General features: G+C 32.7%; 51 protein-coding genes and 2 tRNA genes (2 of these 53 only partly in view). 33 read left to right on the forward strand and 20 right to left on the reverse strand.

Annotation, left to right across the window (positions count from 1 at the left end):
• Positions 1–185: the beginning of a hypothetical protein gene (locus LX95_RS03985; protein WP_111540149.1), read on the reverse strand. 811 nt of this gene lie to the left of the window's left edge; 185 of the gene's 996 nt are visible here — the first part of the coding sequence; the start codon lies at positions 183–185; its stop codon lies beyond the left edge, outside the window.
• Positions 186–338: 153 nt separating this feature from the next.
• Between LX95_RS03985 and LX95_RS03990 the strand changes: the two genes are divergently transcribed.
• Positions 339–734, forward strand: a complete 396-nt coding sequence (locus LX95_RS03990) for a hypothetical protein (protein WP_111540150.1) — start codon at positions 339–341, stop codon at positions 732–734.
• A 149-nt stretch (positions 735–883) separates the two neighbouring features.
• On the opposite strand, the gene tssD is transcribed toward LX95_RS03990, so the two are convergent.
• From tssD to LX95_RS04015, 5 genes are all read right to left on the reverse strand, one after another.
• Positions 884–1276, reverse strand: coding sequence for a type VI secretion system tube protein TssD (gene tssD, locus LX95_RS03995; protein WP_111540151.1), 393 nt, complete (start codon positions 1274–1276; stop codon positions 884–886).
• Between the two features lie 16 nt (positions 1277–1292).
• Positions 1293–1982: a hypothetical protein gene (locus LX95_RS04000; RefSeq protein ID WP_111540152.1), complete on the reverse strand. Its 690-nt coding sequence runs from the start codon at positions 1980–1982 to the stop codon at positions 1293–1295.
• 248 nt (positions 1983–2230) lie between these two features.
• Positions 2231–2305, reverse strand: a tRNA-Pro gene (locus tag LX95_RS04005).
• Positions 2306–2330: 25 nt separating this feature from the next.
• Positions 2331–2414, reverse strand: a tRNA-Ser gene (locus LX95_RS04010).
• A 132-nt stretch (positions 2415–2546) separates the two neighbouring features.
• Complete coding sequence (locus LX95_RS04015; protein WP_111540153.1) at positions 2547–3797, reverse strand: NAD(P)/FAD-dependent oxidoreductase; 1251 nt, start codon at positions 3795–3797, stop codon at positions 2547–2549.
• 71 nt (positions 3798–3868) lie between these two features.
• Here LX95_RS04015 and LX95_RS04020 point away from each other — a divergent pair, with 71 nt between their 5' ends.
• The 21 genes from LX95_RS04020 to LX95_RS04120 all read left to right on the forward strand — a co-directional run bounded on the left by LX95_RS04020 (position 3869) and on the right by LX95_RS04120 (position 25359).
• Positions 3869–5410, forward strand: a complete 1542-nt coding sequence (locus LX95_RS04020; protein WP_111540154.1) for an HAL/PAL/TAL family ammonia-lyase — start codon at positions 3869–3871, stop codon at positions 5408–5410.
• Between the two features lie 32 nt (positions 5411–5442).
• Entirely contained in the window at positions 5443–6174 is a 732-nt protein-coding gene (gene fabG, locus LX95_RS04025) for a 3-oxoacyl-ACP reductase FabG (RefSeq protein WP_111540155.1), read from the forward strand.
• A 4-nt stretch (positions 6175–6178) separates the two neighbouring features.
• Positions 6179–7402 (forward strand): beta-ketoacyl-[acyl-carrier-protein] synthase family protein, encoded by a 1224-nt coding sequence (locus tag LX95_RS04030; protein WP_111540156.1) that lies wholly within the window; start codon positions 6179–6181, stop codon positions 7400–7402.
• A gap of 17 nt (positions 7403–7419) precedes the next feature.
• The gene (locus LX95_RS04035) at positions 7420–7665 is read left to right on the forward strand and encodes a phosphopantetheine-binding protein (protein WP_111540157.1); all 246 of its coding nucleotides are present in this window, start codon (positions 7420–7422) and stop codon (positions 7663–7665) included.
• Positions 7666–7670: 5 nt separating this feature from the next.
• Complete coding sequence (locus LX95_RS04040; RefSeq protein WP_111540158.1) at positions 7671–8552, forward strand: LpxL/LpxP family acyltransferase; 882 nt, start codon at positions 7671–7673, stop codon at positions 8550–8552.
• The gene (locus LX95_RS04045; RefSeq protein WP_111540159.1) at positions 8549–8989 is read left to right on the forward strand and encodes a hypothetical protein; all 441 of its coding nucleotides are present in this window, start codon (positions 8549–8551) and stop codon (positions 8987–8989) included. Before LX95_RS04040 ends, LX95_RS04045 begins: the two co-directional genes overlap by 4 nt.
• Positions 8989–9432 carry an acyl-CoA thioesterase gene (locus tag LX95_RS04050; protein WP_111540160.1) on the forward strand — a complete coding sequence of 148 codons (444 nt, stop codon included), beginning with the start codon at positions 8989–8991 and terminating at the stop codon, positions 9430–9432. The genes LX95_RS04045 and LX95_RS04050 overlap by 1 nt, the downstream gene beginning before the upstream one ends.
• On the forward strand, positions 9429–10565 hold the full coding sequence (locus LX95_RS04055; RefSeq protein ID WP_111540161.1) for a beta-ketoacyl synthase N-terminal-like domain-containing protein: 1137 nt from the start codon (positions 9429–9431) through the stop codon (positions 10563–10565). The genes LX95_RS04050 and LX95_RS04055 overlap by 4 nt, the downstream gene beginning before the upstream one ends.
• Positions 10562–11155: a hypothetical protein gene (locus LX95_RS04060; RefSeq protein ID WP_211307636.1), complete on the forward strand. Its 594-nt coding sequence runs from the start codon at positions 10562–10564 to the stop codon at positions 11153–11155. Before LX95_RS04055 ends, LX95_RS04060 begins: the two co-directional genes overlap by 4 nt.
• Positions 11148–11399: a phosphopantetheine-binding protein gene (locus tag LX95_RS04065; RefSeq protein WP_111540162.1), complete on the forward strand. Its 252-nt coding sequence runs from the start codon at positions 11148–11150 to the stop codon at positions 11397–11399. The genes LX95_RS04060 and LX95_RS04065 overlap by 8 nt, the downstream gene beginning before the upstream one ends.
• A complete protein-coding gene (locus tag LX95_RS04070) occupies positions 11400–12596 on the forward strand; it encodes a beta-ketoacyl-[acyl-carrier-protein] synthase family protein (protein WP_111540163.1) in 1197 nt (398 codons plus the stop codon).
• Entirely contained in the window at positions 12597–13661 is a 1065-nt protein-coding gene (locus LX95_RS04075) for a beta-ketoacyl synthase N-terminal-like domain-containing protein (RefSeq protein ID WP_111540164.1), read from the forward strand.
• Positions 13655–14425, forward strand: coding sequence for a polysaccharide deacetylase family protein (locus tag LX95_RS04080; protein WP_111540165.1), 771 nt, complete (start codon positions 13655–13657; stop codon positions 14423–14425). Before LX95_RS04075 ends, LX95_RS04080 begins: the two co-directional genes overlap by 7 nt.
• The gene (locus LX95_RS04085; protein WP_111540166.1) at positions 14412–15041 is read left to right on the forward strand and encodes an outer membrane lipoprotein carrier protein LolA; all 630 of its coding nucleotides are present in this window, start codon (positions 14412–14414) and stop codon (positions 15039–15041) included. Before LX95_RS04080 ends, LX95_RS04085 begins: the two co-directional genes overlap by 14 nt.
• The gene (locus tag LX95_RS04090; protein WP_111540167.1) at positions 15019–15630 is read left to right on the forward strand and encodes a hypothetical protein; all 612 of its coding nucleotides are present in this window, start codon (positions 15019–15021) and stop codon (positions 15628–15630) included. The genes LX95_RS04085 and LX95_RS04090 overlap by 23 nt, the downstream gene beginning before the upstream one ends.
• A 6-nt stretch (positions 15631–15636) precedes the next feature.
• Positions 15637–16002, forward strand: coding sequence for a hydroxymyristoyl-ACP dehydratase (locus LX95_RS04095; RefSeq protein ID WP_111540168.1), 366 nt, complete (start codon positions 15637–15639; stop codon positions 16000–16002).
• A 3-nt stretch (positions 16003–16005) separates the two neighbouring features.
• Positions 16006–17211, forward strand: a complete 1206-nt coding sequence (locus tag LX95_RS04100; RefSeq protein WP_111540169.1) for a DUF2062 domain-containing protein — start codon at positions 16006–16008, stop codon at positions 17209–17211.
• 107 nt (positions 17212–17318) lie between these two features.
• Positions 17319–20897, forward strand: a complete 3579-nt coding sequence (locus tag LX95_RS04105; protein ID WP_170116575.1) for an MMPL family transporter — start codon at positions 17319–17321, stop codon at positions 20895–20897.
• On the forward strand, positions 20887–22428 hold the full coding sequence (locus tag LX95_RS04110; protein WP_111540171.1) for a phytoene desaturase family protein: 1542 nt from the start codon (positions 20887–20889) through the stop codon (positions 22426–22428). The genes LX95_RS04105 and LX95_RS04110 overlap by 11 nt, the downstream gene beginning before the upstream one ends.
• 4 nt (positions 22429–22432) lie before the next feature.
• Complete coding sequence (locus LX95_RS04115) at positions 22433–24091, forward strand: C45 family autoproteolytic acyltransferase/hydolase (protein WP_111540390.1); 1659 nt, start codon at positions 22433–22435, stop codon at positions 24089–24091.
• Positions 24091–25359 carry a phenylacetate--CoA ligase family protein gene (locus LX95_RS04120; RefSeq protein WP_111540172.1) on the forward strand — a complete coding sequence of 423 codons (1269 nt, stop codon included), beginning with the start codon at positions 24091–24093 and terminating at the stop codon, positions 25357–25359. Before LX95_RS04115 ends, LX95_RS04120 begins: the two co-directional genes overlap by 1 nt.
• Here LX95_RS04120 and LX95_RS04125 read toward each other — a convergent pair.
• The 6 genes from LX95_RS04125 to tsaD are packed head-to-tail and all read right to left on the reverse strand — an operon-like array spanning position 25356 to position 30572.
• Complete coding sequence (locus LX95_RS04125) at positions 25356–26537, reverse strand: class I SAM-dependent methyltransferase (protein WP_111540173.1); 1182 nt, start codon at positions 26535–26537, stop codon at positions 25356–25358. The genes LX95_RS04120 and LX95_RS04125 overlap by 4 nt on opposite strands.
• Positions 26538–26541: 4 nt before the next feature.
• The gene (locus LX95_RS04130) at positions 26542–27630 is read right to left on the reverse strand and encodes an AI-2E family transporter (RefSeq protein ID WP_111540174.1); all 1089 of its coding nucleotides are present in this window, start codon (positions 27628–27630) and stop codon (positions 26542–26544) included.
• A gap of 19 nt (positions 27631–27649) precedes the next feature.
• Complete coding sequence (locus LX95_RS04135) at positions 27650–28168, reverse strand: TrmH family RNA methyltransferase (protein ID WP_111540391.1); 519 nt, start codon at positions 28166–28168, stop codon at positions 27650–27652.
• Between the two features lies 1 nt (position 28169).
• Positions 28170–28808: a DUF4159 domain-containing protein gene (locus LX95_RS04140; protein ID WP_111540175.1), complete on the reverse strand. Its 639-nt coding sequence runs from the start codon at positions 28806–28808 to the stop codon at positions 28170–28172.
• Positions 28809–28843: 35 nt separating this feature from the next.
• Positions 28844–29548 carry a 16S rRNA (uracil(1498)-N(3))-methyltransferase gene (locus LX95_RS04145; RefSeq protein WP_111540176.1) on the reverse strand — a complete coding sequence of 235 codons (705 nt, stop codon included), beginning with the start codon at positions 29546–29548 and terminating at the stop codon, positions 28844–28846.
• Position 29549: 1 nt separating this feature from the next.
• The gene (gene tsaD / locus LX95_RS04150; RefSeq protein WP_111540177.1) at positions 29550–30572 is read right to left on the reverse strand and encodes a tRNA (adenosine(37)-N6)-threonylcarbamoyltransferase complex transferase subunit TsaD; all 1023 of its coding nucleotides are present in this window, start codon (positions 30570–30572) and stop codon (positions 29550–29552) included.
• A gap of 198 nt (positions 30573–30770) precedes the next feature.
• Here tsaD and LX95_RS04155 point away from each other — a divergent pair, with 198 nt between their 5' ends.
• Positions 30771–35162, forward strand: coding sequence for a translocation/assembly module TamB domain-containing protein (locus LX95_RS04155; RefSeq protein ID WP_245924721.1), 4392 nt, complete (start codon positions 30771–30773; stop codon positions 35160–35162).
• On the opposite strand, the gene LX95_RS04160 is transcribed toward LX95_RS04155, so the two are convergent.
• The 3 genes from LX95_RS04160 to LX95_RS04170 all read right to left on the reverse strand — a co-directional run bounded on the left by LX95_RS04160 (position 35159) and on the right by LX95_RS04170 (position 40053).
• The gene (locus tag LX95_RS04160; RefSeq protein WP_111540179.1) at positions 35159–36883 is read right to left on the reverse strand and encodes a sodium:solute symporter family protein; all 1725 of its coding nucleotides are present in this window, start codon (positions 36881–36883) and stop codon (positions 35159–35161) included. The two genes, LX95_RS04155 and LX95_RS04160, sit on opposite strands and share 4 nt — an antisense overlap.
• A 127-nt stretch (positions 36884–37010) precedes the next feature.
• Positions 37011–37391 (reverse strand): Rid family detoxifying hydrolase, encoded by a 381-nt coding sequence (locus LX95_RS04165; RefSeq protein ID WP_111540180.1) that lies wholly within the window; start codon positions 37389–37391, stop codon positions 37011–37013.
• Positions 37392–37401: 10 nt separating this feature from the next.
• Positions 37402–40053, reverse strand: a complete 2652-nt coding sequence (locus LX95_RS04170; RefSeq protein WP_317047010.1) for a putative LPS assembly protein LptD — start codon at positions 40051–40053, stop codon at positions 37402–37404.
• Between the two features lie 178 nt (positions 40054–40231).
• Between LX95_RS04170 and LX95_RS04175 the strand changes: the two genes are divergently transcribed.
• Genes LX95_RS04175 through bshA form a run of 7 tightly spaced genes read left to right on the forward strand, consistent with a single transcriptional unit; the run spans position 40232 to position 49211 of the window.
• Positions 40232–41338, forward strand: coding sequence for an N-acetylmuramoyl-L-alanine amidase family protein (locus LX95_RS04175; protein WP_111540182.1), 1107 nt, complete (start codon positions 40232–40234; stop codon positions 41336–41338).
• A 55-nt stretch (positions 41339–41393) separates the two neighbouring features.
• Entirely contained in the window at positions 41394–42341 is a 948-nt protein-coding gene (locus LX95_RS04180; protein WP_111540183.1) for an MlaD family protein, read from the forward strand.
• Positions 42342–42353: 12 nt separating this feature from the next.
• Positions 42354–43697, forward strand: coding sequence for a (Fe-S)-binding protein (locus LX95_RS04185; RefSeq protein WP_111540184.1), 1344 nt, complete (start codon positions 42354–42356; stop codon positions 43695–43697).
• Positions 43698–43743: 46 nt separating this feature from the next.
• Positions 43744–44535: a (Fe-S)-binding protein gene (locus LX95_RS04190; protein ID WP_111540185.1), complete on the forward strand. Its 792-nt coding sequence runs from the start codon at positions 43744–43746 to the stop codon at positions 44533–44535.
• Between the two features lie 27 nt (positions 44536–44562).
• Positions 44563–45045: an ABC transporter ATPase gene (locus tag LX95_RS04195; RefSeq protein WP_111540186.1), complete on the forward strand. Its 483-nt coding sequence runs from the start codon at positions 44563–44565 to the stop codon at positions 45043–45045.
• 60 nt (positions 45046–45105) lie between these two features.
• Complete coding sequence (locus LX95_RS04200; RefSeq protein ID WP_111540187.1) at positions 45106–48021, forward strand: glycoside hydrolase family 3 N-terminal domain-containing protein; 2916 nt, start codon at positions 45106–45108, stop codon at positions 48019–48021.
• A 44-nt stretch (positions 48022–48065) separates the two neighbouring features.
• Entirely contained in the window at positions 48066–49211 is a 1146-nt protein-coding gene (gene bshA, locus LX95_RS04205) for an N-acetyl-alpha-D-glucosaminyl L-malate synthase BshA (protein WP_111540188.1), read from the forward strand.
• Positions 49212–49223: 12 nt separating this feature from the next.
• On the opposite strand, the gene LX95_RS04210 is transcribed toward bshA, so the two are convergent.
• The gene (locus LX95_RS04210) at positions 49224–49724 is read right to left on the reverse strand and encodes a hypothetical protein (protein WP_111540392.1); all 501 of its coding nucleotides are present in this window, start codon (positions 49722–49724) and stop codon (positions 49224–49226) included.
• A 106-nt stretch (positions 49725–49830) separates the two neighbouring features.
• Between LX95_RS04210 and LX95_RS04215 the strand changes: the two genes are divergently transcribed.
• Entirely contained in the window at positions 49831–52758 is a 2928-nt protein-coding gene (locus tag LX95_RS04215) for an FAD-binding and (Fe-S)-binding domain-containing protein (RefSeq protein ID WP_111540189.1), read from the forward strand.
• A gap of 12 nt (positions 52759–52770) precedes the next feature.
• Here the strand turns inward: LX95_RS04215 and LX95_RS04220 are convergent, their stop codons facing one another.
• Positions 52771–53571, reverse strand: coding sequence for a hypothetical protein (locus LX95_RS04220; protein WP_146240735.1), 801 nt, complete (start codon positions 53569–53571; stop codon positions 52771–52773).
• Positions 53572–53605: 34 nt separating this feature from the next.
• On the reverse strand, positions 53606–54451 hold the full coding sequence (locus LX95_RS04225) for a UDP-2,3-diacylglucosamine diphosphatase (protein ID WP_111540191.1): 846 nt from the start codon (positions 54449–54451) through the stop codon (positions 53606–53608).
• A 172-nt stretch (positions 54452–54623) separates the two neighbouring features.
• Between LX95_RS04225 and aroC the strand changes: the two genes are divergently transcribed.
• Entirely contained in the window at positions 54624–55685 is a 1062-nt protein-coding gene (gene aroC, locus LX95_RS04230; protein WP_111540192.1) for a chorismate synthase, read from the forward strand.
• 16 nt (positions 55686–55701) lie between these two features.
• Positions 55702–57009 (forward strand): dicarboxylate/amino acid:cation symporter, encoded by a 1308-nt coding sequence (locus LX95_RS04235; protein ID WP_111540193.1) that lies wholly within the window; start codon positions 55702–55704, stop codon positions 57007–57009.
• 166 nt (positions 57010–57175) lie between these two features.
• Here LX95_RS04235 and LX95_RS04240 read toward each other — a convergent pair whose 3' ends face one another.
• Positions 57176–57592 carry a thiol-disulfide oxidoreductase DCC family protein gene (locus LX95_RS04240; protein ID WP_111540194.1) on the reverse strand — a complete coding sequence of 139 codons (417 nt, stop codon included), beginning with the start codon at positions 57590–57592 and terminating at the stop codon, positions 57176–57178.
• Positions 57592–57671: the final stretch of an endonuclease MutS2 gene (locus tag LX95_RS04245; RefSeq protein ID WP_111540195.1), read on the reverse strand. 2104 nt of this gene lie beyond the right edge of the window; the window shows 80 of its 2184 coding nt (coding positions 2105–2184); its start codon lies off the right edge, out of view — the gene reads right to left on this strand; it ends in the stop codon at positions 57592–57594. Before LX95_RS04245 ends, LX95_RS04240 begins: the two co-directional genes overlap by 1 nt.

The raw sequence follows: 57671 nt of genomic DNA on the forward strand, positions 1-57671 counted from the left end.
GTTGCTGCATTAAAATATCTATTTAGATCTTTAAATGTAAGCTGGCCATTATATTTTATTTGTAAATATTGCTCCAGATTTGTTGCTGCTTTCTTTTGAGAAATACCACCAACTATTTGTGCACAACCAGTGGTAATAAGTAAAATTATAAGTAGAAATACAGCTACTAGTATTACAAATTTCATGAAGTTTTAATTTAGAAAGCATAAATCTAGTATTATAAGTAAATGTGAGCCTCCCTGAATTCCGTGAATTTTGAGTATCACTTATACAAGGTGCTATTTAAAAAGGATGTTATGATAAATTTGAATTATAAAATTCATTTAAAATAATACGACATGGGATTACAAGAAAAAAGGGCTGCAAAATCTATAGAAGATCAATATTTAGGAGATTATCAGAAAGAAATTAATGAAATTGTAGGTAAAGAATTACCCATCAATATTAATTGGGATACTTTTGAAATGGACTTTATAAAGTTTGTACCAAGTGTTTGTCTACAACGTCTTACAGATGGGTTAAGAGAAGTTTGTAAAGATGATATGGGCAGAGAAGCTGTAGCAGAGAGCTTGAATTCTATAGAGGTTTATTGCATACCAAATGAAGGAGCAGAAGCTAAAAAAGAACTAAAGTTAGAAGATGGTGTATTTTCTTTAACGGCTTGTTGGGGAGGTCATCACAGCGGGTATTTTATAGATATAACTATACGTGAATATTTAGAAAATAATTTATAGTATTAAAAAATAACATCTTCTTGTTATTTTTAAAAAAGGAAAATCTTTATAGATTTTCCTTTTTTAATGGCTAATATATCTTGTAGTTTACAACTAAAAAAAGCCTTTAAGAATTAAATCATTAAAGGCTTTACAATAGAGTTTTTTTATTAATGCAGTTTTACATCGTTAAAGGTAACGTCTTTTAATATCATACTAAAATAAGCATCGCTATGAGAATTATATTCAGAGAAAGACTGACTAAAGCTCACTACAGTAGCTTTGTTAAAGACCAATGAAATTGATGGAGTCTCTTGCTCTCTATGAAATACTTTAGCATAACCAGACCATTCTCCAGGTTGGTTAGAAATCCATTCAATAAAAATAGGATCATTAACCATTTTTGTTGTTCCTGAGAAATTTACATCTATAGGTTTTTTCTCTTCCGTATAATAGTCCATATTAAAACTATAATCGCACTGGCTTAAGACAAACGATTTTTCTGTGCTATTATCTTTTCTTATTAATAATTCTATTCGGCTAACTACATTAGAATCTTGCATAATTTTTAGTTTATATTTATAATTCTTTTTCTATTAGATCTTGTAATTTTTTTGATGTAGGAAAGCTTTTTAAGCCCTTGGTTGTATCTAGAGTTATAGATAGTGTTTCTTCCTCTAAAGTAGTCTTAATCTCTTTTCCTAATGTGAATTTTACTGTTGAAATTGATTCTGTAAACGCCTCTTTAGCCAAATTATCTTCAGCTATTTTAGAAAGCGTCTCTTTTAACAAGTCCACAATTTTTGAAATATAATACTTATCTAGATTTTCTGGGTTTTCTTCAAATTCATAAACAATAGTTACTTTTTTATCGAAAACTTCTTTAAGCTCTATTTCTAAATAATTTATCTCTTTTTTTAACTGAAGTAAAGTTGGTATTTCATCATCTTCGGGAGTAAAAGGAATCTTTCCATCAGATAAAAGATAACCGTATTTATTAATATTACTCATAGAGATGGAAGAAATAGAAAGCGTTTCTAAGTATTGAAATTGTGCCTTGCGATCATAAATATCACATAATAAAACTACATTCTTCTCGCTGTCATAGTTCACAAAAAAACCAGAAGCACCACCTGAATGCGTACTAATTGTAACTTGCGGCATTTGAGGTTTTTCTTTTTTTCTCTCTATATCTGCAATTTCTTGAAGTATTTTTAAAACTTCATTTGTATTTAAAACTGGTAATTGTAACATTGTTTTAAAATCCATAGTAATCCTTTTTTTGTTTTATACAAAGTTGGATTATTAGGTTTAAAACAGACTAACTGTTTTCAGTGATATTGTAAATTAGTAAACTTAGTTTTGATCTAGGTTGTAGATCTACTTGCGCGAGGTTATATATTCTCAGAAAAAGAAATAATAGCTATTACGATAGAAAAAGCCCAATTTTAAAAATATAATTCATTTGAGTTTAAGGCAAAAAAAAAAGAGTAATCAAATGATTACTCTTTTTCTAGTCGGGGTGGCAGGATTCGAACCTGCGACCTCCTGCTCCCAAAGCAGGCGCGATGACCGGGCTACGCTACACCCCGAGGTGTATAACTTAAAGATGTTTAGCGGAGAGACAGGGACTCGAACCCTGGCGACAGTTACCCGTCGACAGATTAGCAATCTGCTCCATTACCACTCTGGCACCTCTCCGTTAAAATTATGAACTTTCGCTTTGTTATTGCGGTTGCAAATATAAGACGTCTTTATCTTCTCGGCAAGTTTTTGAGTAGTTTTTTTTAGCTTTTTTTTTAAGTATTCTATAGTGTTCTAACTATGAGAATTTTATAGATTATTTTTTTTTAAATTATTTTCTAAATCTATTAACCGTGCTACGTTTTTTACCAACTTATGATGTTTTCTTACAAAAGGATTTTCTTCATTCCATACATAACCGGCTAAGACAGCACATACTTGTTGCTTTATTTCTTCATTAGGTTGTTGATGCATTAAAATTTTTTGAAGATTACCATTATAAAACTCTTTTACATACGTAGAAAAAACATTTACGCCGCTTTTTATATAATCTACATATTCTTTTTCCCAGTCAACTGCACTATTTTTAAGTTCTTTCACTATTAATTTGGCAGCTAAGAGGCCCGATTCTGTAGCAAAAGAAACACCAGAAGAAAAAACAGGATCTAAAAATTCTGCACTATTGCCTGTAAGGACAAAACGATTTCCGTAAAGCTTAGTTACATTTTTAGCAATATTCTTTACTTGTATAGGCTCAAATAGAAAGGGTAACTCTTTAAATTGAGGATAATATTTTTCCGTTAACGGAAGCATTTGACGAAGCTTTTCATTAGTGTTACCTTTAAATTGAAGAAACCAATCGTTGGGTGCTACAAAACCAATGCTTGTATTTCCGTTAGATAGCGGAATGTACCAAAACCAAACTTCTTCTTCTATAATATCGAAAGTAATAAGTGAACCTTCCTTTCCGTTTGGTCGTCTAATGTCTTTTATTTGTGTAAAGATAGATGAGTGTTGTGCAACTTGTGGAGGAGCTTCAAGATTTAAAAGTTGAGCTAAAACTCTTCCAAATCCGCTAGAATCTATTACATATTTAGCATCTAATTGAGATATTTCGTGTTCTTCATTTTTTAAAGTTAAAGTAGCTTTTTCTTCCGTAAAGCAAGCATCTATAACTGTGGTTTCAAACTCAATCTCAACTCCTTTTTTAATGCATTCTTTTGCTAGCACCTGATCAAAATGATCTCGGGGCACTTGCCACGTCCAATCCCAACCCTTGCCAAATTTTTTACTAAAGTCAAACTCACTTTTCTTTCCATTTTTTATAAATCGAGCTCCAGTTTTAACTTGGTAGTTTTGCTTTAGAAGACAATCGAGTAATCCTGCTTCTTCAAAATTATCCATACATCGGGGAATGAGGCTTTCACCAATACTATACCTGGGGAATTTTGACTTTTCAATAATTTTTACAGAAATACCTTGTTGTCGTAAATAAGAAGCAGAAACAGTTCCTGAAGGGCCAGCGCCAATAATAGCGACATCTACCTTTTCTTTTTTCATTCTATTTTGTTTGCTTGGTAAATATACTACATTTGCGAAACTAGAAAGATTTTAATCTACTTTCTCCCGTTATGATTGCAATTAAAGAAGAGATTACTTTTCAAGATTTTTATAAGGTATTATTTGAGAGTGAATCACTTTCATGGGACCCATCCATACTTAATAGAGTAGAGGAGAGTTTTTCTTTTTTACAAGAATTTGCTAAAGACAAGGTGATTTACGGAGTAAATACCGGTTTTGGACCTATGGCGCAATATCAAATTGAAGCTAAAGATAAAAACGCTTTACAGTACAATTTGATAAGAAGTCATGCTGCAGGTACGGGAAAACCTTTAAGTTCTTTATACGTAAAATCTCTAATGCTTGCGCGCCTTAATACTTTGGCTTTAGGAAAATCAGGAATTCATTTAAGTGTAATTCAAGTAATGACGCAATTGCTCAACAAGAATATTACACCTTTAATCTTTGAACATGGAGGAGTTGGAGCAAGTGGAGATTTGGTTCAATTAGCTCATTTAGCCTTAGTACTTATAGGAGAAGGAGAAGTATTTTATAAAGGAAAGCGTTATGCGACTAAAGAAGTTTTTAAACTAGAAAAGATTGATCCTATTAAAGTAGAAGGCAGAGAAGGCCTAGGAATTATGAACGGTACTTCTGCTATGACGGGAATTGGAATTGTAAATACCGTGTACGCTAAGCGCCTATTAAATTGGTCGGTTTTTGCTAGCTCTTTGCTCAATGAGTTGGTAGAAGCTTATGATGATCATTTTTCTGAACCTTTAAATGCTGCAAAAAAGCATAAAGGTCAGCAAGAGATTTCAAGTTTAATGCGATCCCATTTAAACGATAGTGAGCTTATAAAAAATAGGGTTCAGCATCTATATAATCCGAAGCAAGAAAAAGTTTTTAAAGAGAAAGTACAAGAATATTACAGTTTGCGTTGTGTACCTCAAATTTTAGGACCTATAAAAGATACGCTGAAAAATACTGAATCTATTTTGATGGAAGAAGTAAACTCTGCCAATGATAATCCTATAATTGATGTAGCGTCCCAACAAGTTTATCACGGTGGAAATTTTCATGGGGATTATGTAGCTTTAGAAATGGATAAATTAAAGCTGGCGATGACTAAACTGAGTATGTTAGCAGAACGACAACTTAATTATACTCTAAATGCTAAGCTTAATGATATTTTTCCGCCCTTTATAAATTTAGGAACTTTAGGATTAAATTTTGGTGTACAAGGCATGCAATTTACAGCAGTTTCTACCACAGCCGAAAATCAAGCTTTATCTAATTCTATGTATGTACATAGTATCCCTAACAATAACGATAATCAAGATATTGTAAGTATGGGGACAAATGCGGCAAATATGACCAAAACTGTGATAGAGAATGCTTATGAAGTAATATCAATTCAGTTGATCGCATTAACACAAGCAGTATATTTTTCCGATAAGGCAGAGAAATTATCATCGGCTTCAACCAATATTTTAAAAGACTTGCAAGAAATTGTACCACCTTTTAAAACAGATGAGCCTATCTATCCGTATATACAAACGGTTAAAGATTATTTATTAGATAATGAAGCGTATAAAATTACGCAAGCTTAATAAAAGTTCAATAGGACTTAATATATAGAGAAATGAAATACGCAATCATCACTGGCGGTTCTAGAGGTTTGGGAAAAACCATCGCTATACAATTGGCAAAAGATTTAAATTACCATATTCTTTTCACTTTTAAATCTAATCAAGAAGCGGCAGCTATCGCTAAAGCGGAAATTGAGGAGTGCGGAGTTTCTTGCGATTCACTTCAATTTGACGTAGCGAGCAAAGAGGAAACTACTAAAGCTTTTGATAATTGGATAACCCAAAACCCTGAAGCACAAATTGAGGTGATTGTCAACAACGCAGGTATCACTAAGGATGGTCTTTTTATGTGGATGCCAGAACAAGATTGGAATAGTGTAATACAAACCAGCTTGCAAGGTTTTTATAATGTTACACAATATTTTTTACAATCTTTATTAAAGCAACGCTACGGGAGAGTCATCAATATGGTTTCGGTTTCTGGAGTAAAAGGAACTCCAGGACAAACCAACTATTCTGCAGCAAAAGGAGCTGTAATCGCAGCAACTAAAGCTTTAGCGCAAGAAATTGCAAAAAGAAAAGTGACTGTTAATGCTGTAGCTCCAGGTTTTATTCATTCAGATATGACCAAAGATCTAGATGAAAAAGAGCTTAAAAAACTTATTCCAGCCAATAGATTTGGGAAAGCTCAAGAAGTAGCCGATTTGGTAAGCTTTTTAGCTTCAAAAAAATCTTCTTACATTACAGGAGAAGTTATAAATATAAACGGAGGAATTTATTCATAAGGATATGCGTAGAGTTGTTATTACAGGTATGGGGATTTATTCTTGTATAGGCACTAACCAAGAAGAAGTAACTGCTTCTTTAAGAGCAGGTAAATCTGGAATTGTTTATGATAAAAAACGAAAAGAGTTTGGTTATCGTTCTGCTTTAACGGGTATGGTTCCGCCTTTAAATCTTAAAAAAGAACTTACTAGAAGACAGCGCATAAGTATTGGGCCAGAGACAGAATATGCCTTTGTGGCTTCTCAGCAAGCTTTTAATCAAGCAGGTATAGATCAACAGTTTTTAGATACGCAAGAAATAGGAATTCTTTTTGGTAATGACAGTACGGCAAATTCGGTAATAGAATCTACAGATAAGATAAGAGAAAAAAAAGATACTACACTTGTGGGGTCAGGGAGTGTTTTTAAATCTATGAATTCTACGTGTAGTATGAATTTGGCCACCATTTTTAAGTTAAAAGGGATTAATTTTACGGTAAGTGCAGCTTGCGCGAGTGGCTCTCATAGTATTGGGATGGCTTCTCTATTAATTCAGCAAGGACTACAAGATTATATTTTATGTGGCGGTACACAAGAAATTAATGAATATGCCATGGGTAGCTTTGATGGTTTGGGTGTGTTTTCTCCCCGAGAGAATGAGCCACAAAAAGCAAGTAGACCTTTTGATAAAAACCGAGACGGACTTGTGCCTAGCGGCGGGAGCGCAGCTTTGTTTTTAGAAAGTTATGAATCTGCTAAAAAACGCGGAGCTACTATTTTAGGAGAAATTACAGGTTATGGTTTCTCTTCTAATGGTGATCATATTTCTACGCCTAATCAAGAAGGTCCAGCTAGAGCGATGAGACGCGCCTTAGAAATGGCAAAAATTTCACCAGAAAAGGTTAATTATGTAAATGCTCACGCTACATCAACTCCCATTGGTGATACTAATGAAGCTAAAGCTATTCATGAAGTTTTTGAAAAAGGAAAACCTTATGTAAGTTCTACAAAATCTATGACAGGACATGAGTGTTGGATGGCTGGTGCCAGTGAGGTAGTCTATTCTTTATTAATGATGCAAAACAATTTTGTCGCACCTAATATTAACTTGGACGAACCCGATGAAGATTCAGGAAAATTAAATTTAGTTAAGGAAACGTTAAACGCAAAAATTGATGTATTTTTGAGCAATTCTTTTGGATTCGGGGGAACCAACTCTGCACTAGTAGTCCAAAAGGTAAAAGAATAACAGTAAAATCTTAATTAATGGAGAGAAGTGAAATCATTTCAAAAATAGATGATTTTTTGATCGACGAGTTCGAAGTAGAACAAAGTGAAATTTCCGCGGAAGCGAATTTAAAAGAAACTTTAGATTTAGATAGTTTAGATTACGTAGATTTAGTAGTAGCTATAGAGTCTAATTTTGGGATAAAATTAGTTGGTGAAGACTTTGTAAATATACATACGTTTAATGATTTCTATACCCTTATCGACACCAAGCTTAACGCATAATTGCCATGGCAGATTGGAAAGGACAATCTAAAGGAAGTATTCTTGGGTATAAAATCTTCATTTTTTTTATTAAATATCTAGGCTTAAGAGCTTCTTATGGTTTACTTTATTTTGTAGCTTTTTATTTTGTTTTTTCTTCTTATACCACCAGTAGAAACATCTATACTTATTACCACAGGCGCTTAAACTACTCAAAATTTAAAGCGATGATGAGTATTTTTACATCGTATGTGCAATTTGGTAAAACATTAATAGATAGAGTTGCTGTTACCGTGGGGTTAAAGAATAGGTTTACTTTCGAATTTGACGGAATTAAAAATATAAAAGCACTTATAGCTCAAGGCAAAGGAGGAATCATTTTTACCGCTCATATTGGAAATTTTAATATCTCTAGATCTTTCTTTACGGAAATTTCAGATACTGAGATCAATATTCATATGGTGGTTACAGATACGGAGCACGAGCAAATAAAAAACTATTTAAATTCAATTACTGGGGAGAGTAAACTAAAATTTATTATAGTTAAAGAAGATTTGTCACATATATTTTTAATTAATAAAGCCATACAAAATAATGAATTGTTAGTTTTCGCTGCCGATAGAAGTGGGGAAGGCAAGCACTTAAAAGAACTCTTTTTAGGGAAAGAAGCCCAGTTTTTTCAAGGTCCTTTTAAATTAGCAGCACAAAAAAAGCTACCTATTTTATTTGCTTATATTATGCGAGAAAAGAAATTTCATTATCATTTCTATGCAAGGCCTTTTATTCCTAATAATTATAATGCTATTGAAATTTTGAAAGGCTATACAGAATCTTTGGAGAATATGGTAAAAGAATATCCACATCAGTGGTTTAATTTTTACGATTTTTGGAAAGAATATAAATCATGAAAAAAGACACTCTTATAAATCATCAATTGTTGTTGCAGCTTATTCCGCAAAAAGATCCTTTTGTAATGGTAAGCGAACTATATGAGGCTAATGAAAACGAAGCTTTAACAGGCTTTTCAATTCATAGCGAAAATATTCTGAATCATGATGATCATTTTTCTGAAGCCGGACTTATAGAACATATGGCACAAAGTGTAGCTTTACAAGACGGTTATTTGGCTTATCAAGCCAAAGAAACTGAAGCTAAAATAGGTTATATTGGAGCTATTAAAACTGCTAAATTTCATCGTTTACCACACATAGGAGAAAAGATTTTTACTCAAGTTAGTTTAATACAAGAATTTATGGGTATCAAACTTTCAAAAATAGAGGTCCGTGATGAAAAAGAAAAACTTATAGCTTCCGCGGAAATAAAAACAGCAATTGCACCTTCTTAATGCTAAAGGAAAGATTTAAATCTCAAAAAACTAAGTTAACCAACGAATACGAAATACGTGTTCGGTTTAATGACTGTGACCCTTTACAGGTGGTTTGGCATGGTAATTACATCACTTATTTTGAAGATGGGAGAGAAGCTTTTAATAGAGAACACGGTATTGCTTATATGAAAATGTTTGAACAAGGTTTTGCGACGCCAATCGTAAAATCATATTGTGAGCATAAGTTACCGTTACGATACGAAGATGTTGCTACTGTAAAAACGACATTTTATAATACGCCTGCTGCAAAAATTCATTTTAAATACGAAATTTTTAATCAGCGACAAGAACTAGTTTGCATAGGAGAAACCTTACAAGTCTTTACTGATAATCAAGGACAACTTTCTTTGACAATTCCTGATTTTTTCAAAAAATGGAAAGCACAAAACGGTTTATCATGAGAAAAGTATATCTAGGTAATCATCAAATCATTTCTCCGTTGGGCTTTACTTCTTTACAAAATTTAGAGTCTGTAAGTCAAGGTATATCAGCAATTAAAAAGCACAAATCGTCTCATGTTGGAGAATATTACGCAGGTCATATCTCTACTAATTTATTAGATGAAGCATTTCTAGAGTTGGGAAAGGTTGAAGAATATACCAAGTTAGAAAAAATGATGATTTTGGCTGTCGCTGAAGTATTACAGCAACATTCAGAAATCTCTAAAGACAAGATAGCCTTTATTATAGCCACAACTAAAGGAAATATTGATACCTTATCGGAAGAGAATTTGTTTTCTAAAGAAAAAGCAAAACTTCCTGCATTGGCAAAAACGCTTCAAGAGTTTTTTAATTTAAAAGAAACCCCGATTATTGTTTCAAATGCATGTATCTCTGGAGGTTTAGGGGTAAGTGTTGCTAAAAAAATGATTGAAAACGAAAGTTATGATCATGCCATCGTCGTAGGTGGTGATTTGGTAAGTGAATTTACATTAACAGGTTTTAATTCTTTTCAAGCATTAGCAAAAGAAATTTGCAAGCCTTTCTCTAAAGATAGAACCGGAATTAATATTGGAGAAGCTGCAGCCGCACTTTGGGTGACTTCCGTAAAGCCAAAAATAGATGCAGTTCAAATTATAGGAGAAGCTACAGCTAATGACGCTAACCATATTTCGGGTCCGTCACGAACTGGCGAAGGTTTATATATAAGTATTCAAAATGCAGTTAGAGAAGCCGACATAGAAAGTCACGAAATAGATTTTATTTCTGCTCACGGCACCGCTACTATTTTTAATGATGAAATGGAAGCTATTGCCTTTAACAGAGCAGGACTTAAAAATACACCATTAAATAGTTTAAAAGCTTATTATGGGCACACGCTTGGTGTTTCTGCTTTATTAGAACTTATCTTTACGCAAGAAAGTTTACTGCAAAACAAAGTATTTAAATCTTTAGGTTTTAAAGAAAAAGGCACGACAAAGGCTTTAAATGTTATCACCAAAACAGAAGAGAAACCTTTGAATATAACTTTAAAAACAGCTTCTGGATTTGGAGGGTGTAATTTTGCCATGCTTTTAAAAAAGGAAACTGTATGAGAAAGGAATTCTACATCACCGCTTCCGTAAAGATAAAAAATAATGAAATCTTTAAAAACGATCGATCTATATTCAAAGTAAATAGGGGTCTTTCGATTCAAGATTTTTTAAAAGAAGCTTATCAATTTTTAGATTTGAGTTATGCGAAATTTCATAAAATGGATGTGCTATGTAAATTAGGGATTATCGCAACCACTGTTTTAAAAGAAGATTATTCTAGCGATACAGCTTTGGTTTTTCAAAATAAATCAAGTAGTGAGGTGAGTGATTTTCAACATCAAGAGAAATTAAACGATTTTCCTTCTCCAGCAAATTTTGTTTATACTTTACCTAATATTGTGATGGGGGAAATAAGTATAAAGCATCAATTGCAAAGTGAAAATGCTTTTTTTATAGCAGAAGAATTTCAACCTCAAATAATAGTTTCACATACCGAATCTTTACTAAAAAATAACAAAGCTTCAACTACTATTTGCGGCTGGTTAGAGGCTAATTTAAATGATTATTACGTTTTTTTAAATTATATTGAGCCGCAAGGTGAGGTTGTATTTTCCGCACCAACGTTATTAGAAAATTATATACATGAGTAATTTACGAGTAGAATTAAAAGAAAAAATAATTGAACAGTTAAATTTAGAAGATTTAAGTGTTGAAGATATACAAAATGACGATTTATTATTTGGGGATGAAATAGGTTTAGATTCTATCGATGCACTCGAGTTAATCGTATTATTAGAAAAAGATTACGGAATAAAACTAACCGATCCTGCCGAAGGAAAAGAGGTTTTTAAAAGTATTGAAACCTTAGCTCAATTTATTGAAAGTAAGCAGTAAATGGATAATGAAAGGATTGTAGTCACAGGAATGGGGGTTACTTCTGCAATTGGTAACAATGTAGAAGAAAACTTTAGCGCCTTACAACAATCAAAAAGTGGAATTGGTAAAATAGAGATTTTAGAGACTGTACATCAAGATCATTTCCCAGTGGGGGAAATTAAAATGAGTAACGAAGCCTTAGCGGAATACTTAAAACTTCCCGATTTTCATTATTTTACTCGAGCTGCTTTATTAGGGGCTTACGCTGCAAAACAAGCTTTACAACAAGCAAATATTGAAGAAATAGATTTTCAAACAGGTTTTGTGAATGGAACTAGCGTTGGAGGTATGGACGTTACAGAAAAATTATATCATAAGTATAAAGAAAATCCTAGCAACTTTCCTTTTATAGAAGCTCAACATCCAGGATTTACCACCAATAAGATTGCTGATTATTTAGGAATAAATGGAGTGGTGACTACCATTAGCACGGCATGTTCTTCAGGGGCTAATGCGGTAATGATGGGAGCAAAGTTATTAAAACAAAATCGATTAAAGCGAGTATTGGTGGGAGCTACCGATTGTCTTTCTAAATTTACATTAAACGGATTTCATTCTTTACGCATTTTATCTCCAGATCTTTGTCAGCCTTTCGATCAACATAGAAAAGGACTTAATCTAGGTGAAGCTGCAGGATATTTAGTTTTAGAAACTGAAGAAGATGCTAAAAAAAGAAATCAGCCTATTTTGGCTTACTTAGAAGGTTATGCGAATGCTAACGATGCACATCACCAAACGGCATCTTCCGCAACGGGAGAGGGTTCTTTTTTGGCGATGCAACAAGCTTTAAATAATGCCAATTTAAATCCTAAACAAATAGATTACATCAACGCCCACGGGACGGCAACTCCCAATAATGATTTATCTGAAGGAACTGCGATTCAACGTTTATTTCAAGAAACTCCTACGCTAAGCAGTACGAAAGCTTTTACGGGGCATACCCTAGCTGCTGCTGGTGCTATTGAAGCCGTTTTTTCAATTTTAAGTTTGCAATATCAATGTGTTTTTCCAAATTTAAATTTTCAAACTAAAATGGAAGACTTAAATTTTTCTCCACATAATAGTTTTCAAAAACAGGAAGTAAACTATGTGCTTTCTAATTCTTTTGGTTTTGGTGGCAATTGTTCTAGTCTAATTTTCTCTAAAGCTTTATAAATGTTTGTCAACGGAATTTCTACCTTAAATGCGCAAGATATTTCTTCCAGTGAAGAATCCTTTTTTGGAGAAGTACAAACGTACTCATCACCTATATTAAAGACTTATTTTTCAGATTTTAGGAAGTATATTAAACCCGCAGCCATGCGTAGAATGTCTTCATCGGTAAAGATGGGTGTAGTAGCAGCTTCTAAAGTATTGGCATCTATAAACATCACACAGCCCGATGCGATAATTGTAGGAACTGGAATGGGATGCAAAACCGATTCTGATGTTTTTTTAGAAAATCTTTTAGCGAGTAATGAAGGTTTGTTATCACCTACAAAATTTATACAATCAACACACAACACCGTAGCCGGTCAAATTGCATTACAATTAAAATGTAAGGCTTATAATATGACTTTTGTTCAAGGAGCAGCTTCATTTGAGACCGCTTTGTTAGATGCTTTTTTACAATCCATCTCTTCTAAAAATAGACATTTATTAGTAGGCGGAGTAGATGAAATATCTAAGTATTCGAATGAATTACACCAATTAGACGGTCAGTTAAAAACCGAACAAGAAATATGTAATTTTAACTTATTAGATTATGCTTCTACTGGAAGTATTAGTGGGGAAGGAGCTTCATTTTTTGTAGTCTCTGGGGAGAAAAGTGAACCTAGTTATGCTTCCGTAAAGGATATTGAAACCTATAATCAATTAGATAAAGAAGGTCTCAAAAATAAAGCTCTTAATTTCTTAAAGAAAAACGAATTAAGTACAGATGATATAGACGTTTTTATTTGTGGAAACAACGGCGATGTTAATTATGATGACTTTTACCATAGTTTACAATCCGATATTTTCTCTCAAATTCCGCAACTTTACTACAAACATTTAGTGGGAGAATTTTATACGTCAAGCGGATTTGCCTTTTGGTTAGCTTGTAAAATATTAAGATTACAAGAAATTCCAGAAATCTGTCAGTTAAATAATTTCAAACCTAATTCATCTATCAAAACGATATTGCTTTATAATCAATATAAAGGTAGAGATCATAGTTTTATATTATTGCAAGCATGCTAAAGTTTAAAAATGTAAATATTACATTTTTTCTTTTAGGTATTCTTATTATTATGGGAATCGAAAAAGGATTTTTCCCTATTTATTCCGTTTTAATTGTAGGCGGAATTTGGTTGTTGATCACAAGTATTGGTGCCACCAACGTGCGTATGAATTATTTCTATTCTGCATGGCATTTTAAGCGAAACTCAAAAAAACAAATAGCCTTAACTTTTGATGATGGTCCTACTGAAAATACATTACAAATATTAGAGCTTTTAAAAAAGTATAATGCTAAAGCTACTTTTTTTTGCATTGGCCATCGGGTAGACGAAAATCCTTCTATTGCAAACAAAATAATTGAGGATGGTCATACGATAGCCAATCATACTTATTCACACGCTAAGAACATTGGGTTTTTTAGTACAAAAACAATGATACAAGAAATGGAATCTTGTAATCGAGCTATCATTGCTGCTACAGGAAAATCTCCTGTTTTTTTTAGGTCTCCATTCGGGATTAGTAATCCTAAGATTAAACGAGCTTTACTTAAAACTGAAATGCAGCCCATAGGTTGGAGTTTACGTTCTTTTGATGCATTGTTAACTTCAAAAAATACAATTTATAAGAATATCGTTAGGCAAATAAAACCCGGTTCTGTTATTTTGTTGCACGACGATCGAGAATTAACACAAGAGGTTTTGGAGCAGTTATTGCTATTCTTAAATGAAAAAAAATATAATTTAGTAACCATAGATCAATTATTTAAAAGCAATGCGTATCGCTAAATCTACCTTCCTACTTTTATTTTTCGTTTGTTATTGGAGTTGGGCGCAAGAACCATTAAATCCACAAGAAGAAGAAACTTTTATAAATAATGTAGAAGCATTTTCTCAAGAAACCAAAACGCTTAAAGGAAATTTTATCCAAACAAAAGAATTAAGTTTTGTCGAAAAAAGTATAAAATCTAATGGGGATTTTTATTATAAATCTCCTAATTTGGTGAAATGGGAGTATAAAACACCTTATTTATACAGTGTAATTTTTAAAAACGGAGAACTATTAATTAATGATGATGGTAAAAAACAACAAATAGATTTATCTTCTAATAAGCTATTTGAAAAATTAAGCGATCTAATTGCTAATAGTATAAATGGCAAAATGCTTTTAGATGAAGGTTTTTCTACACATTTTGTAAAACAAAATGGTATTGTATTAGCGAAAATGATCCCCAAAGAAAAAGAGTTATCTGAATTTTTTAAAGCCATAGAACTCTATTTTAACACCAAGAATTATTTAGTAGAAAAAGTAAAACTGATTGAAAAATCTGGTGATTTCACTAGTATTGAATTCACTAATTTAAAACATAATCCTTCCTTAGATGCGTCAGTTTTTACTCATTAGTGCTTTTTTTCTGTTTTTTTCTTGTGGCTTATCTACACTAAAAAACTTAGAGGAAACTCAAATTAAAGACGCGCCCCAACAAATAGAAAACCCTTATTTTCAGAACTTAGAAGCATCAGTTTTTAAAAGTTCTATTAATGTTTACGGTAAAGAAGTAAGCGGTATTTTAATTATCAAAAAGCAAGAGAAAGATATTTCTAGATTGGCTTTTACAACAGAGTTTGGAAATACTCTTCTCGATATCACGGTAATGCCAACGGGTTATATTAAAAATTTTGCCATTGCTCAACTCGATAAAAAAATAATTTTAAAGACTTTAGCGGCAGATATTAGAACCCTTACAGCTAGCGGATTAAAAGTGGAAAAAACTTTCCGTCAAGCGGAAAAAAAAGTATATCTCACCAAGTTAAATGATTATCAGCTATTTTATTATTGTGAAAACGGAAACTTGAAAGAAATCATCAAAACCACTAAAACTAAAGAAAAATTAAAGATTCTATTTGAATTTGGTGAAGACGAGCAGGTAAAATTAATTAATTTAGCCCATTCGGGAATCAAATTAAATATTCAGCTTACTCCAATCGAATAATCATATATGCTGTTACATCAATTTACAAGCCTTATTTCAGAGCAAAAGGAAACAAACAGTTTAACTTCTGTTTTAAAAATTAATGCTAATCATGAAATTTTCGAAGGTCATTTTCCGGGACAACCGGTAACACCTGGAGTAGTATTAATTCAGTTATTTAAAGAAGAAGCAGAGCGTTTTTACAGCAAGTCCTTTAAAATAGAACAAACCAACCAGGCAAAGTTTTTGGCAGTGGTAAACCCACAAGAAAATAATGAAATAGAACTTCAATCTGTTTTTTTAGAAAAAGAAGACCAAATTCAACTTACAGGAAAAGCTCTTCAAAAAAATAATGTAGTACTTAAATTAAAACTCATTTTAAAACCTTTATAATCTATGCCGTTGGCATCTTTACAATCGCAATTTGAGTTACATAAAGTAGCCGTTATTATACCTACCTATAATAATGAGCTTACTTTAGTACGCGTTTTAGAAGATGTTTTACGTTTTACTACACATATTATTATTGTAAACGACGGTTCTACCGATGCTACCTCTTCAATACTTTCTTCCTATAAGTTCTTAACTCAAATACATTTTACTAAAAATAAAGGTAAAGGTTTTGCTTTAAGACAAGCTTTTAAAAAAGCCGAAGTGTTGGGTTTTGAATACGGAATCACCATAGATTCGGACGGGCAGCATTTTGCAGATGACCTTCCTGTTTTTATAAATGAATTAGAGAAAAATCATTTAAAAGATATTCTGCTGATTGGCTCTAGAACGATGACAGGACCAGAAATCCCTCAAAAAAGTAGCTTTGGTAATAAGTTTTCCAATTTTTGGTTTTGGATAGAAACAGGCATTAAATTAACTGATACGCAATGTGGATACAGACTTTATCCCATTCGTCGTATGAATGAAATGCGTTTACTTACTTTTAAATTTGAACTCGAAATTGAAGCCATTGTAAAAGCTGCTTGGCGCGGAATTAAAGTGAAAAATGTTCCCGTAAAAGTTCTTTACGATCCGCAAGAAAGGGTCAGCCATTTTAGGCCATTTCAAGATTTTACCCGTATTAGTATTTTAAATACGTTTTTGGTTGCTGCCACTTTACTCTACATTTTACCCAAAAAAGGTTTTCAAGAAATAAAAAACACCAATAGTCAAAAACTTTCTCGTATTTGGAAAGAGAAAATTTTAAAAGTAAATGAATCACCTCAAAAGAAAGCATTAGCCATCTCATTAGGTGTTTTTATAGGTATAGCTCCGCTTTGGGGATTTCAAACCCTACTGGTATTGTTTTTAGCACAAATAACCAAGCTTAATAAAGCACTAGCTTTTTTATTTTCTAATGTAAGTCTTCCACCATTCATCCCTTTTATTATTTTTATAAGTTATCAAATAGGAGCTTTGGTTCTAGGAAAACCATTAGAGGCTAACTTAGACAGCTTTGAGATAGAAAATGCATTAGATGTTTATAGAAATGTAAAACAATATCTAATTGGAGCTACAGCTTTTGCTGCGATTAGTAGTATGTTGGTGGGAATTGTGTTTTATTTTATATTTTCGGTGCATCAAAATAAGCAAGCCAGAAGCCATTAATGTCAACCTTTTTACTTCACATTTCAAAGTTTTTTCAAAGACACACGTGGTGGTCTTGGCTAATTATTGCTTGCATTCTTACCGTAAGTTTGACTTTAGCGAGTCGAATGAAATTTAAGGAGGATATCAATCAACTTATTCCTAAAAGTGAACAGTCTTTAATTACTCAAGAAGTATTAAAGACCGTAGATTTTACCGATAAGATTATTGTAAATATTGGTGTAGAAGAAGGGGGGAATGAAGATAAATTGGTCGCTTTCGCGGAAAATTTTTTAGAAAAGCTTCAAGATAGTACTGCTTTTGAAATTAAAAAGGTACAAGGAAAAGTAGCTGAAGAAGATATGCTACAAACCTATGATTTTATTTATGAGCATTTACCTCTTTTTTTGAACGAAAGAGATTATAAGACCATAGAGAAAAAATTACATCAAGATTCTATAGCACAAATTGTAAAGTCGAGTTATAAGAGTTTAATTTCTCCTGCAGGATTAATTACCAAACAGTATATTATTAAGGACCCTTTACAATTAACTAGTCTGGGTCTAGAAAAATTAAAGCGTCTCCAAGTAGGTGATGATTTTGATCTTTATAAAGGGTTTTTATTGACCAATAACCGAAAGAACATACTTTTATTCATCAGTTCTAAATTTAAGACGTCTAATTCCGCGAAAAGCGAAATTTTAAGTGAAAATTTATATACAATTGTAAATGAACTAAATGAGAATTCTCCAGATGTAGAAGCAAATCTTTTGGGATCTATGCTTTATGCTGTGGCCAATGCCAAGCAAATAAAACAAGATATACAATATACAATTAGTTTTGCCTTAGTATTATTGTTAGTTATTCTTATATCCTTTTATAAAAAAATATATATACCTCTTATTTTATTTATCCCCACTTTAATTGGAGCTACTGTGGCTATTGGAGTTTTAGCTCTATTTAAAACTCAAGTTTCATTAATTTCACTAGGTATTGGCTCTATTTTACTAGGAATTACGTTAGATTATGCTTTACATACCCTTACGCATAGTCGGGAGAGTTTGACCATAAAAGAACTTTACAAACAAATTTCTCCTTCTATTTTAGTAAGTAGTTTTACTACGGCAACTGCTTTTTTTTGTTTGTTCTTTGTGAAAAGTGAAGCTTTAAAAGATCTAGGACTTTTTGCAGCTATAAGTGTGATTGTTGCTGCATTTTCTGCTTTGATCGTTATTCCGCAATTATATAAACCACAGAAAAATAATAAAAGCCACCAGACTTGGCTAGATAGGTTTTCTAAAATTTCTATAGAAGAAAATAAATGGCTCGTTGGAGGAGTCGTAGTTATATTTATTATTGGCTTGTTTTTCTTTCAAAAAGTAGGGTTTGATGAAGATCTTTCACATTTAAATTATCAGCCAGAAGTTCTAGCTAAAGCGGAAGCAAAACTACAAGAAACAGCACAAACTTCCTTGAAATCTCTTTACGTGGTTTCTTATGCCGAAGAAATTGAAGGTGCGTTGCAAACCAATCATAAGTTATTTGAAAAGCTCCAAACTTTAGAAAAAAAGAATGAGATAGAGCGTTTTAGCAGTCTTGGCGGAATTGTACTTTCTGATGAAGATCAACAACGAAAAATAAATACTTGGAAAACTTTCTGGAATGCGAATCGAGTAGATTCACTTCAAATGAATTTTAAGAAAGCAGGAGGAGAAGTTGGATTTAAGGAAGATACTTTTAATAATTTTTACAACACTGTAAATAAAGAATATAAGTCCATTTACTTAAATGAATACCAAAAGGTTAGTAATTTATTTATTGATGAATTTTTAACCACTGCTAAAGATGAGAAATTAAGCACTGTTCTATCTATAGTTCAAGTAAATGAAACACAGCGCGAGGCTTTTACTAATTTTATAGAAAAGGAAAATGGGGTATTGGCAATTGATAAAAAAGCACTTAATGAATCTTTATTAGGAACTTTACAATCTGACTTTAGTAAACTCATAAGCTATTCATTTGTGGCCATTTTTATTATTCTATGGCTTGCTTTTAGACAAATTGAATTAGTGGTTATTACACTCATTCCTATTGCGATTACCTGGGTTATCTCTCTTTTTTGTATGTATATGTTAAGTATTCCTTTTAATATTCTTAATATTATTATCTCCACTTTTATTTTTGGGCTAGGAATAGATTACAGTATTTTTATTACTAATGGGTTACAACATCAATATCTAGATAATCAACCCAAATTAGCTACGTATAGGAGCTCTATTGTCTTATCAGTAATTACCACACTCTTAGGGATGGGAGTACTAATTTTTGCAAAACACCCCGCTTTAATTTCAATTGCAACCGTTTCTATAATTGGAGTGCTAACAGCGGCTTTAGTATCTTTTACTTTACAACCTTGGTTATTTAAGTGGGCGATTACCAATCGTGCTAAAAAAGGTTTAGCTCCTTTACAACTCCAAAATTTTGTAATGACTTCTTTAGGTTTTATATATTTTGGCGTAGGAGCTTTTATGGTGAGTACCTTAAGCTTTATATTACTACCCATTTTACCATTCCGTAAAGAAAAAAAGATGAGATATTTTCATCAAATCATTTCTTCTTTAATGGGATCTGTATTGGCAACAAACCCATTTGTAAAGAAAACAAGTTTAAATTTTTCTGAAGATATTTGGGCAAAACCAAGTATTCTTATTGCCAACCACTCTTCATTTTTAGATATACTATCTTTAGGAAAATTAAACCCTAAGCTTATATTTTTGGTAAATGACTGGGTATATAATTCTCCTGTTTTTGGGAAAGCAGTTAAATTAGCAGGCTTTTACCCAGTGAGTAATGGTATTGATGACGGCATAGCTCATTTACAACATAAAGTAGATGAGGGATACTCTTTGGTTGCTTTTCCTGAAGGAAGCAGATCTTTAAACAATAAAATAAATAGGTTTCATAAAGGTTCTTTTTACTTGGCTGAAAAGCTTCAAATCCCTATTACACCCATTTTAATTCACGGAACTTCAGAAGTGCTTCCTAAAGGGGATTTTATTATTAATAATGGAAAGATTACTTTAAAATGTTTATCACAAATAGATCCTAAATCTTCAAGTTTTGGTACAGGTTATAGAGAACAATGCAAATCTATTAGTACTTATTTCCGTAAAGAATACCAAAAACTAAAAGATCGTGTGGAACAGGAGGGGTATTTTAAAAACTACTTACTTTCTAATTATCGCTATACGTCTTTGTATCAAAAAATGAAAAAAGAATATGTAGCTAATATAGATGCACATCTTAAAATTTCTTATAATTTACAAGAGGTAAAACAATTGGTTATCTGGGATTCTTCTTATGGAATGTGGTCTTTTTACCACCAAATTAGACATCCTTATATAAAGGTTAATGCAGTTTTCGCTACTACTGAAGAAAAACAAATTACTGCTGCAAGAAGATCTGAAAAACATTTAAAAGTCAAATTATTTAATTTTGCTCAATTTGAGTGGGAAAAAGCAACACATCTTCTCATTGATGGAAATCAACTTGCTAAAACTCCTGTAGAAAAGTCAAAAAATTTACAAGTTATTTATGTGATGGTAGATAAAGAAACCGACTTTAAAGAATTTAGTGGGTTTACTTTACATAAAAAAGAAGAAGGATTGTTAATTTTGATGCGAGAAAAAGGATTACATGAAGAATGATACTTATGATGTTGTAGTAATGGGAAGTGGCCTTGGCGGATTGGTTTCAGCAACTATTTTGGCTAAAGAAGGTTATAAAGTTTGCGTTTTAGAAAAAAACAATCAATTTGGTGGAAACCTGCAAACCTTTGTACGCGACAAGAAAATTTTTGATACTGGAGTACATTACATTGGCGGACTTGCGAAAGGAGAGAACCTATATACTTATTTTAAGTATTTAGGAATTATGGATAAGCTCAAAATTAAACGATTAAATATAGATAAATACGACGCTATTAGCATTGGTGATGAAAAAATAGAATATCCACACGCACAGGGTTATGATAATTTTGTAGATCAATTATTAGAATATTTTCCCGAAGAGAAAGAAGCTTTGGTGACTTATACCCAAAAACTTCAAGAGATTTGTAAAAACTTTCCTATGTATAATCTAAAATTAGGAAAGCCTTATACCGATAACCCTGAGTTACTTTCAGTAAATGCAAAAGAGTACATAGAATCCATTACAAAAAATAAAACTTTGCAAGCGGTCTTAGCGGGTACTAACTTACTGTATGCAGGAATCCCTGAAAAATCCCCGCTTTACGTACATGCCTTATCAGTAAATTCTTATATGCAAAGCGCTTGGCGTTGTGAACATGGGGGAAGTCAAATTGCTAAACATTTGGTAAAAGAAATTAGAACTCATGGTGGAAAAGTGTTTAAATATCAAGAAGTAGATCAGTTTCATATTTCAGAAAGTAAAAAGTTAACGGCTGTTTCTACAAAATCTGGAGAAACTTATAAGGCTCAGTATTTTATCTCCAATATGGAGCCAAAAACTACGGTAGATCTTATCGGTAAAGAAAACATCCGTAAAGCTTATTATAACCGTATAAAAGCCCAAGAAAATATTATTTCTTCTTTTAGTATTTATGTAGTTTTTAAAGAAGCAACAATTCCTTATAAAAACTACAATTTATATTATAGCGACTCTATAGATAATATATGGAATAGTCAAAACTACACTCAAGATTCTTGGCCCGAATCCTATATGGTGGGTATGGCAGAAGATCCTAAAAACAAAGGATTTGCCGAAAGTTTAACTTCTATTGCTTATATGCATTTTGAAGAGATGAAACCTTGGCAAAACACTTTTAACACCGTCGCTAAAGAGCAAGAACGAGGAGAAAACTATGAGAAGTTTAAAGCTAAAAAAGTGGAGGATTATTTAAGCGTATTAGAAAAAAAATTTCCCAATTTAAGGGAGAACATCAAATCTATTCACACCTCTACACCTTTATCATATAGAGACTACATTGGTAATGAAAGCGGATCTATGTATGGATATGTAAAAGATGCCGCTCAACCTTTAAAATCTTTTTTAGCACCCAAAACGAAGATTTCTAATTTGCTTTTAACAGGGCAAAGCGTAAATATGCACGGTATTTTAGGCGTAACCATTGGCGCGGTATTAACGAGTTCAGAGATTTTAGGGTTGGAATACCTTATGAAGAAAATTCAAGCGTATATTGAACCTAAAGAATCTTAAAGAAATGGGAAGGTGGTCTTTTCTTATTATTATTCTAAGTTTTTTCGCTTCATGCGGAATTAACAGGTCTTTAAATGATAGACCACAGAATACAGGTATTTCTCACATAGATACACTCCGTATTCAAAAAGGGCAAGATCATTACACTTTAGGCAACAATTCTTTACGAAAAAATAAAGAAGGACTTTGGGAGTTGTATGTAGAAGGAGACGCTTTAGAACGTGGTGTTGCTATTGGGAGTTTAACCAAAGAGTTGTTGCAAAAACAAGAAGAAGTGTTTATGACTAAAGTGGAAGATTTAGTCGATTCTCCTTCTTATTTAAAATTTCTAAGCAAAGTAGTCGGTTTTTATAACCGCAAGCTATACAAACACGTAAAAGAAGAATATAAAGAAGAAATTTACGGACTTTCAAGATTCAGTTCTTCTAAATACGAGTCTTTTGCAGATCCTTATATTTTATCCTTATACTTACACGGCGCACACGATATTGGTCATGCGTTAAAAGATTTAATGTTAGTAGGTTGTACCTCCTTTGCTACTTGGGGAGAAAACACACTCGATGGAGAATTACTTATTGGAAGAAATTTCGATTTTTATGCTGGTGATGAGTTTGCCGAAGAAAAAATTATAGCCTTTGTGAACCCAAGTGAGGGAGAAAAATTTATGATCTACACGTGGCCAGGATTTGTGGGCGCTGTAAGCGGAATGAATGCAAGCGGAATTACCGTTACCATTAATGCAGGAAAATCTAAAATTCCGTTGTTGGCGAAGACACCAATTGCTTTGCTTACGCGAGAAATCTTACAATATGCAACGACCACACAAGAAGCCATTGATATCGCTAAAAGTAGAGAGGTTTTTGTATCTGAATCTATTATGGTTGGGAGCGCTAAAGAACAGAAAGCTATTTTAATAGAAGTTTCTCCTAAGAATTTTGGAGTATATGAAGTTGAAAATTCTTCTCGTTTAGTGTGTTCTAATCATTTTCAAAGTGAAGTTTATGCCAACGATAAGCGAAACCAACAAGCGATAGAGAATAGCCATACACAACCTAGATATGAGCGGATGACACAATTAGTTCAGCAAGAAGAAAAAATTAATCCGCGTAAAGCGATAAAAATTTTAAGAAATAGAAAAGGAGTAGACGAAACCCTTCTCGGAAACGGAAACGAATTAGCTATCAATCAACTTTTGGCTCATCATGGTATTGTTTTTCAGCCTCAAAAAAGCTTGGTTTGGGTATCTTCTCATCCATATCAAATGGGTGCTTTCGTGGCTTATGATCTAGATAACGCTTTCGCGGAATTTGAGCAAGGCGATTTTTCTTTAAAAGGAATTGATAGTTTGAAAGTAGCATCAGATCCTTTTTTAGAGACTGAAGATTATCAGAATTATGAAAAATATCGGGTAGAAGAGCGTCAGTTGGAAGTTTCTATTTCAGAAGAAAATTTTATAAAATCTGAAATCGAATTAATGCATTTTATTACGTTAAACCCTAATTACTGGAAAGCACATTATTTAGTAGGGAACTATTTTTATATTCAGAAAAAATATGCCTTAGCTTTGCCGTATTTTGAAAAGGCATTAAGTTTAGAAATACCTACGACTTCTAATCAAAAAGAACTTAAAAAATTAATTAAAAAAAGTAAGCGTAAACTTTAATGATCACATCGCAAAAAATAAAAAATAATAATTGGGATTTACTCACTCAACAGATTGAATATACGATAAATAAATCGCCTTATTATAAGCGATTGTTTAAACGTAAAAATATAGATATTACTTCTTTTGAATATAAGGATTTTTTGAAATTTCCGCTAACTCAAAAAAAAGATTTAGCACAGTATAATGATGATTTTATTGCTGTAGAAAAGCACGAGATTATTGAGTATGTCACCACATCGGGAACCTTAGGTAACCCAGTAACTTTTGCTCTAAATGAAGAAGATTTACAGCGATTAGCATTAAATGAACAAAAGTCATTTAACCTGGCTGGCGTTACTAAAAATGATATAGTACAACTTACCACTACCTTAGATAAACGTTTTATTGCAGGATTAGCTTATTTTTTAGGTTTACGTAAAATTGGAGCCGGATTAATTAGAGTAGGAGCTGGTGCTCCAGCTTTACAATGGGATTCAATACAACGCTTTAAGCCTACGTATTTAGTAGCTGTGCCTTCCTTTCTTGTTAAATTAGTTCTATACGCACAAGAGAATCAGATAGACTTTAAAAACTCCTCTATTAAAGGTGTGATATGTATTGGAGAAGCCTTAAGAGATGAAAATCATGAATTGAACAGCTTAGGAAAAAAAATAAATTCGCTTTGGGATGTAGAGTTATTTTCTACGTATGCAAGTACAGAAATGTGTACCGCTTTTACCGAGTGTCCTCAACATCAAGGTTTGCACATTCCCGAAGATCTTATCTATACTGAAATCTTAAATGAAGAGGGAAAAGAAGTTGAAATTGGAGAAGTAGGAGAGTTGGTGGTTACTACATTGGGCGTAAAAACAATGCCTTTACTAAGATATGCCACAGGAGATTTGGTAAAGAAATTAGGACAAACTTGTAGTTGTGAACAAGCCAGACAGCTTATATCTTCAGTCTTAGGCAGAAAACAACAACTCATTAAATATAAGGGTACAAGTGTTTATCCGCAGCAAATTATCAATGTTTTAGCAACTTTAGAAAATTTGCCCGAATATCAAATACAAGTCGCTCTTAATGAGATGGAAACAGATGAACTTACGGTTGTCATTCCGTTGGAAGTAAGCGAGAATTTAGAACAATCTATTAAAGAAATTTTAAAAGGAACTTTACGGGTAACTCCCCTTATAAAACGTTTAGCCTTAACGGAATTAAAATCAAGAATTTTCCCAGAGGGCAGTAGAAAACCTGTCCGGTTTTTAGATCTTAGAAAGCATTAAACTTTCTGAGTATGAATTACTATTTTTTCTCCGCTTTGTTGCGTGGTAAAAAAAAGATAATCATTTCCGCCATCTTTAATTTTGAATTTTTTTCTAATATTTTCTACTGAAATCGGGAAGTTTCGAGTGGTAATATTTGCTTTTTGTTGTTTCCAAGTTTTCATGTCTTGCTTGGAAAAGATAGAGGTTTCTATAACTTTAAAACGTCTTCCAGGAAATGTAATAAGATTCTCTGAAGTATAAAGATGACTGTGTTGTGCTATTTTTTTTAGATTGAGTTTTTCTGCTATAAGCTTAAAAAAACCTGCTTTTAAAATAGCAGAATTAGGTTCGTAGATATAATTAACAGGATTGGCATATTCCGCTTTAGCTAAAGTTTCTTCTTCTAAAAAAGCTGTAAAATCTTGTTCTTCTGCTTTTGTGAAATTTTTAGAGATCACCTTAGTTTTTCCGTCGTATGCTTTATCAATAAGCCATAGAAGCTCTTTTACCTCATTATTTACAGCAACGATATGAATTTCTTTTATAAAAGAAAGTTCTTTTAACCCCAATTGAATATCGAGTAATGGAGCGGTTTTGATGAGTGTAAAATGTGATTTATCTAAAAGAAGGTTAAGGTGTGAAAGTACATCGGGTTCACAATCTTGCAAACGAAAAACTTTCCCGCCACGATCGTCTCTTCTTGCAGGGTCTACAAAAATCCAATCGTAATGAGTAGAGGAGTTTTTAAGGTATTCTAGACTATTCCCTGTTTCAAAATCTATATTCTCCTTACTCGAAAGTTGTTTAAAATTATGCTCAGCGATTTGTGATAATTCTTTATTGAGCTCAACGTGAGTAACGTTAGTAACTTCTTTAGCAAAGTAAAAACAATCAATTCCAAACCCGCCAGTTAAATCTATTAGTTGATCACCATTAACAAGCGAAGCTTTGTATTTTGCCGTAATCTCTGAAGAGGTCTGTTCTAAATTTAAACTTGGAGGAAAATAAATTTTCTGAGTTTCATACCAAGTGGGAATTTTACTTTTAGCTTTTTTACGAGCTTCAATTTGTTGGGCAATTTCTGCAGAAGTAATTCCGGTAAACGGACTTCCTTTTAAAATAAGTTGTGCAATATTGGTATTTTCGTTTTCACGGATATAATCCTGCACATTTAAATCTAATAAAGTAAAATTCATAACCTTACATATCTTTAGTAAGATTCTTTACAATCTTATATTCGCTAAAAGCTTCTTTAGCAATTACTTTTAAAGCAGTGTAGACAGGAATGGCGACAATCATACCAATTACGTTAAATAAAAGTCCCGCAATAAGAATGACTAAGAATATTTCTAACGGATGAGATTTTACACTCTTCCCAAATATTAAGGGTTGATTAATAAAGTTATCTATAAGTTGAGCTACGCCATAACCAGCCATAACATACATTAATTTAGGAAGAATTATAGTAGAAAAATCGGCTCCTAAATTACTAGAAATCACAAACAACATCATAAGAACTCCTGCAACTAAAGGACCTAAGTATGGAACTATATTTAAAAAAGCGCAAATAAATGCAATAGCAATAGGGTTATCTACTTCATAAATCATGAGCAAAGCAGAGTAGAGGACGAAAAGCACAAATATTTGTAAGGTAAGTCCTACAAAGTATCTAGATAATAAAGCTTTTATTTTTTCAAAAACTCTTTTAAATCGGTCTTCGTCACCACGATTAGAAAAAACCAAAATGCTGTTTAGCATTAATTTACTATCCTTTAAAAGAAAAAAAGAGATAAAGACAATAGAAAAAACACCAATTAACGCAGTTCCTAATCCGCCAAAAATAAGATTCATAAAATTCGGTATCACCTCTAAATCAAAATTACGGACAAAACTGGTTTGTCTTAAACCCTGAATAATATCAATTTGTTCAACTCCCAAGTATTCTCTTACCTGAATATTGAGCTCATTTAGATCTGTTTTAAAAGCGTCAAAGTCAATCTGACCTAGATTTTCACTTTGCTGAACTATAATCGGAACAAAAAGTGCTATGATTCCTATAAAAATAGCCGTGACCATCAGTAAAACAATAATTACAGCAAGTTTAATAGGGATTTTAAGTCGTTTTTTTAAAAACCAAACGATTGGTCTTCCTATTAAAGAGATTACCGCCGCAATAGCAATATAAACAATAACTGATTGTATTTTGTATACGAACAAGCAGAATAAAAGTATAGCTACGATTATTCCTAATGCTCTTAAAATACCAAGCGTAATTGTTTTTGCTTTCATAAGTTAAAGATATTATTTATTAACGATTGGCTACAATTTTTTTAGTAATCTCATATAGGCTTATTCCTGTAGCTTGTGCTACATTCATACTACTATTATTACCATACATAGTTATATGTGTTACAGCAGCACTTTTTTCTAGTAATTCTTTTTGAACGCCCGTACGTTCTTCTCCTACAATTAAAATAAGCTTTTTAAAACTTTCAATTTTCAAATTTTCTATAGGAATACTGTCTTCAGTAATTTCTAAACTTATAAATTGAGAATGCTCCACATCTATCACTTCTAAAAGCTTTTCTATATTTTCATAAAAATCTATGGCTACGCTTTTTTCTGTAGATCTAGCAGTTCTTTTTAAACGATTGCTATTAAGGTCTACTATAGAATCTAACACCATGATCTTTTCTATATGAAAAGCATCTGCTAACCTTAATAAACTTCCAAGATTAGCAGGACTCGATATACGATCTGCAATAAGAATAATGGGAAATTTTTCTTTATTAAACTCCACTTCGTCGTGATTAAGTTGTCTAGACATATTAATATTCAAAAGCGTATTGAACAATGTTAGCTCCCATTTTTAAAGCTTTTAAACGAACGCTTTCGGGATCATTATGAATTTCAGGGTTTTCCCAACCATCTCCTAAATCACTTTCAACGGTGAATAATAGCATAAGTCGGTTATTTTCAAAAAGTCCTAAAGCTTGGGGGCGTTCTCCGTCGTGTTCATGAATTTTAGGCAAACCATCAGGAAAGCTGTAAGCGATAGAAAATATAGGATGATTAGAAGGAATTTCTTGTAATTCCTTATCGGGAAAAATTTTGATTAATTCTTTTCTCAGGTATTGATTCATCCCATAATTATCATCAATATGTAAGAAACCTCCACTAAGCAGATAATTTCTTAGGTTTTGAGCTTCTTCATTATTAAAATGAACATTCCCGTGCCCAGTCATATGAACAAAAGGATAGTTGAAAATTTCAGGAGAAGAAGGAGTTACTTCAACAATTTTGGTGTTTATTTTGGTCTCAATATTACTATTGCAAAACTTTACTAGATTAGGTAATGCTGTGGGATTTCCATACCAATCACCACCACCATTATATTTTAATACCGCGACCTCTTGCGCTTGAATACTTCCGATAAGTAAAAAAAATATGATAGATAGATAACGCATAAGGTGCTTTAAAATTTAAAGATAGAAATTATTTTTTACTCGTGCATTAAGGCAAAAGTATGCGTTCCTACAATAGCAGCAGTTTCGGTTCTTAATCGTGTATTTCCTAAACTTACAGGTTTAAAATGATGTTCTTTTGCCGATTCAATTTCAGCAGTAGAAAAATCACCTTCAGGACCTATCAATAAAGTATAACTTTGCTGAAGCGGAATTGATTTAGAAAGCAATTGCTTATCGGTTTCTTCGCAATGAGCTATAAAACAGTTTTCATCTTCATTCTTCTTCAAAAACTCTGAAAAAGGAATCAGCTGGTTTAATTTGGGTAATCTATAATGAAGTGATTGCTTCATCGCACTTTGTAAAACTCGCTCATAGCGTTCGAGCTTTATTTTTTTTCTCTCACTGTGATCACATAAAAGCGGAGTGATTTCATCGATACCAATTTCAGTAGCTTTTTCTAAGAACCACTCAAATCTATCATTCATTTTGGTAGGAGCAACTACCAAATGTAAACGGTAAGGCTTCGGGGTATCTGTTTGTTGATCGGTAATTTTTGCTAAACACTGGCTGGGATTTGCCTGAACAATTTCAGCAATAAAAAGATAACCTTTACCGTTTGTAACGTGTAATACATCACCTTCCTTTTTTCGTAAAACTTTGGCTATATGTCTACTCTCATCTTTGGTGAAAACGATAGATGTATCTTCGGGGTTAATATGTTCTTGATAAAATAGTTGCATACTAAATACTGTATCTTGCTTTTGCACTTATGGAAGAATCGGTAAAATCTTTTTGTAAGAACTTATAGTGTCCTACAATAGCTATCATAGCCGCATTATCTGTAGTATATTCAAATTTTGGGATGTGTGTAATCCAATTTCTTTTTTGCTCTTGTTCTTTTAACATGGTTCTTATTCCTTTGTTAGCAGAAACACCCCCACCAATGGCAATTTCTTTAATTCCGGTTTCTTTGACAGCTTTTTTAAGCTTATCTAATAATATTTGAACTACGGTATATTGAAAAGAAGCACAAATATCTTTAAGATTTTCTTCAATAAAATGAGGATTATTTTTCTCCTCGCGCTGTAAAAAGTACAAGACCGCAGTTTTTAATCCGCTAAAGCTAAAATTAAGTCCGTCTACTTTTGGTTTTGTAAATGGGAACGCTTTCTCATTTCCTTCTTGAGCATATTTATCGATCAAAGGTCCGCCTGGATAAGGAAGTCCTAACATTTTCCCACATTTATCATAAGCTTCTCCAACGGCATCATCTAAAGTTTCACCAATAACTTTCATTTTAAAATAATCATCTACCTGAACAATTTGGGTATGACCGCCACTAATAGTTACTCCTAAAAAAGGAAAATTAGGTTTACGTTCACTCGCATCATCAATAAAATGAGCTAGAATATGGGCTTGCATATGATTTACTTCAATAAGAGGAATCTGTAAAGCCATCGCTAAAGATTTAGCAAAAGAAGTGCCTACCAATAAGGAACCCATTAATCCAGGACCTCGAGTAAACGCTATGGCAGATAGTTGTTCTTTGGTAACTCCAGCCTCTTTTAAAGCCTGATCTATTACAGGAACAATGTTTTGTTGATGTGCTCTAGAAGCTAATTCTGGTACTACACCACCATATTTTTTATGCACTTCTTGAGTCGCTACAATGTTGCTAAGAATTTTCCCGTTGTGCAATACAGCAGATGCGGTATCATCACAAGAAGACTCAATGCCAAGAATATAGATATTTTGTGTGTTCATTATGAAATATTAGGCACAAAAATTGTTAATATTGTTGCTAAAGCTGCTTATTTTTGTAATCGTATACTTACGAAGTTAACAGCTTAATTAAAACAAACAAAATTAGGATTATTCTTTTTTATATCAACCAATTCAATAAGAAACTCCATTAAAAAATTTCTCAAAATATTAGGAAGGGTTATAGTAGCTATTTTACTATTGTTTTTACTATTGGTATTGGTGTTTTCAATTCCTAGTGTACAAACTTCAGTAGCCAATAAACTAACCGATTTTCTTTATGAGAAATATGATGCTAAAATTGATGTAGAAAGTTTAAGTGTTTCCTACGACGGGAGAGTGGTTTTGGAAGAGGTTTTTATTGAAGATCACCACCAAGACACCTTGATAACTGCAAAAGAAATAAGCACCTCGCTATTAAATATTTCAGGACTAATAACAGGTTATGATTTAGATTTTGGAAACGCAGAGATCAATGAGCTACAACTAAATTTAAAACGTTATAAAGGCGAAGAAAGTGATAACCTTACTATTTTCGGTGAAAAGTTTGATTCGGGTCAACCCAAAACGCAAGACTTTTCTTTAACTATTGACGATATAAATATCCTTAACGGAAATTTTACCTACGTAGACGAAAATAATAAATACCCCAATCTAGTTTCAATAAGTAATCTAAATATCAATGCCTCTAATCTTTTAGTGGATAATAGCGATGTTTTTGTAGACGTAAACAGTTTAAACGGATTAGAAGGTAGAGGAATTCCTATAGAAAATTTAAAAACTAAATTCTCTTATACTTCACAATTTATGAGTTTAAAAGATCTTCAGCTAAAAACTGAAGAGTCATCACTCTCTGGAAGTATAAAATTTAACTACGAAAGCCCTGAAGCCTTTAGTGATTTTGAAAATAAAGTGAATCTAGAAGCACAGTTTAAACCTTCTTCTATTAATACAAAAGATTTAAAGGTCTTTTATGAAGAGTTTGGAGAAAACGAAAATTTTGAATTTGAAGGAAATCTTTCTGGCACTTTTAACGATTTAAATTTAGAAAACTGGAAAATGCGCGGAATGGATAGAAGCGTAATTAACGGTAATCTTAATTTAAAAAATATGCTGGCAGAAAATTCCAGTGATTTTAAAGTGAGTGGTAATTTTAATCAATTATCTACAAATTATTATGACCTCGTAAATCTATTACCCAATGTATTAGGAAGAAATTTACCTAAAGAACTTATCGAAATTGGTAATATTAACCTTAACGGATATTTAGAAGCGACACCTACCACGGTTTCTACCAAATCTACAGTAACCAGCCAATTGGGTAATGCAAATCTAGACCTTCAATTAGGTGCTTTAAATGATACCAATTTTGCTACTTATAAGGGAAACATTGTTTTTAAAGACTTCAATTTAGGCCGATTGGTAGGGAATAATCAATTAGGAAAAACTACTTTTAATTTAAGAGTAGATGGAACAGGTTTTACACAAAATACTTTAAACACAAAATTAAACGGAACCATTGAAAAACTTCGCTTTAACGGATATACTTATCGAAATTTAAAAGTGTTGGGTATTCTAAGAAACCCTTATTTTAATGGAAAGCTAATTAGCAAGGATCCCAATTTAAAATTTGAGTTTGATGGCTTGGTAGATGTTTCTGAAAAGGAAAATATATTCGATTTTAATGCTCACGTAGAATATGCTAATTTGTATAACCTCAATTTTGTAGAGCGAGACTCACTTTCTATATTCAAGGGAGATGTTCTTATGAATATGAGAGGTACGACTCTCGATAATGCTAAGGGAGAAATTGTGTTAACTGGAGCTTCTTATCAAAATCAAAAAGCAACTTACAATTTTGAGCAATTTACTATTACTTCAAGTTTTGAAAACGAAGTAAGAGAAATTACTGTAAGTTCTCCCGACATCATTAGTGGAGAAGTGAAAGGTAAGTTTAACCTAAGGGAGGTTCCAGCTTTATTTCAAAATTCTATAGGAAGTTTATATGCCAATTATCAACCTATAGAAATAGAATCCAATCAATATTTAGATTTTAATTTTGATATTTATAATAAGATCGTAGAAGTTGTATTGCCTGACATTAAACTCTCGCCCAATACATTTATCCGCGGCAGCGTAGAATCTGAAGAAGATGATTTTAAACTTACATTTAACGCTCCGCAAATGGAAGTTTTCGCCAATAAATTACAAGATATTAATTTACAAATCGATAATTCTAATCCGCTTTTTAATGCCTATTTAGAAGTAGATAGCATTTCAACATCGTTTTATAATGCATCAAAATTTAATCTGATTAATGTAACATTACGAGATACATTATTTATAAGAACAGAGTTTCAAGGCGGAGATAAAAACAATGATGATTTTAACCTAAGTTTATACCATACGATTAATGAAGACAATCAATCTGTTGTAGGTTTTAGAAAATCAAACTTTAAGTTTAAAGAAGCTAAATGGTATATAAATAAAGAAAATTTAAAAAGTCAAAAGTTAATTTTTAATAATGAACTGACTACCTTTAATTTAGATACGCTGCTAATTTCTCATGAAGATGAGTTAATTAAGCTAAGCGGTAAATTAACAGACTCTACTTATAAAAATTTTCATGCAGATTTTAACGATGTAGATTTAAAGAAAATCACTCCGTATATTGATAGTTTAGACCTTGGCGGAATTGTAAACGGAGAGCTTAATTTTCTTCAAAAAGAAGGAGTTTACTATCCCAGTAGTTCATTGGAAATTAAAAACGTATCGATCAACGAGATTGATTACGGGAATTTAGACCTTTCTATTGAAGGAAATAAGTCACTTACTTCTTATCAAATAGATGCTATTTTAAAAGATGAAGAATATGAATTTCTTAAAGCAAAAGGGGGTATAAATGTAAGCTCAGAGAACTCTAATATAGATTTAACGGTAGATCTTAATAAATTTAAATTAGAAGCTTTTAGTGCGTTGGGAGCAGATGTCATATCTAATATAAGGGGAGAAGCATCTGGGCGGGCAAGCATAACTGGCGATTATAGTAATCCAGATATTTCAGGAAGATTAACTTTAGATCAAGCCGGAGTAAAATTTCCTTATTTAAATGTCGATTTAGATTTTGAAGATCAGGCAATCGTAGATTTATCTAAGCAACAATTTCTATTTAATAAAATTGATATTACCGATACAAAATTTAAAACTAAAGGAGTCCTTAACGGAACAATTTCCCACCAAAATTTCTCTAAATGGGAACTCGATTTGGATATTGATGCGCCAGAAAGACTAGTAGTTTTAGATACAGAAGCTACTGAAGACGCTTTGTATTACGGTACAGCTTTCATTAGTGGGAATGCTTCTATTAAAGGTCCTACAGAAGAATTAAAAATAGATGTTACTGCAACTACAGAGAGTGGTACGGTATTTAAAATTCCGTTAAGTGATACCGAAACCATTGGAGATAACTCCTTTATATACTTCTTAACGCGAGAAGAAAAAATAGCAAGAGAACAAGGTAAGGAAGTAGAAACTAAACCTGTAAAGGGGCTAGAGTTAGTTTTTGATCTAGATGTTACCAACGATGCCGAAGTGGAGATTGTAGTCGATCAAAATAGTGGAAGTACGCTAAGAGGTCGTGGAGCTGGAACTTTATTAATAGAAATAAACACCAATGGTAAATTTAATATGTGGGGAGATTTTGTAGCTTATGAAGGAGTCTACAATTTTAAATATGGAGGTTTAGTGCAAAAAGAGTTTCAAGTGGTATCAGGAGGAAACATAACTTGGGATGGTAGCCCTACACGAGCTAATCTTAATGTAAGAGCTTTGTATGAAACTTCTGCAAACCCTGCGATTTTACTAGAAAACCCTACCATTAATAGAAATATACCAATTGAAGTTTATATTAACCTTAACGGAGAATTAACTTCAACCGATTTGACTTTCGATATAGAGTATCCTAACTTAAGTTCTGTGGTAAAATCAGAATTAGAATATAGAATTAGTGATAGACAAAATACCGAATTGCAAGCTCTTTCATTAATTACACAAGGTAGTTTTTACAGTCAGACTTCTCGTGGGCAAAACGCTCCAGGAAATTTATTACTAGAAAGAGCTTCAGGATTATTTGATGATATTTTTAGTGATGAAGATGGTAAATTTAAGGTAGGGGTAAACTATGTTCAGGGAGATAGAACTCCAGATCAAGATGTGGCTGACCGTTTTGGGGTAACCTTGAGCACTCAAATAAGCAAACGTATTTTGCTTAACGGAAGAGTAGGGGTTCCAGTAGGTGGAGTAACCGAATCTGTAGTTGTAGGAAATGTAGAAATAGACCTTTTATTAAATGAAGATGGTAGTCTTAGAGCAAAATTATTTAATAGAGAAAACAACATTCAGTATATAGGAGAACAATTAGGCTATACTCAAGGTGTAGGACTATCTTACTCAGTAGATTTTGACACGTTTAGAGAGCTAATCAATAAAATATTAAACAAAGAAATTGAAAAAGTAGAACAAGTGCCAGAAGAAGTAGAAGAAAACCCTAAATCTTTAGCGCCAGATTATATTCAATTTCCAGGAGTTAATTAAACAATTTTACTCCAGTTTTTAATTAAGTATAAAAAGCTTATGGCAGTAATGCTAAATGAAATTATAGCCTCCACATAATCTCCATAGATTAAAAAACCAGTACCAAAAAGACAGGTATATATTCCTAAAGTACCTAAAAGAAAAGCCCCAACTTTATAGTTTATATGTTTAAATTTTCCGTCACTAAATACTAATTTTTCAAATTTCTCTAAAGTTTTCTGATCACTTGGCTGCGTTAAAAGCGTTACACTTACCCAAGAAATAGTAGTAATGATTACCCCAATGACTAATTGCCAATGAGAAGCAAGTTCAAACCAAGGAGTTTCAAGCTTACTATTAACAAAGAAAATTACGGCTACTAAAAAAGAAGCTACCATTGCAGCAATTTCACTATACGGATTGATTTTATACCAAAACCAACGGAGAATAAATAATAACCCCGTACCTGCACCAATTTGCAATAAAAGATTAAAAGCATCCCTAGCTTCTTCTAAAATTAAAGAAAGTAGACCTGCTAAAACCATCATAATAATGGTAGAAAGTCTACCAACTCTTACTTTAGATTTCTCTGAAGCCTGTTTATGAACAAAACGAGCATAAAAGTCATTCACTACATAACTACTTCCCCAATTGAGGTGTGTTGAAATGGTGCTCATAAAAGCTGCAATTAATGAGGTAATCACAATTCCTAATAACCCTGAAGGTAGAAAAACTAACATAGCAGAATAGGATAAATCATCTTTTACAAATGACGCATCTAAATTAGGAAAAGCCGTTTGTAAACTTTGTAAGTCGGGATAAATAATAAGAGAAGCTAATCCAATAATAATCCAAGGCCAAGGACGTAAAGCATAGTGAGCAATATTGAAAAATAAGGTGGCAAGCACTGCATTTTTTTCATCTTTTGCCGCAAGCATACGCTGGGCAATGTATCCACCACCTCCAGGCTCTGCGCCAGGATACCAGACACTCCACCATTGTACTGAAAGTGGAATTATCAATAAAGGAATGATGATTTCTGGTTGAGAAAAATCTGGAAAGAATGGAGTTTTGCTTTCTACTAAATCGTGACTCAATAAATTTTCTAATCCTCCAATTTGAGGCAAATTAATTATGTAGTAACTGGCCCATATACTTCCTACCATGGCAATGATAAACTGTATGAAATCTGTAATAAGAACACCTCTTAATCCGCCAAGGAGCGAATAAAAAACAGTTACTAAAGATGCGATAACAAGAGTTTGAATTTCAGAAAAGCCAAATAATACGTGTCCTATTTTTATCGCTGCTAGACACACGGTAGCCATAATAACTATATTGAAAAAAACTCCTAAATAAAGAGCTCTAAAACCTCGTAATAAGGCTGCGCTTTTTCCGCTGTAGCGGATTTCATAAAATTCTAAATCGGTAGTAATGTTACTTCTACGCCAAAGTTTAGCATAAAAGAAAACGGTAAGCATTCCTGTTAACAAAAAAGACCACCAAATCCAATTTCCGTAAACTCCATCTTTACGTACGATTCCTGCAACAAGACCTGGAGTATCGGCGGCAAATGTTGTAGCCACCATAGAAACTCCTAATAACCACCACGGCATATTTCTTCCGCTAAGAAAAAAACTATCTACATTTTTACTACTTTTTCGATAAACGAGAACGCCAACAAGAAGACTGATGATAAAAAATGAAATAATAAGTACCCAGTCTAAAGTAGATAATGCCATAGGTTGTGTTTTGAGAAATAAAAGTACTTAAATTATTTTACTCGATAATCGATATTTAAATGCTTGGAGATAGTACTTAGAATTAGGTATGATAATTAAAATGCCTCATAATTTTCTTTGAGATATCTTATTTTACTGCAATAGCACTAATTTCTACATTTACAAATTTAGGAAGATTAGCAACCTCTACAGTTTCCCTTGCAGGGGCTGTTTCTTCGTTAAAATAGGTAGCGTAAACTTTATTAATTTGCTGAAAGTTATTCATATCACTAATAAAGATTGAGGTTTTAATTACATTCTCAAAATTCATATCTGCAGCTTCTAAAACAGCTTTTAAATTTTGCATCACGAGGTTAGTTTCTTTTTCGAGATCATCGATAACCAACTCATTAGTTTGTGGATCTATTGCAATTTGACCACTCGTATATAACGTATTTCCTGATAACACAGCCTGATTGTAAGGACCAATGGGAGCAGGAGCTTGGACAGTTTTTATAATTTTTTTCATCTTATTGTTTTTATAAACTTCTATCTCGTTCTCTGTTTTTGTCGTATTTAATATCACTTAAGATACTGGCTTTAATCCCGATAAAAAAGTACCAAGACTCACGATCTCCAAAAGGAGTCCAGTTAAAAGATAGTCGCCAGCTTTCTAAATCTCGTTGAAACCTAAGTTGAGTAAAGGTAAATCCTGGGTTTTTGAAATCGTAACCAGATGATGCACCAACCGTCCAGCGAGGAGAAAGTTCGACATCTCCAGAAAACATGAGCGAGTGTGAAGAAATTTCATCTTCTCGTCTTAAATTATTATAGGTTGCGGTATAAGCAAACCTAATTTTCCAAGGAATAGAATAGCGATAATGTTCGGTGTCATTTTCAACAACTTCCTCTTCTTCCTCTTCTTCATAAAGCCGACCATCTAAATCAGTAGATTTCCCAAATAAATCATCAGGTCTTCCACCGTTTCTAAAGGTTTCGTTTTCTACTTTATCGGTATCTTTTTCTCCGCGTTCAAAATCTTTATTAGAAATGTTATATCCAAAACTTACATTGGCTCTCGTAAGTCTAAATAAGCTTCCGCCGTTATTTATATTCCAAGTATCAATGCGTTGATTATTACTATTAAGTGCATAAGGATCTAATGCGCCATTAAAATTGATATCTAATTTATTTTCTATAATTGGCAAAACTCCACGTACGGTAACAGGTTGAAAATTTAAAGAATCGGCAGCCAAATCATAAGAAGATGATAATGATAAATTACTAAGTAATTTACGCTTTATAGGTTCGGTGACTGTGGTATCTTTAGATCTAATTTTAGCTTCAAAATCATTGGTTACAGAAAAACCAATATTACTAGAATAACGATTACCAGGAGCTCCAAAAATCCCTCCTTCAAACCTAGAATACTCTACAATTTCTTCAGGCAAACCAGAAGTTTCTGGAACTAAGTAAGTATCATAAAATTCATCAAATGCAGGATTAATGCTATAACTCAATGATGGTCTAACTACGTGACGAATAGCTTGTATTTTTCCTTCTTCTTTAAATTTAAACAAACCATAAACTGTTGTCCCTATACTCGAATTGAAATTGTAGGTTCTAAAAGAGTCGAAACCATTAACGGTATCGGTTACCACTTCTTGTAGATTTGAATTGTATGAACGATCAATAGTTTTAAAAACCCAATTTTCTTGTAAAGAAGTACCTGCACTTACACTAAAGTAATTAAACAGTTTAAAGTTAGTACTTACAGGGACAGTATGCTGAATACCAGATTGTAAATCTCTAAACATTTGTGGTTTAAAGAAAAGGGAGTCGGTCGTGTTGACTCTATTTTCTCCTCGTAAACTATATTGAAAATTAATGTTCTGAATGATTCCTTTTTTAGTTCCGTTTTTAGGTTCAAAAGGAAAAATACGTGACATACTTGCCTGTACTGTAGGCAAAGTCATATTAATTTCTTGTGTATTCGTATTTTGATTATGGGTAGCAGCAATACTCAAATTTACTTGAGGTTCCCAATCAAAAGTTTTGGAGTAAGAAACAGAAGAACTTAAGTTGTTATTCAAGAAATTACCTGTGTTGGTTTGATTAATAGTTTCTTGATAATAACGACTACTACCCAAATTCACTGAGGCTTGAAACCTGCTTGACGGACTTGCTTTTTGATCTTGAGAATGATTCCAACGTAAGTTGTAAATAGAACTTTCCGAGAAATCGGGGAAACCACGTTCACTGTTTAGGAGTTTTTCATACCTAAAACTTACATTTCCGTTAAAACGATAGCGTAATGCATAATTAGATTCTATCCTAACACCATAACTTCCATTAGTATAGTAATCACCTAAAACTGCAAGATCTACATAATCACTCATATTAAAGTAGTACCCACCATTTTGTAAAAAATAACCTCTATTTCGATTATCACCAAAAGAAGGAATAATAAAACCTGATGCTCTTTCATCCGTTAAGGGAAAATACCCAAAAGGTAAACCTAGCGGAGTAGGGACGTCTGCGATATACATATTTACCAACCCAGTGACGATTTTCTTTTCAGGAACCAATTTAATTTTTCGGGCGTAAAAATAATATTCGGGATTATCTATATCTTTAGAAGTAGTGAATTTTACATTCTTCATGTAATAGACCGAGTCATTTTCTCGTTTGGTGGTTTCTCCTTTTACATTAAAGCCGCCTTGCTCGGTTCTAGAATTATGAATTAAAGCTTTTTCAGTAGTAAAATTAAAGCGAATACTATCTGGTTTTACAATATTTTCTCCTTGAGTAAAAATAGGGCTTTGTGTATACGTACCCGTAGAATCTTCTATCCCAAAGGCGTAAATTTCATTTTTTTGCTTATCTAAAATAATAAGTCCCGCTTCAATGATTAAATCACCATATACAATTTTAGCCTCATTATATAAATAAGCCTGTCCATTTTTCCTGTCGTAACGCATATAATCTTTTGCTGTAGCAACCACGTTTGCAGTTAAGAAAGATTCTTTTTTCGGTTTAATGGTATCCGTTTTCACGGAATCAATTACAGATAAAGGTTTGCTGTTAAGACTATCACTTAAAGGGAAAACAACTTCTCTTTGTGCAGGAATATTTACTTTTGTAATGGTATCAATTTCTTGAGCATAGATTGCCGTAGAACCTAGTATCACAAAAAAATACGTGAAAAGTATGTAAATGAAGTTTGTTTGCAATGCTTAGAGTACTATTTTTGTGTGATTTTGGCTTGCTTTTTGAAACTCCAAAATTACATATATTTTTTAAAGGTCTATATAGATTTTATAAAAATAAAAAACCAAGTGTTAATTTTAAAAGACTAACTCATTCATTATGAAAAACAATATAGTTTTAATTATATTTTTTTGTTTCTTTTTATCTATCAATAGTTATTCCAAAGGAGAAAAGCCCACTAAACCATTTACTGTAGTTTTGGATGCTGGCCACGGCGGAAAAGATCCTGGTAATCGTGGGAATGGATTTTATGAAAAACATATTGCACTAGACATCGTTTTACAGGTTGGCAAGCTTTTAGAAAAAAATACGGATATTAAAGTAATATATACACGTAAAACCGATGTGTTTATTCCTTTACATAAGCGAGCAGAAATCGCAAATGATGCTAAAGCGGATTTGTTTGTATCTGTACATTGTAACGCTGCTCATAGTACCAGTGCCCATGGAACAGAAACTTTTGTTTTAGGATTACATAACAACAAAGCAAACTTAGAAGTAGCAATGAAAGAAAACTCTGTAATTTATCTCGAGGAAAATTATGAGGTAACTTATGATGGTTTTGATCCAAATGATAGAGGTTCATATATAGGAATGACTTTAATGCAAGAAGAATATTTAGATCAGAGTATTTTGTTAGCAGATTTTATCCAAAAAAAATATACAAATTCTCTAAAACGTAGAGATAGAGGAGTGAAACAGGCTGGATTGCTTGTATTGAGAGAAACTTATATGCCCAGTGTACTGACTGAGATAGGTTTTCTTACAAATAAAGCTGAAGGAGCTTATTTAAATTCAGTTAAGGGTAAAAATAAAATTTCTAAATCAATAGAGGAAGGAATTATAAATTATAAAAACAGTATTAACCTTATTTTATCTAATGATACTAAAATTGTAGATGAAACATTAAAGGTTAAAGATGGATATAATGACAACTATCAAGGAATTATATTTAAGGTTCAAATAGCAGCAGGTTCTACAGCTTTAGAAACCGCACCCTATAATTTTAAAGGCCTTAAAGGTATAGAAAGACAAAAAGAAGCTAAGTTATATAAATATTACTACGGAAATACTTCTAGTCATAATAAAGGAAAAGATTTTCTTGCTCAAGCAAAAGCAGCGGGTTATAAGAGTAGTTACTTGGTGGCATTTAAAGATGGAAAAAAAATTAGCGTTAATGAGGCGTTAAAAAGTCCGAAGAAATAAAGTGACTTTTCTATATTTAATCATTAAATTTGCTAACCTATAAAAACACATTCATTTGAAGATTACTAAAGAAGTAAAAACAGCTTTGTTAGCTATTGTAGCTATTGCCTTATTAATTTTTGGTTATAGCTTTTTAAAAGGAAATAATTTACTCCAAGACAATAGAACTTTTTACGCTACTTATAATGAAGTAGAAGGTCTAGCAAAATCATCTACGGTAACCATTAACGGACTTAAAGTAGGTTCTATTACCGATATTTCTTTTCTTAATAAAAAAGGAAGAGTTTTAGTGACCATGAACATAGAAGATGATTTCGAATTCACTAAAAAAAGTGTTGCGAGAATTTATGGTGGTAGCCTAATAGGAGGAAAGAGCATGGCGATAATCCCTCATTACGAAGGTGAATTGGCAAATTCTGGAGATACCTTAGTTGGCGATATTGAAGAAGGATTATTAGAGTTGGTTAACGATCGATTAACTCCGCTTCAGCAAAAAGTAGAAAGTGCTATCGTTAGTGCAGATTCTTTATTATATGCCATTAATGATATTTTAAACGAAAAAACTAGAGAAGATCTTAAGCAGACATTTGCAAATCTTAACCAAACCGTTGCTTCATTTAATGGTGTAGCAAACAAAGCAAATAATATTCTTGGTAATAACGAAGAAAAGTTAAATAGAACTTTTACCAACTTAGATGAAATGTCTGGGAATTTTAATAAATTTTCAGATTCAATAGCTCAAATTGATCTTAATAAGATGGTAGGAGATTTTGAAGGCGTGATCGCAGATTTTAAGAAAATCTCAGACGACTTAAACAACGGGAAAGGAACAGCTGGTAAACTTTTAAAAGATGATAAAGTTTACAATAATATGGATAGAGCTACAAAGCAATTAGAACAATTGCTGCAAGACATTAAGCTTAATCCAAAACGTTATGTTCACTTCTCTGTATTCGGAAAAAACGGAGATAAATATAAAAAACCAAAAGATTCGCTCAAATAATTACAAAACAATATGGCATTATTAGGACAAATTTTATTTGTTATCGCTTTAGTTTTTGGCTTTGGCTTCTTTGCTAGAAATGTAAAGAAATTAGTAAGAAACATACGCTTAGGAAAAGAGATAGACAGAAACGACAAACCCAAAGAACGCTTTGCTAATATGGCAAGAGTAGCATTGGGTCAATCAAAGATGGTAAAAAGACCTATTGCAGGGTTTTTACATATTGTTGTCTACGTAGGTTTTGTGATCATTAACATAGAAGTTTTAGAAATTATCATTGATGGTATTTTTGGAACTCACAGAATCTTTTCTTTTTTAGGAACTACATATGACGTTCTCATTGGTTCATTTGAAGTTTTAGCATTTCTTGTCTTTTTAGGAGTTGTTATTTTTTGGATTCGTAGAAATGTAGTTAGAATTAAACGTTTTTGGGCAAATGAAATGACGGGCTGGCCTAAAAATGATGCTAATAATATTTTGTATTTTGAAATGATTTTAATGGTTTTCTTTCTCTTAATGAATGCCGCCGATTTTCAATTACAAACCTTAGGAGCCGATCATTATGCAAGTGAAGCTGGAATAGTAGGATCTTTTCCTATAAGTCAGTTTTTAGTGCCACTTATTGATGGTTTAAGTATTTCCACTTTAATTATTGTAGAAAGAACAGCTTGGTGGTTACATATATTAGGAATTTTATTCTTCTTGAATTACTTATATTATTCAAAACATTTACATATACTTTTAGCTTTTCCAAATACTTATTATGCTAAATTAAAACCTCAAGGTGAATTTGATAATTTAGAAGCTGTAAAGAAAGAAGTAGAATTAATGATGGATCCTAATGCAGATCCTTTTGCAGCACCAGACGCTTCCGCGGAAGCAGAAGAACCAGAGAAATTTGGAGCAAGCGATGTACAAGATTTAAATTGGGTACAACTACTTAACTCATATACCTGTACAGAATGTGGGCGTTGTACTTCAGAGTGTCCCGCAAACCAAACCGGAAAAAAACTATCTCCTCGAAAAATTATGATGGATACGCGCGATCGCTTAGAAGAAGTGGGAGTAAACATCGATACCAATAAAGGAGAATTTAAAGAAGATGGCAAACAACTATTAAACGATTATATCACCAAAGAAGAGCTTTGGGCTTGTACTACCTGTAATGCTTGTGTAGAAGCTTGTCCTATAGGAATAGATCCTTTATCTATTATTTTAGAAATGAGAAGATATTTAGTGATGGAAGAAAGTGCAGCACCTAATGAATTAAATATTGCTATGGGTAATATTGAAAACAATGGAGCACCTTGGCCTTACAACCAGATGGATCGTTTAAATTGGGCAGAAGAAAAATAAAATTTAAAAAATTACTCTTTCAAAAAGAGAAAAAGATATATTGATTATGGCAGAAGCGATTAAAGTACCAACAATGGCTGAATATATGGCAGAAGGTAAAAAACCTGAAGTTTTATTTTGGGTAGGTTGTGCTGGAAGTTTTGATGATAGAGCCAAAAAAATCACCAAAGCTTTTGTGAAGATACTCTCTAATGCTGGAGTAGATTATGCGGTACTAGGAACAGAAGAAGGTTGTACTGGAGATCCTGCAAAACGAGCAGGAAATGAGTTTTTATTTCAAATGCAGGCAGCTCAAAATATTGAGGTATTAAATGGTTATGAAATAGAAAAAATTGTAACCGCATGTCCGCATTGTTTTAATACGATTAAAAATGAATATCCAGAGCTTGGTGGTAATTACAAAGTAATGCATCATACTCAGTTCTTAAAATCTCTTTTAGAAGAAGGGAAATTGAAAGTTGAGGGAGGTAAATTTAAAGGTAAAAGAATTACTTTTCACGATCCTTGTTACTTAGGGAGAGCTAATAATGAGTATGAAGCTCCTAGAGACTTACTTCGTAAATTAGAAGTAGAGTTAGTCGAAATGAAAAACTGCAAGAAGAAAGGACTTTGTTGCGGAGCAGGGGGAGGACAAATGTTTAAAGAACCAGAACCTGGTAATAAAGATGTAAATGTATTGCGTACAGAGCAAGCCATGGAAACTAAACCAGATATGATTGCAGCAGGTTGCCCTTTTTGTAATACCATGATGACCGATGGTGTTAAAAGCAAAAATAAAGAAGGCGAAATTGAAGTTATGGATGTAGCTGAAATGATTGCCCAAGCAGATGAATTATAAGTTTAATATAGAGGATGCAGCGTTGATATGTATGTAGATTTTAAAGAATTACCCAATGAATCCAGAATCTGGATTTACCAATCAAATAGACCTTTTACAGAAGAAGAAGTTATGCAACTTAACGAAGAAGTTGCGCAATTTTTGAAGCAATGGACAGCTCATGGAGCAAATCTTAATGCTGGATTCGAAATTAAGCACAAGCGTTTTATCATCATAGGTTTAGATCAATCGCAACAAGGTGCTACGGGTTGTTCTATAGATGCATCTGTGCATTTTATACAAGAATTAGAGAAGAAATATGAGGTAGATTTATTAGACAAGATGAATGTATCTTTTAAGCAAGGAGAATTTATTGCCTATAAGCCTCTTATAGATTTCAAAAAAATAGTTAAAAACAGATCTGTTTCTCCTAAAACCATTGTATTCAATAATTTAGTGAATACAAAAGAAGAGTACCTACACGAATGGGAAATTCCGTTAGAAGAAAGTTGGCATAATAGGTTCTTATAGAACAACTTTTTACTGCTAATCTCGTTTCTTTTATACCCTGTTTTTAATTACGTGAAGTTTATGAAATTTATTCTTAATACCCTTCTTATACTATTTTTAGTACCCGTTAGTTTTGCCCAAACACAAAACCCTTTGATAGCTAAAAATAAAGCAGATCAAAAAAAATGGGTAGATAGTATTTATAAGAATATGACCTTAGAAGAAAAAGTAGGCCAATTATTTATGGTCGATATTTTTTCCAGTAAAGGTGACGCTGCTGCGGATAAAATAAAACAACTTATTCATGATTATCATATTGGTGGAGTAATCTTCTCTAAAGGAGGACCCCAGCAACAAGCCAAAATGAATAATAAATTTCAAGAATTATCTCGCGTAAAACTTCTTATAGGGATGGATGCCGAATGGGGATTATCCATGAGATTAGATTCTACTTACGCCTTTCCTTGGAATATGACATTGGGCGCAGTAGAAGATAATGAATTGATTAAACAAGTAGGGCAACAAGTAGCAAAACATTGTAAACGTTTAGGTGTTCATATAAATTTTGCTCCAGTAGTAGATATTAATACCAACCCAGCAAACCCTATTATTGGCAATCGCTCTTTTGGGGAGAATAAAGATCGAGTAACAGAGAAGGCATTAGCATTTATGCAGGGTATGCATTTAGAAAATGTATTGAGCAGTGCTAAACATTTTCCAGGACACGGAGACACAGATACCGATTCTCATAAAGCTTTACCTACACTTAATTTTACTAAAAAACGTTTAGATAGTCTTGAATTATATCCTTATTATAGGATGATTCAAGAAGGGGTTTCTAGTATTATGGTCGGACATTTAAATGTACCTGCTTTAGAACCTAGAGAAAATTTCCCTTCTTCTTTATCTAAAAAAATTATCACAGGCTTATTAAAAGATAGTCTCAATTATAAAGGTTTAGTCTTTACCGACGCTTTAAATATGCGTGGAGTAGCAGATTTTGATGAGCCAGGAGAAATTGATTTAGCAGCTTTCCTTGCCGGTAATGATATTCTATTAATATCTGAAGATATTCCTAAGGCCCATGAAAAAATTGTTACTGCTTATCAAGAGAATATATTTACAGAAGAGCGTTTAGCAAATTCCGTAAAGAAAATTTTACAAGCAAAATATAAAGTTGGTTTAAATGATTACCAACCTGTAAATACAAATTATTTGGTTGAAGAATTGAATACTCTACACAACGATGTATTATATGAAGATGTTATAGAAAAAGCAATTACTGTCATTAAAAACGACAAAGCCATTTTGCCCATTAAAGATCTTCAGTCTAAAAAAATAGCTTACGTTCCTTTTGGAAACGATAGTGGAGATAGTTTTTACCATCAACTTCAAAAATATACACAGGTTGACCGAGTAAGTAGCGAACATTTAGGAGATTTATTAGAGAAGTTACAGCCTTATAATTACGTGATTGTGGGACATCACACTTCCAATGAAAATCCTTGGAAATCTTATCAGTTTACTGATAAAGAATTGGTTTGGTTATATGAGATTTCTCGCTTAAATACGACTGTTTTAGCCTCATTCGCTAGACCTTATTCAATTTTAGATTTAAAATCTACTACCAATCTAGAAGGTATAATATTAGGTTATCAAAATAGTGAAATTGGTCAAAAGAAAGTAGCTCAAATCCTTTTTGGAGCGATAGGAGCTCAAGGAAAATTACCGGTAAGTGTCGGTGATAATTTTCCTGAAGGAACTCGCTATATTACCAAACCTTTAAAACGATTATCTTACGGTTTACCGGAAACGGTTGGAATGAGTTCTGCTTACCTATACAAAATTGATTCATTAGCTCAAAGCGTGGTAGATCAAGAAATGGCACCTGGAGTTCAACTTCTAGTAGCTAGAAAGGGAAGAGTAGTTTATCAAAAAAACTTTGGCTACCATACTTATGAAAAAACAATCCCTGTAAGTGATAGTACAGTTTATGACCTTGCTTCATTAACTAAAATATTAGCTAGCCTTCCATTAATTATGGAATTAAAAGAAAATGAAACTGTAGATTTAAATACAAGACTTAAAGAAATTCTGCCAGAATTAGAAGGTACCAATAAGGCTAATATCTCTTTAAAGGAAATGTTAAGTCATTATGCACGTTTACAGGCTTGGATCCCGTTTTACGTAGCAACCCTAGATAAAGAAACTAAAGAAGCTTCGATTAAATACTTTAGACCACAACCCGACAAAGTCTTTAGTATTAAAGTAGCAGATGATTTTTATATGCGTAATGATATCAATGATTCTATTTTTAAACAAATAACCGATAGTGACCTTAGAAAAAGAAAAGAATATAAATATAGTGATCTTCCTTATTATATTTTAAAGAAATATTTAGAAGAACATTATAAAAGTTCTCTACATCAACTTACTCAAGAAAAGATCTATGAAAATTTAGGCGCAAATTACATGGGTTACCTGCCTTTAGAACGATTTGAAGCAGATCAAATTCCGCCTACAGAAGTTGATGACTATTGGAGAGATCAAAAAGTTCAAGGTCATGTTCATGATCAAGGAGCCGCTATGTTAGGTGGAGTAGGAGGTCACGCCGGACTTTTTAGTAATAGTAATGATGTCGCAAAGATTATGCAAATGTATTTGAACAATGGGTATTACGGGGGAAAACGTTATTTTAATGAAGAAACCATACATGCTTTTAACACTTGTTATTATTGTGAAGATGAAGTGAGAAGAGGAGTTGGATTCGATAAACCTCAGTTAGGAACAGCGGGACCTACTTGTGGATGTATTTCTATGAAGAGTTTTGGACATAGTGGATTTACAGGAACTTATGCTTGGGCAGACCCAGAAGAGGAAATTGTGTATGTATTTTTATCTAATAGAACATTTCCAGATGCTACGAATAGAAAACTAATTAGCGAAGATATAAGAACTAAAATACAGCGGTTAATTTATGAATCGATTATGTATTAAAGTTCCTGTTTAGTAGCAAAAGTTTTACCTTTAAACAAAAAATTATGAAGATAGGTATTGTATGTTATCCTACTTTTGGAGGAAGTGGAGTTGTAGCTACCGAATTAGGAATGGGGTTAGCAAAAAGAGGTCACGAAATTCACTTTATAACCTATAAACAACCAGTACGGTTAGAACAATTATCTAAAAGCATTCATTACCACGAGGTAAATGTTCCAGAATATCCTTTATTTCATTATCAACCTTATGAACTTGCGCTATCAAGTAAATTGGTAGATATGGTAAGGCTTCATAAAATAGAATTACTTCATGTGCATTATGCTATTCCTCATGCTTATGCAGGTTATATGGCAAAAAAAATGCTTCAAGAGGAAGGAATTCATATTCCTATGGTTACTACTCTTCATGGAACCGATATTACTCTGGTAGGAAATCATCCTTTTTATAAACCAGCAGTAACCTTTAGTATTAATAAAAGTGATTATGTAACTTCTGTATCACAAAGCTTAAAAGATGATACTCTTCGCTTATTTGATGTGAAAACTCCTATAGAGGTTGTGCCTAATTTTATCGATGCAAAAAAAGAAAAAAATCAGTTTACAGATTGTCAGCGAGAATTGATGGCGGAAGACGATGAAAAAATAATCACCCATATTAGTAACTTTAGAAAAGTTAAGCGAGTAGATGATGTGGTCAAAATTTTTTACAAAACACAACAAACAATCAATTCTAAGTTAATTATGGTTGGCGAAGGACCAGAAGTACAACCAGCTAAAAAATTAGCCCATGAGTTGGGGATCTCAGATAATATTATGTTTTTAGGAGAAAGCAATGATATTGATAAGATTCTATGTTTTTCAGATTTATTTTTATTGCCTTCAGAAAAAGAAAGTTTTGGTTTAGCTGCTTTAGAAGCTATGGTGAACGGTGTCCCTGTAATCTCTTCTAATACTGGAGGTTTACCTGAAGTAAATAAAGAAGGATTTTCTGGATATTTAAGTGAAGTAGGAAATGTAGAAGAAATGGCAAAAAACGCCATTCATATTTTAAGTGATGATCATCGTTTGCAGCAATTTAAATTAAATGCCAAAAAAATGGCATTAAAATTCGATACGGATACTGTAATTCCTCAATATGAAGAAATTTACAATAGAGCTGCATCCAATCTCAATGCCAAATTTACTGATTAGATAATCAATTTTTTAGAATTGATAACGAACTCCAACTGCAATATCTGGAGCAAAATCATCAATAACATCATAATCAGAAAAACCAAATTCTGGTCTAAAATCTAATGATAATAATAACGGAATATCAAAGTTATATTCTATACCAATATTCCCAGCAATAAATACAAATGCACCATCATTATCATCAAAATCATCTCTAAAATCTCTTTTATCATCAACGGTTCCTAAACCTGCTCCTGCACCTGCATACCAGTTAAAACCTCCTTCTATATTCCAAACCCATTGGTAAAGTCCGGCTAGTTTCACAGCATCAAAGTTATCGTCGTTTCTCCAACCTAGGTCCAATTCTAAACGGTTGTTATCGTTTCCAATTGCTCTTTGGTAAGAAACTTCTGCTCCAAAACCATCACCTCCACCCAAGCGAAGTCCAATAGCATTCTCAGAAATTTCTTGAGCATTCATCGTTAAAAAAGCTCCCATACTAAGCGCTAATGTTAAAAAAACTTTTTTCATTTTCATTTAATTTTCAGATTGAAGGCAAATATATTTTCAATTTTAATACCTTTCGGTTATGCTTAAATAATCTTTTGTTAATCTTCCTTAAAAACTGTTAACTCCAGTGAATTTACCTCTATTAGAACTATTAGGATCCCGAATTGAAGGCGAGTTTTATGTTGATAAAACATTTAAAGAACTATATGCTACAGATGCTTCTGTCTACAGAAAGTTACCACTAGGTGTTGCTATTCCTAAATCTAGAAAAGATATTCAGCAAATCATAAATTTTGCAAATCAAGAAGGGGTAGGGTTAATTCCTCGTGCCGCAGGTACATCATTAGCAGGACAATGCGTAGGAGATGGTTTAGTGGTTGATATTTCTAAATATTTAAATTCTGTAATAGAGTTTAATGAAGACGAACAAATTATAGTAGTAGAACCAGGAGTTATCAGGGATGATTTGAATAGATTTTTAATGCCTTTTAATTTATTTTTTGGTCCTAACACTTCTACATCCAATCGATGTACGATAGGCGGTATGGTGGGGAATAATTCTAGCGGTACCACTTCTATTCAGTACGGGGTTACAAGAGATAAAGTTTTAGAATTAGAGGCAATTCTATCGGATGGAAGTGTTGTAACTTTCAAATCGCTTAACGCGGAAGAATTTCAGCAAAAGCTTCAACAACATAATCTTGAAGGTGATATTTACCGAAAATTCTATGATATGTTGCTTCCGCAAGAAGTTCAGCAAGAAATAAGAGAACAATTTCCCTTGCCAGAAATTCATCGAAGAAATACAGGTTACGCTTTAGATGCTTTGATTGATTGTGATATTTTTTCTAAATCTACCCAAACCTTTAATTTTTGTAAATTATTATGTGGTAGTGAAGGAACGTTAGCATTTACTACAAAAATTAAACTTCAATTAGATGAGTTGCCTCCTAAACATTCGGCTATGATCGCAGCACATTTTTCTTCTATAGAAGACTGTTTAGCTGCTGTAGAACCTGTAATGCAAGAAGATTTGTACACTTGCGAGATGATGGATAAGATTATTTTAGATTGTACTAAAGACAGTCTTAAGTATAAAGAAAATAGGTTTTTTATTGAGGGTGATCCGTTAGGGATTTTGATGTTAGAAATTAAAGCAGAAACACCTAAAGCCTTACAACATAAAATCTCTCTTTTAGAAAATAATCTAAGCACAAAATCTAAGTCATACGCTAATAAAATACTTTTTGGGGAAGAAATTAATTTAACTTTAGAGTTAAGGAAAGCGGGATTGGGTTTGTTGGGAAATATTAAGGGAGATAAAAAAGCAGTGGCTTGCATAGAAGATACAGCTGTTGCTTTAAAAGATCTGTCTTCTTATATAAATGAGTTTACCCAGCTTATGAAAGACTTTCATCAACGTGCGGTGTATTACGCTCATGCGGGAGCTGGAGAATTACATTTGAGACCTATATTAAACTTGAAGAAAGAAGAAGATGTAAAGCTTTTTAAAGAAATTACATACGAAGTTGCCATTTTAGTGAAGAAATATAGAGGTTCTTTTAGTGGAGAACACGGGGATGGTAGGGTAAGAGCATCTTTTATAAACATGTTAGTCGGTGATAAAAATTATCAACTTTTTAGAGAAACCAAACAAATATTTGATCCTAAAAACATTTTTAATCCTGGAAAAATAGTAGACGCTCTTCCTATGGAAACCGATTTACGTTATAAATCTAACCGTAAAGAGCCTAAGGTGGAAACTCTAATGAACTTTGATGATTCACAAGGCTTTTTACGTGCTGTAGAGAATTGTAATGGTAGCGGAGATTGTAGAAAGAGTGTAGAGTCTGGAGGGACTATGTGCCCAAGTTACCGCGCTACTAAAAGTGAAATGGACTCTACTCGTGGTAGAGCTAATGTATTGAGAGAGCTGATGACTCAAACTGATTCTATTAAGAAATTTGATGATAAGCATACAAAAGAAGTATTAAATTTATGCATTAGTTGCAAAGGTTGTAAAAGCGAATGTCCATCTAATGTAGATATGGCTAGTTATAAAGCAGAATTTTTGTATCAATACCATCAATTTAATTCACCTAGTTTTAGAGATCAACTTTTTGCTAAAAATTATACTTGGAATAAACGAGGAAGAATAAGCACTATACTTACCAACGCTCTATTTTCTACGTCTTGGACCTCAAAGCTTATTAAGCAAACTTTTAATATAGCTTCGCAACGAAGTTTGCCACAGCTTTCAAAAAAATCTTTACGGAAAATCATACAGGAAAAACCTAGTTTACTTTCCGCGAAAGCGAAATACATACAGACGGTTTATTTATTTATAGATGAATTTACAGATCAATTAGATACCCAAGTAGGAATAGATGCAATCAAAGTGTTAACACATTTAGGTTATGAAATAAAAGTAGTTCCGCATAAAGAAAGCGGACGCGCCCAAATATCTAAAGGTTTTTTGAAGGAAGCTAAAAAGTTAGCAAATAAAAATATCGAGATCTTTACTCCATTAATCTCTAAACAAACTCCTTTACTAGGGATAGAACCCAGCGCTGTTCTTTCCTTTCGGGATGAATATCTACGACTTGCGAATCAACCTGAAGAGGCTATAAAACTATCAAAAAATGTTTTTTTAATAGAAGAGTTTTTAGCTAAAGAAATTAAGAAAGGAAAGATTTCTTCTAATCAATTCCGTAAAGAGAAAAAAACGATTAAGATTCATGGTCATTGTCATCAAAAAGCTTTGAGTAGTGTAAAACCTACATTCGACATTTTAAATCTTCCAGAGAATTACACGGTAACCATAATCCCTTCTGGATGTTGCGGGATGGCAGGGAGTTTTGGTTATGAAAAAGAGCATTATGAGGTGAGTATGCAAATAGGAAATCAGACACTTTTTCCTGCTATAAGAAAAGCTAAAGATGATGTTTTAATTTCAGCAAACGGAACAAGTTGTAGGCACCAGATTTATGATGGTACCCAAAAAAAATCAATGCATCCTATAAGTATTTTAAAGAATGCATTGATTGAATTGTAGATTTAAATTAGTTTATTCAACTACATATGATTCAATAGATTGTGATGAATCTATACTTGTTAGGTCCATATTAGGAACGCCAAATTGAGAAAGGTCTTCAAAATTGTAATTAGCTTGATTTTCGCTATATATAAGTCCGATATTTTCTGCGTAATAATTTGAAGAAGTTAACACTTCTTGCTCTTCTAAGAGTGGGATTGATACCATGATATCAGCATTAACTTCTAGAGTTAATGAAACGCTAGATTTTAAAACATTTTCATAAGAAGTTCCACTTACATTATAACTTTCCAAAATTTCATTTTGCTGTGTATTTAAAGAATACTCTATAACTAAGGGGATTGCTTGACCTTGAATATTAAAAGTTTGGTCGATGGTATTTGAAATGTTAGATAGATTTTCACCAGCAGAAGCATTGATATCATACACGACCAAATCTGTAAGCGGTATGGTTAAGTTGTCTAAATTATAAAGACTAAGATCTACTACATACTCTCCATTATAGACTAATTGACCATTTTGTTTTGAAAGATTACCATTTGCCAAAATACCAGTAATGATCCCTCTTTCTAATGGATCTGCAGAAGAATTAAAAGCATAAGCATTGTCATTTTCTGAAGTTATTGTGAGCATCTCGTCATCGGTAACTTCTTGCTCTTCTTGAGTTTGGGAGGAGTTGCTGTAATTCCATTCATTGCCTGTAGTTAACGGGAAATAATCACTGTTGTTGGTATCGTTCATAGATGTATCATCTGATGAACATGAAAATAGACTGATCATCACCAAAGCGATACTTAATATTCGTAGTTTCATAGGGTTATAATTTCCCCAAATATATAGATTTTTTTTAATTTCCTTTTTTAGGAGTGGTAATAGTTATAGCAGCTAATAAATCCTGAAATTCGGTTTTTACATTCTTTTCAATTTCTTCTTGGTAAAGGTTTGCATAATCTTCTTTACGGAATTGATGCAACTTCCAACGCTTTTGATGGTACTCTAAAGAAGTAAGGTTTTCTACCCAATCTCCTGAGTTTAAATATAAACAAGTTCCGTTTCTATTAACCTTTCGTACAATTTGAGGCTGATGAATATGACCACAAACCACATATTTATAGTTCTTTTCTATCGCTAAATCTGAAGCTACTTCTTCAAAATCATTAATATGTTTTACTGCTTTTTTTACACCATTTTTAATTTTCTTAGAAAGAGAGAACTTTTCTCTTTTAAACTTTAATAACCACCAATTAAGAAACCTATTAATTAAAATAAGAATATCATAGCCCCAACCCCCAAGCTTTGCAAGCCATTTTGCGTTTTGTATAGAAGCATCAAATACATCTCCGTGAAAAAACCAAGCTTTTTTTCCGTCAAGGTTAAGCACCACTTTATTTACCAAGGAAATCTTTCCCATTTTAACATCACAAAACTTTCTAAGAAGATCATCATGATTTCCTGTGATATAAATCACTTCAGTTCCATTAGCTGAAAGGTCTATAATTTTTTTTATAACCTCGAGATGTGATTTGGGAAAATAACGTTTTCTAAATTGCCAAATATCTATAATGTCCCCATTTAAGATCAGTTTCTTAGGCTTTATGCTATTCAAATAAAGTAAAAGTTCTTTTGCGTGGCATCCAAAAGTACCTAAATGCACATCAGAAATTACAACGAGTTCAACTTTTCTTTTTTTCATTAGCCATCAATTTACATGCAAAGATGAGTTTTATTTAAAGGCTTATTATTTCTATAGTATTAAGTGTTGTTAAACAAAAAGTTATATCTAATCTGTATTTTTTATATTAAAGTTTAGTTAACTAGAACTTTTAATTATCTTTCTAAAAATTTACATTTGTTAAAAATTGCTCATGGCAGGAAATTCTATTGGTACATTATTTCAACTCACCACCTTTGGCGAATCTCACGGAGAAGCATTAGGGGGTATTATTGAGGGTTGTCCTTCGGGAGTTGTTATAGACTTCGATTTTATTAAAAAAGAATTAAAAAGAAGGAAACCAGGTCAGTCAAAAATTGTTACTCAACGAAAGGAGGCCGATGAAGTAGAATTTTATTCAGGCATTTTTGAAGGGAAAACTACAGGAACTCCAATTGGTTTTGTGGTTAAAAACACCAATCAGAAATCTAAAGATTATGATCACATAAAAGACGTTTACAGACCTAGCCATGCCGATTTTACGTATGACGAGAAATATGGCGAACGTGATTATAGAGGAGGAGGAAGGTCTAGTGCTAGAGAAACCGTTTGCAGAGTAGTAGCGGGTGCCATTGCAAAACTTTTTCTAACCGATATCAAAATCACTGCTTATACAAGTGGGGTAGGTGAAATTCAGCTAACTAAAAAGGATCCTATAGATTTTAATGAGATCGAAAACAATATAGTACGATGTCCTAATGCTAATCTAGCCTCAAAAATGGAATCTTTAATCACTTCTGTTAAAAAAGAGGGAGATAGCCTTGGCGGAATTATTTCTTGTGTCATTGAAAATGTCCCGACCGGTTTGGGAGAACCTGTTTTTGATAAATTACATGCCAATTTAGGAAAGGCAATGCTTTCTATAAACGCTGTAAAAGGATTTGAATACGGTAGCGGTTTTGAAGGTTCAAAAATGAGAGGTAGTGAACATAATGATGCATTTACATCTAGTAAAAAAACCACTACCAATTATAGTGGAGGCATTCAAGGCGGGATTTCTAACGGAATGCCTATTTATTTTAACGTAGCCTTTAAGCCTGTTGCCACTTTAATTCAAAAGCAAACTACCATAAATAATAAAGGAGAAACTGTTGAGATGCAAGGTAAAGGGAGACACGATCCTTGTGTGGTTCCTAGAGCTGTTCCTATAGTTGAAGCTATGGCAGCATTGGTTTTAGCAGACTTTATTTTATTACAAAGAAGATTTAATTCATAAAATTATTTTTATTTAAATGAAGAAATTAGCATTACACTGGCAAATATTAACAGGAATGGCTCTCGGAGTTATATTCGCATTGATTTTAAGTAACTTTGAATGGGGTTCGGGTTTTATCAATGATTGGATAAAACCTTTCGGTACCATTTTTATTAATGCTTTAAAATTAATAGCTGTACCGTTAATTTTGGCTTCATTAATTAAAGGAGTATCAGATTTAAAAGATATATCTAAACTTTCCCAAATGGGAGCCCGAACCATTCTTACCTACATCGCTACTACCGTAATTGCTGTTTCTATTGGCTTAGGAGTAGTAAACTTAGTCAAACCAGGTAACACCATTACCGATGAAACTAGAGAAGAATTAGTAGCAAGTTATGGAGGAGAAGCAGATTTAAAACGACAAGATGCTGAAAAGCAAAAAAATGCAGGACCCTTACAGGCCTTAGTAGATATTGTTCCAGGAAATATAATTGGAGCTTCTTCTAGTAACTCTAATATGTTACAAGTTATTTTCTTTGCTATTTTCTTTGGAATAGGACTTATTCTCATCCCAGAAAAAACAGCCCAACCTGTAAAATCCTTTTTTGATGGCTTTAATGAAGTAATTTTAAAAATGATTGATATCATTATGCTTGCAGCACCTTATGGGGTTTTTGCTCTATTAGCTGCTCTAGTAGTTGAATCTCCAAGTGCCGATTTATTTGCGGCCTTAGCCATGTACGCGTTATGTGTAATTTCAGGCTTGTTGATGATGATAGGAGTTTATATATTGATCGTATGGATATTTACTAAGAAATCTCCTAAATTTTTCCTTAACGGAATTTCACCTGCACAACTCTTAGCTTTTTCAACAAGTTCTAGTGCAGCTACTTTACCAGTAACAATGGAAAGGGTAGAGGAGCATTTAGGTGTCGAAAAAGAAGTTTCTAGTTTTGTGTTACCTATTGGAGCGACAATTAATATGGACGGTACCAGCTTATATCAAGCTGTAGCTGCAGTTTTTATTGCACAAGCATTTGGTATGGATCTTTCTTTTACAACCCAATTAGGTATCATTGCTACAGCTACTTTAGCGTCTATCGGTTCAGCCGCTGTTCCAGGAGCAGGAATGGTCATGTTAGTTATCGTACTTGCACAAGCAGGAATTCCAGAAGCTGGTCTAGCTCTTATTTTTGCGATCGATAGACCTTTAGATATGTGTAGAACTACTGTAAATGTTACTGGAGATGCATCGGTGTCTATGTTAGTTGCAAAAGCTGTTGGTAGGCTAAGAGATCAACCTTTGGTTAAAAACTGGAATGACAGCTATAAAAAACAATAGTCTGATATACTGTTAGATGAAAAAGATATACTTATTTATATATTGTTTCTATTTGCAAGTTGTGGAACTCAGCAAAATAAGAAAACACTAGACAAACGAAATGCTGAAGAAAAATTAGAAGCAGTTGACTATGAGTTAGTTATTTTAAAAAAATAAATTTTCAGCTTTAATCTAAGAATTTAGCTTTCTCTTCAGGACTAGGCATTCTGCATGTTTCCTTTTTTCCAAACCATTTGTATCGATTTTTTGCAATAATATCATATACACCATCTCTAAAACTTTGAGGAAGTGGTAAAAAAATCCGCGTAAGCGAAATAATCCCTTTTAATCTTTTGAAGATTTGTAGTGCAGCGGTAGATTTTATGTAATAAGCTTCGCCTGGAATAATTAAAATCATGGAGTCTATTTGAGAAGTATCAATTCCGCGTTCTTCTGTGAGTTTTTTTCCAGCCTCACTTTGTAAGGAAGCAAAAACAAATTGATTTTTATGATCTTTTCTTATGATTAAATCAATAGCATTATTACAGAGGGTACAAACTCCATCAAAAAGGATTATTTTTTTGTTTTCTGGTAGATTTTCCATTATTTTTTTGCTCTTTGCACCAGTTCTATCTGCTCAATAGGAACAGAAGAGGTAAACATGCCATAATTAATAATAGCTT

It is taken from the genome of Mesonia algae, assembly GCF_003253545.1.
Classification (GTDB): domain Bacteria; phylum Bacteroidota; class Bacteroidia; order Flavobacteriales; family Flavobacteriaceae; genus Mesonia; species Mesonia algae.

Excerpts from the sequence above, each read along its gene's own strand:
- LX95_RS03990 (WP_111540150.1), top strand. The coding sequence starts at position 339 with ATGGGATTACAAGAAAAAAGGGCTGCAAAATCTATAGAAGATCAATAT.
- tssD (WP_111540151.1), bottom strand. The coding sequence starts at position 1,276 with ATGCAAGATTCTAATGTAGTTAGCCGAATAGAATTATTAATAAGAAAA.
- LX95_RS04000 (WP_111540152.1), bottom strand. The coding sequence starts at position 1,982 with ATGGATTTTAAAACAATGTTACAATTACCAGTTTTAAATACAAATGAA.
- LX95_RS04015 (WP_111540153.1), bottom strand. The coding sequence starts at position 3,797 with ATGAAAAAAGAAAAGGTAGATGTCGCTATTATTGGCGCTGGCCCTTCA.
- LX95_RS04020 (WP_111540154.1), top strand. The coding sequence starts at position 3,869 with ATGATTGCAATTAAAGAAGAGATTACTTTTCAAGATTTTTATAAGGTA.
- fabG (WP_111540155.1), top strand. The coding sequence starts at position 5,443 with ATGAAATACGCAATCATCACTGGCGGTTCTAGAGGTTTGGGAAAAACC.
- LX95_RS04030 (WP_111540156.1), top strand. The coding sequence starts at position 6,179 with ATGCGTAGAGTTGTTATTACAGGTATGGGGATTTATTCTTGTATAGGC.
- LX95_RS04035 (WP_111540157.1), top strand. The coding sequence starts at position 7,420 with ATGGAGAGAAGTGAAATCATTTCAAAAATAGATGATTTTTTGATCGAC.
- LX95_RS04040 (WP_111540158.1), top strand. The coding sequence starts at position 7,671 with ATGGCAGATTGGAAAGGACAATCTAAAGGAAGTATTCTTGGGTATAAA.
- LX95_RS04045 (WP_111540159.1), top strand. The coding sequence starts at position 8,549 with ATGAAAAAAGACACTCTTATAAATCATCAATTGTTGTTGCAGCTTATT.
- LX95_RS04050 (WP_111540160.1), top strand. The coding sequence starts at position 8,989 with ATGCTAAAGGAAAGATTTAAATCTCAAAAAACTAAGTTAACCAACGAA.
- LX95_RS04055 (WP_111540161.1), top strand. The coding sequence starts at position 9,429 with ATGAGAAAAGTATATCTAGGTAATCATCAAATCATTTCTCCGTTGGGC.
- LX95_RS04060 (WP_211307636.1), top strand. The coding sequence starts at position 10,562 with ATGAGAAAGGAATTCTACATCACCGCTTCCGTAAAGATAAAAAATAAT.
- LX95_RS04065 (WP_111540162.1), top strand. The coding sequence starts at position 11,148 with ATGAGTAATTTACGAGTAGAATTAAAAGAAAAAATAATTGAACAGTTA.
- LX95_RS04070 (WP_111540163.1), top strand. The coding sequence starts at position 11,400 with ATGGATAATGAAAGGATTGTAGTCACAGGAATGGGGGTTACTTCTGCA.
- LX95_RS04075 (WP_111540164.1), top strand. The coding sequence starts at position 12,597 with ATGTTTGTCAACGGAATTTCTACCTTAAATGCGCAAGATATTTCTTCC.
- LX95_RS04080 (WP_111540165.1), top strand. The coding sequence starts at position 13,655 with ATGCTAAAGTTTAAAAATGTAAATATTACATTTTTTCTTTTAGGTATT.
- LX95_RS04085 (WP_111540166.1), top strand. The coding sequence starts at position 14,412 with ATGCGTATCGCTAAATCTACCTTCCTACTTTTATTTTTCGTTTGTTAT.
- LX95_RS04090 (WP_111540167.1), top strand. The coding sequence starts at position 15,019 with ATGCGTCAGTTTTTACTCATTAGTGCTTTTTTTCTGTTTTTTTCTTGT.
- LX95_RS04095 (WP_111540168.1), top strand. The coding sequence starts at position 15,637 with ATGCTGTTACATCAATTTACAAGCCTTATTTCAGAGCAAAAGGAAACA.
- LX95_RS04100 (WP_111540169.1), top strand. The coding sequence starts at position 16,006 with ATGCCGTTGGCATCTTTACAATCGCAATTTGAGTTACATAAAGTAGCC.
- LX95_RS04105 (WP_170116575.1), top strand. The coding sequence starts at position 17,319 with ATGAAATTTAAGGAGGATATCAATCAACTTATTCCTAAAAGTGAACAG.
- LX95_RS04110 (WP_111540171.1), top strand. The coding sequence starts at position 20,887 with ATGAAGAATGATACTTATGATGTTGTAGTAATGGGAAGTGGCCTTGGC.
- LX95_RS04115 (WP_111540390.1), top strand. The coding sequence starts at position 22,433 with ATGGGAAGGTGGTCTTTTCTTATTATTATTCTAAGTTTTTTCGCTTCA.
- LX95_RS04120 (WP_111540172.1), top strand. The coding sequence starts at position 24,091 with ATGATCACATCGCAAAAAATAAAAAATAATAATTGGGATTTACTCACT.
- LX95_RS04125 (WP_111540173.1), bottom strand. The coding sequence starts at position 26,537 with ATGAATTTTACTTTATTAGATTTAAATGTGCAGGATTATATCCGTGAA.
- LX95_RS04130 (WP_111540174.1), bottom strand. The coding sequence starts at position 27,630 with ATGAAAGCAAAAACAATTACGCTTGGTATTTTAAGAGCATTAGGAATA.
- LX95_RS04135 (WP_111540391.1), bottom strand. The coding sequence starts at position 28,168 with ATGTCTAGACAACTTAATCACGACGAAGTGGAGTTTAATAAAGAAAAA.
- LX95_RS04140 (WP_111540175.1), bottom strand. The coding sequence starts at position 28,808 with ATGCGTTATCTATCTATCATATTTTTTTTACTTATCGGAAGTATTCAA.
- LX95_RS04145 (WP_111540176.1), bottom strand. The coding sequence starts at position 29,548 with ATGCAACTATTTTATCAAGAACATATTAACCCCGAAGATACATCTATC.
- tsaD (WP_111540177.1), bottom strand. The coding sequence starts at position 30,572 with ATGAACACACAAAATATCTATATTCTTGGCATTGAGTCTTCTTGTGAT.
- LX95_RS04160 (WP_111540179.1), bottom strand. The coding sequence starts at position 36,883 with ATGGCATTATCTACTTTAGACTGGGTACTTATTATTTCATTTTTTATC.
- LX95_RS04165 (WP_111540180.1), bottom strand. The coding sequence starts at position 37,391 with ATGAAAAAAATTATAAAAACTGTCCAAGCTCCTGCTCCCATTGGTCCT.
- LX95_RS04175 (WP_111540182.1), top strand. The coding sequence starts at position 40,232 with ATGAAAAACAATATAGTTTTAATTATATTTTTTTGTTTCTTTTTATCT.
- LX95_RS04185 (WP_111540184.1), top strand. The coding sequence starts at position 42,354 with ATGGCATTATTAGGACAAATTTTATTTGTTATCGCTTTAGTTTTTGGC.
- LX95_RS04190 (WP_111540185.1), top strand. The coding sequence starts at position 43,744 with ATGGCAGAAGCGATTAAAGTACCAACAATGGCTGAATATATGGCAGAA.
- LX95_RS04195 (WP_111540186.1), top strand. The coding sequence starts at position 44,563 with ATGTATGTAGATTTTAAAGAATTACCCAATGAATCCAGAATCTGGATT.
- LX95_RS04200 (WP_111540187.1), top strand. The coding sequence starts at position 45,106 with ATGAAATTTATTCTTAATACCCTTCTTATACTATTTTTAGTACCCGTT.
- bshA (WP_111540188.1), top strand. The coding sequence starts at position 48,066 with ATGAAGATAGGTATTGTATGTTATCCTACTTTTGGAGGAAGTGGAGTT.
- LX95_RS04210 (WP_111540392.1), bottom strand. The coding sequence starts at position 49,724 with ATGAAAAAAGTTTTTTTAACATTAGCGCTTAGTATGGGAGCTTTTTTA.
- LX95_RS04220 (WP_146240735.1), bottom strand. The coding sequence starts at position 53,571 with ATGAAACTACGAATATTAAGTATCGCTTTGGTGATGATCAGTCTATTT.
- LX95_RS04225 (WP_111540191.1), bottom strand. The coding sequence starts at position 54,451 with ATGAAAAAAAGAAAAGTTGAACTCGTTGTAATTTCTGATGTGCATTTA.
- aroC (WP_111540192.1), top strand. The coding sequence starts at position 54,624 with ATGGCAGGAAATTCTATTGGTACATTATTTCAACTCACCACCTTTGGC.
- LX95_RS04235 (WP_111540193.1), top strand. The coding sequence starts at position 55,702 with ATGAAGAAATTAGCATTACACTGGCAAATATTAACAGGAATGGCTCTC.
- LX95_RS04240 (WP_111540194.1), bottom strand. The coding sequence starts at position 57,592 with ATGGAAAATCTACCAGAAAACAAAAAAATAATCCTTTTTGATGGAGTT.